Raw genomic sequence first — 57671 nt, 5'->3', positions numbered from 1 at the left:
ATTGAAGTATTAGAACAAAATGGATACTTAGATGTTTCTCGTTATTTTGGCAGCGAAGACGATTACTCATGTAATTATAGAGTTACTACTTACGGTCTGGACAACTTTACAAGAACATATATTCCAGATTACTCTGAAACTTTAGATAAAGCAGTTAGCCTCATTGTTAATGAACGATCAAGTAGTAATTTTGCTATTCAAGAAAAAACAGGTAAACCTATTGTAATAATCAACCATATTTTGGATGTGTTAGAGTCTAATGATCATGTAAAACTGTCCAAAACGCTTGATGGTGCAGTACATATTTACAATGTATCAGCAAGCTTGCGCCGAGCATTGGCGTAATTTGCTTATATTAAGCTGTTCAAGAGGGCGCTGCCGAACGTCCGCTCCTGACAAATTCCAGCCTATTCATCGCCAAGTTATTAAGTTTGTATACCCAGAAACAAAAAGAGCAAAGTAAATACTTTGCTCTTAGTATTAGTAATACGCTTGTTTATTTTATCGATTCATTAATTTCTTTAAGAACCGCAACAGGATCTGCGGCTTGTGTAATTGGGCGGCCAACAACTAAATAATCGCTGCCATCATCAATGGCTTGCTTTGGTGTCATGATACGTTTTTGGTCGCCTGCATCACTGCCTGCTGGGCGAATGCCTGGTGTCACTAGTTTAAAGTCTGCGCCAAGTTCAGCTTTTAATTTTTTCGCTTCTTGCGCTGAGCACACGACCCCGTCAAGGCCTGATTCTTTGGCAAGTTTTGCTAAATAAATAACCTGCTCTTCTGGGGTTTTATCAACACCTAAACGAGTAAGCTCTGCGGCATCCATACTGGTTAAAACGGTAACGGCAATTAATAATGGCGCTTTATCACCAAATTGCTCAAGCGCTTGTTTGGCTTTCGTCATCATTTCCACACCGCCACTGGCGTGAACATTAACCATCCAAACGCCCATTTTAGCAGCAGCGGTGACCGCTTTGGCTACTGTGTTTGGAATATCATGAAACTTAAGATCTAAGAATACGTCAAAGCCTAAATCAATTAGCTCTTTAACAAACGCAGGGCCAAAGTAGGTAAACATTTCTTTACCCACTTTTAATCGACAGCTATCAGGAGAAAGTTGTTTAACAAAATTTAATGCTGTTTGCTGATCATCATAATCGAGGGCGATAAGGACTTTTTTTGAATGTTCGAGAGACATAACTTTCCTAAAACTGATTGTAGAAATAAGTGAATATTTTATAGAAAACTAAAAACCGTCTAAACCACGGCTCGGTACTATGGTTTCCCAATGTTTACACGAAGGGCAAACCCAATAAATGGTATGACTGGTAAAGCCGCAGTGTTGGCACTGAAAATCTGGCTTAGTTGCAATATAAGAGGTTACCAACTTATCGATCTGGTCTAACACTTCTTTAATATCATTATTCTGTTTTGCTAATAACTGTAATAAAAAACTAAAGCCACGAATTGTCGGCTGACGTTTTAAACTATCGGTTAAAAACTTAATTGCTTGCTCGGTATGCCCTTGCTCAAGTAATGCTTTACAGTGTTTTATTTTTATTAGTACACCGCCTTTATTAAGCAATTGCAGCAATAATTCATGAAATTGGTGAGTTAAGTTTAATTGCTCGTAACTATGGGCTAAGTCATCAATAAACAAGGGCGCAAAAAAGGTGAAATTACAGATCAGCTCACGCCAGTAATAAATCGCTTTGACATAATCTTCTTTTGCAAATGCTGACTTTCCTAATTCGTATAATGGCCGAATCGCTTTTTGATTGAGACTGATCGCTTTGCGCATAATTTGCGGATCATTTTCGATTAATGCGGCTTCACAATAAAAGTTAGCGATGGCTTTAAAATGTTGCGGTTTAGAAAATAAATCGCTGTGTGCTTCAAACATATTGATACCCTTTTCCCATTCGCGTGTTTGCGAATACAAATTAAGTATTGGCTCTAATGCATCACAGTGGTTTGCTTTAATTAACCAAACAAGGTGTTCTTCTGCGCCATCAAGTAGCCCTGCCATAATATAATCTTCGGCAAGTTCAAGGCGACTAGTAGCAGCTTGTTGTTCATTAAGGCTTGGGTGTTTGAGCAGTAATTCGTGAATTTTTATTGCGCGGTCTAATTCACCTCGGCGGCGAAACATAGTTGCGAGTGTAGAATAGTGTTCAACCGAATCTGCAGCGACTTCAAGCAAATTGATTAAGTGTTCCAGACCTTGGTCTTCTTCTCTGTCGAGTAAAAACTTTAAGCCTTTACTGTATTCAGATGTGATCTGACGATTAAGTTGATGAGCTTGGTTTTTAGCACTGTTTTTACCCATGATCCAGCCATAACCAGCCGCAACAGGTAAAAGTAAAAACAAAAGCTCAATCATAATTAGGTGTCTTTATTAGCAACAAGCTTATTATTATCTTTTTCAGGCGCTAATTTTTTTTTCAAACGATAGTTTTGCCACTTTAATTGCGAAAACATTTTAAAGCTAATAAAACAACCAATTGCGACACCTAAAGCAAAGCAGATACTTATTATCATTGCGAGGGGTAACGTATTGCTGGCAATAATATAATTTATTTGCACTAACTGTGGATTTTGCGAACCAAGCACAAATGCAAAAATTAAGCATATTGCTACCAGGATAATTTTTAATACCCTAAACAAGTAACTACTCCAACTAAGTAACTAGGCAATTCTCGCGTTTACGCGATCTCGTAACTCTTTGCCAGGTTTAAAATGTGGTACGTGCTTACCTTCTAACTCAACCGTGTCGCCAGTCTTTGGATTACGACCTGTGCGAGGTGAGCGAAAGTGTAATGAGAAACTACCAAAGCCACGGATCTCAATACGATCTGAGCTTGATAATGAGCCGGCCATTTGTTCAAGAATTTCTTTAACAGCATTTTCAACATCTTTCACAGGTACATGTGCGTGTTGCTCGGCTAATTGTTCTATCAATTCTGACTTAGTCATAACGTTTCCTTAAAAAGAGATAAAGGAAGGGCAACACTGCCCTTCCAATTAAGACTGATTAATTAGTCTTTTTGTGCATTTGCGAATGCAGCTGCCATTGCGTTTTCGAACACTGGCTCTTCTTTCTTAAGCTTTTCTAGTACTTCTTTCTCTTCTGCTTCGAAAAGAGCTTTAACAGAAAGGCTTAAAGTGCGGTTCTTACGATCAACACCAACATATTTCACTTCAATCTCGTCGCCTACAGAAACAACAGTAGTTGCATCTTCAACGCGCTCTTGAGCGATATCAGCTACACGGATGTAACCTTCAACGCCTTCGATAAGTTCAACAGTTGCGCCTTTCGCATCAACTTCAGTCACTTTACCTTTAACAATAGCACCTTTTTTGTTTGCATCAAGGTAGTTATTGAATGGGTCAGCTTCGATTTGCTTAACACCTAGAGAGATACGTTCACGCTCTGGGTCAACTTGCAATACGATTGCAGTGATTTCGTCGCCTTTCTTGAATTCACGTACAGCGTCTTCGCCAGGTGTATTCCAAGAAATGTCTGAAAGGTGTACAAGACCGTCAATACCACCGTCAAGACCGATAAAGATACCGAAGTCAGTGATTGATTTGATCTTACCAGTAACTTGGTCGCCTTTGTTTTGAAGACGAGCAAATTCTTGCCAAGGATTAGCAATACATTGCTTAAGACCAAGTGAAATACGACGACGTTCTTCGTCGATTTCAAGAACCATAACTTCAACAGTGTCGCCTAAGCTAACAACTTTAGAAGGATGGATGTTCTTGTTAGTCCAATCCATTTCAGAAACGTGTACTAGACCTTCAACGCCTTCTTCGATTTCTACGAAGCAACCGTAATCTGTAAGGTTAGTTACACGACCAGAAAGTTTAGAACCTTCTGGGTAACGACCAGCGATAGCTGCCCATGGATCTTCGCCAAGCTGTTTAAGGCCTAGAGATACACGAGTTTTATCTTTGTCGAATTTAAGAACTTTAACTGCGATTTCGTCGCCAACATTAACGATTTCTGAAGGGTGCTTAACACGCTTCCACGCCATATCAGTAATGTGTAGTAGACCATCAACACCACCAAGGTCAACGAATGCACCGTAGTCAGTAAGGTTCTTAACGATACCTTTAACTTCTTGACCTTCAACAAGGTTAGCAAGAAGCTCTTCACGTTCTTGTGAGTTTTCTGATTCGATCACTGCACGACGTGAAACAACAACGTTGTTACGTTTTTGGTCAAGCTTGATTACTTTAAATTCAAGCTCTTTGCCTTCAAGGTGAGTTGTGTCACGTACTGGACGAACATCAACAAGTGAACCAGGTAGGAAAGCACGGATTGAATCAACTTCAACAGTGAAACCGCCTTTAACTTTACCGTTGATAACACCAGTAACAGTCTCTTGCTCTTCACATGCTTTCTCAAGACGGATCCACGCTTCGTGACGCTTCGCTTTCTCACGAGAAAGGATAGTTTCACCGAAACCGTCTTCAATTGCATCTAGTGCAACATCTACTTCGTCGCCAACAGCAACTTCTAGTTCACCAGCAGCATTTTTGAACTGCTCTGCAGGGATAGCACTTTCTGATTTAAGACCAGCATCTACAAGTACAATGTTGTTCTCGATTGAGATTACTGTACCTTTAACGATAGAGCCTTGCTCTGCTTCAAAACCCTTTAAGCTTTCTTCAAATAACTGCGCAAAATTTTCTGACATACGAATATACGTCTCATATATTATTACCAATAAGCAACCATGCTGCATGGGGTTGTTAAAATAGCACTGGCATCCTGCTGGTGCATAAAATAGTTTATCGTCGCTTAGGAAGCTTACCTTCGACAATCGCTGTATCTAATAAAGTCATAACTTTATCAAACACTTGCTGTGCATTAAGCTCGCTAGTATCGAGTTCAATGGCATCATCAGCTGGTACAAGTGGCGCAACGGCACGATTCATATCGCGGTCATCACGTGCTTGAATATCTTCTAATAGACCACTTAGTGTAACACCAAGACCGCGTTCATTCAACTCAACAAATCGTCTGCGAGCACGCTCTTCTGCGCTGGCGGTCAAATAAATTTTTAGTGGTGCATCGGGAAACACCACAGTGCCCATATCACGGCCATCGGCAATTAAGCCATTTTCAGTACGAAATGCACGTTGGCGGCGTAATAGTGCTTCTCTTACACGAGGTAAAGCCGCTACTTTTGACGCTGCACCACCAACTTCTTCATTGCGAATTGTTGTTGATACATCTTCGCCTTCAAGAATAACTTTCCCGGTGTTTGCTTGACTATCTACTAAAAATTGCACATCTAAGTTAGCAGCTAAAGGCACCAGTGCCTCTTCGTTGTCGAGTGCAATTTGATGGTGAAGTGCTGCCAGTGCTAATACGCGGTAAATTGCCCCACTGTCCAGTACATCCCATCCCAATTTCTCGGCTAACAAGCGACAAACAGTTCCTTTACCTGAACCACTTGGGCCATCAACGGTGATCACCGGCATTAATAACGCCCGCATTTAAACCTCCTGCAATGCACACCAAAATTAAACCGCCGTATTATACGCCAGATATTAAAATAGATCCGCTTTTTGTATGTAACTTTTTATATTTCAGCTTCAGTCATTGATTGACTAACCGATGCTAGTACATTGAAAAATGTTGGAAATGTCTTGTATGTACACTTAGGATCATTGATAGTTATTGCCTTGCCACCCACTGCAACCATGGCAAAACACATGGCGATTCGGTGGTCATCATAGGTATCAATTGCCACATCATTAAAGTGTTTGGGCGGGGTTATTTCGATGAAATCTTCACCTTCAACAACCTCAGCACCGACTTTACGCAGCTCGGTGGCCATGGCATGTAAGCGATCGGTTTCTTTTACGCGCCAGTTATAGATATTACGAATAGCGGTTGGACCATCGGCAAATAACGCCACTGTTGCAAGGGTCATTGCCGCATCAGGAATCGCGTTGGCATCAATATCAACACCTTTTAATTCGCCTTTACGTACCACTAAGCGCTCGTCATACCAATCAATCTTAGCACCGACCTGCTCCATTACTTTGGCAAAACCAATATCGCCTTGCACTGATTTTGCACCCACGCCTTTGATCTCAATTTCACCGCCAGCAATTGCCGCAGCTGCAACAAAGTAAGAGGCCGATGATGCATCCCCTTCAACCATAATGCGCTCAACAGCTTGGTATTGCTGCGCACCTTTTACAGTAAAGGTTTTATAGTTATCGTGCGTAACCGTGACACCAAAACGTGCCATAACATCAAGGGTGATATCAATATACGGTTTTGAAACCAAAGTACCTTTAATGGTAATGCACGTATCACCATTAAATAATGGCGCTGCCATTAACAATGCCGTTAAAAATTGGCTCGAAATACTGCCATCAATTGCAACATTGCCGCCGTTAATTTGCCCGCCAACAATTTTCAGTGGTGGATAGTCTTTATTTTTTAAATAACTAACATCACCGCCGAGCGCTTGCAGTGCATCAACTAGGTGACCAATTGGGCGCTCTTCCATACGCGGCTCACCAATTAGCTGATAGTCGCCTTTAACTGCGGCAAGCACAGCAGTAAGTGGCCGATATGCAGTGCCTGCATTGCCTAAAAATAACGGCTCAACTGGCGTTAAAAACTGCCCGCCGACACCTTTTACTGTTGCTACGGTTTTGTCGTCATTTAAACTTACTTGTACGCCTAACTGTTTAAGCGCACCTAACATATGACGAATATCATCGCTATCAAGTAGGTTTTCAACCACCGTTGTACCTTTAGCAAGGGCTGCTAACAGTAGAATGCGATTGGATAAACTTTTTGAGCCAGGCAGCGTCACACTGCCATTTACTTTACTAATAGGCTCTAAACGTAACTGTTCCATTAGCTGTGCTCCTTGGCAAATTGTGCCATGAAGTCAACTAACGCTTGCACGCCAGCAAGTGGCATGGCGTTGTAAATACTTGCACGCATACCGCCAACAATACGGTGACCTTCAAGTGCTAGTAAGCCAGCTGCTTTTGCTTGTGCTAAAAACGCTGCATTTAAACTTTCATCATTGAGCCAAAATGGTACATTCATGCGTGAACGGCAGTGCTTTGCGACTTTATTGTTGTAAAATGGCGACTCATCAATAAAACCGTACAGCAGCTCTGCTTTGGCAATATTTTGCTGCTCCATGGCTTTTACGCCCCCATTTTGCTCAAGCCATGCAAATACTTCTGCCGCTAGGTACCAAGCAAACGTAGGTGGCGTGTTATACATGCTGCCTTGTTTTACTTCGAGTGCGTAATCAAATATACCTGGTTTTGCGACCCCTTCACGCTCAAGCAGCGTTTTACGAATGATCACAATGGCAAGCCCTGATGGGCCAATATTTTTTTGCGCACCGGCATAAATTAAATCAAACTTATTTACATCAAACTCACGCGATAAAATAGTTGATGACATATCAGCAACGATCGGCGCTGTTGGATGGCTTGGTACATCAAACACTTCAATGCCATCAATGGTTTCATTTGGGCAATAATGAATGTATGACGGATCGGCTGGAAATTGCCACTCACTTACCGGTTTGATAGAGAATTGTTCATTTGTATCATTACGGACATCAAGCTCAGTGACTGTGGTGAATTTGACCGCTTCGTCAACCGCACCTTTAGACCAAACACCGTTTTCACAATACACGGCGGCTTTATTATCTAAATGCAGATTTAACGGTACGGCAGCAAATTGGCCGCGGCCGCCGCCGTGCATAAACAGCACTGCAAATTCATCGCTAATATTCATTAATCGACGTAAGCTTGCTTCACATTTCGCTGTAAGCGCTAAAAACTCTTTACTACGGTGACTAATTTCCATCACCGAGACACCTAAATCTTGCCAATCAAGAAATTCTTTTTGTGCCTTCTCCATTACAGCTGGAGGCAACATAGCAGGCCCTGCACAAAAATTATATTTACTCATTACCTTTCCTCATTCCAGTAATTACTTTGATTTTTAATTATGAATAAAAAAAAGCGGCCGAAGCCGCTTTAGTTAATATTATTCTTCTGGTGGGTTATCACCAGTTTCATCATTAACCGTCTCGACTACTTCAACGCTTTCACCTTCGATAATCGCGTTAAGTTCATCGATTTCGATCTCTTCGATACGTTGTAAACCAACTACTTGCTCTTCGTCAATAGTTCTTATCAAAATAACACCTTGGGTATTGCGCCCAACGGTAGAAACTTCTTTAACTCGCGTGCGAACAAGCGTACCACGATTAGAGATAATCATGATCTCGTCGTTTTCATCAACTTGTACTGCACCAACAACAGCGCCGTTACGCTCAGATACTTTGATAGATACTACACCTTGAGTCGCACGACTCTTCGCTGGGTAATCCTCAAGCAGTGTACGTTTACCGTAACCGTTTTCAGTGACTGTTAAAATTGCACCATTAGTCTTAGGTACAATTAACGATACAACACGTTGACCTTCAGGCATCTTAATACCACGGACACCCGTTGCAGTACGACCCATCTGACGTACACCTTTAAACTTGATTTCCGGGTTACCGTTTTCATCAAGCACTGGGTTGCCATTTTCATCTAAAACTGGCGATTCTTCGGCTTCTTTAAAGCGAACAACTTTACCAGCATCAGTAAATAGCATAATTTCGTTGCTACCATCGGTGATATCAACACCAATCAAGCTATCACCGTCGTTTAAGTTAACAGCGATGATACCACTGGCACGTTGGCGGCTATACGCAGTAAGCGGTGTTTTCTTCACGGTACCGAACGCAGTTGCCATAAAGATGTATTTATTTTCTTCGTATTCACGTACCGGCAAGATTGCAGTAATACGTTCGTCAGCTTCAAGTGGTAACAAGTTAACGATTGGTTTACCACGGGCAGCACGGCTAGCAAGTGGTAATTGATACACTTTAAGCCAATATAAGCGACCAGCCGTTGAGAAACACAAGATTGTATCGTGCGTATTGGCAACCAGTAAACGCTCGATGAAATCTTCATCTTTCATCTTGGTTGCTGATTTACCTTTACCACCACGACGCTGTGCTTCGTAATCAGACAATGGCTGATACTTCACATAGCCTTCATGAGAAAGCGTTACTACCACGTCTTCTTCGGTGATCAAGTCTTCAAGGCTAATATCATGGGCAGCGGCGTTGATTTCAGTACGACGTTCATCACCGTATTGCTCTTTAATTTCAACTAACTCATCGCGGATAACTTCCATTAAACGCTCAGGATTAGCAAGAATATATAAAAGCTCGGCAATTAAATCTAATAACGTTTGGTATTCGCTTAGAATCTTTTCATGTTCAAGACCGGTTAGCTTGTGTAAACGTAAATCAAGGATTGCTTGGGCTTGTTGCTCAGAAATATAATACTGACCATCACGAATGCCTAAGTCGTCGGCTAACCAATCAGGACGGGCAACATTTGCTTCACCGGCTTTTTCAAGCATGGCTTTCACATTGCCTAATTCCCACGGACGACTAGCAAGCGCGACTTTAGCTTCAGCTGGTGTTGGTGAGTTACGAATAAGCTCGATAATTGGGTCAATGTTGGCAAGCGCAATCGCTAAACCTTCGAGCATGTGCGCGCGGTCACGGGCTTTGCGTAAATCAAACACCGTACGACGGGTCACTACTTCACGGCGGTGGATGATAAACTCTTCAAGCATTTCTTTTAAGTTGAAACACTTAGGCTGGTTATTGATCAACGCAACCATGTTCATACCAAACACAGTTTGTAACTGAGTTTGCGCATAAAGGTTGTTTAAGATCACTTCGCCTACGTCACCACGTTTGATCTCGATAACGATACGCATACCGTCTTTATCTGATTCATCACGTAATGCACTAATACCTTCAATCTTCTTATCTTTAACAAGCTCAGCAATTTTTTCGATTAAGCGGGCTTTATTTACTTGATAAGGGATTTCGTGAACGATGATCGTCTCACGATGGGTTTTTTCATCAACTTCAATTTCCGCACGGGCACGCATGTATACTTTGCCACGGCCTGTTAAATAGGCTTGTTCGATGCCTTTTTTACCGTTGATTATTGCCGCAGTTGGAAAATCTGGGCCCGGAATATAATCCATTAATTCATGAATAGTTAGATCGGGGTTTTGAATAAGCGCTAAACAACCATTCACCACTTCAGTTAAGTTATGAGGAGGAATGTTGGTTGCCATACCGACCGCAATACCCGAAGAACCATTCACTAATAAGTTAGGTACTTTAGTTGGTAATACGTCAGGAATTTGTTCTGTACCATCATAGTTAGGCACAAAATCAACCGTCTCTTTGTCAAGATCAGCTAATAGCTCATGAGACATTTTTGCCATACGGACTTCGGTATAACGCATTGCTGCTGCGGAGTCACCGTCAACTGAACCAAAGTTACCTTGGCCGTCAACTAACATATAACGTAAAGAGAAAGGCTGAGCCATACGTACAATGGTGTCGTACACTGCACTATCGCCATGGGGATGGTATTTACCAATTACGTCACCAACCACACGGGCTGATTTTTTGTAAGGCTTATTCCAATCATTATTAAGCTCGTTCATAGCAAACAAAACGCGGCGGTGAACAGGTTTTAAACCATCACGTACGTCTGGCAGTGCTCGTCCTACGATTACGCTCATTGCATAGTCTAAGTAGGAGTTTTTTAACTCGTCTTCAATATTGACTGGCAGAATTTCGTTGGCGAAATCAGTCATTTGATATCACATTCCTTCAGTATTTCCCCACAAAGTGCCGCATATGGGCGCTTGCGAGGATATTAGTTATTATTACCGAGTCATGCTACCACAATTAATTTAAATTTACAGGCGCTAAATCTTTGCGATTTATCAATTTCACCCTATATAATGGCCTGAGATTGACGAGGAAGTTTTTTATGACCGAACATCAGAATGTAGATAGTGCAGAAATTGCAAAGTTTGAAGCCATCGCTGAGCGATGGTGGGACCGCGATGGGGAATTTAAACCCCTTCATGAAATTAACCCTTTACGATTAGATTTTATTGCCGACAAGGCCAATGGCTTATTCGACAAAGAAACCCTCGATGTAGGCTGCGGTGGTGGCATCCTCAGTGAAAGTATGGCGCGAATGGGCGCACACGTTACTGGCATCGATATGGGTCAAGAGCCATTAACCGTTGCGAAACTACATAGTTTAGAAACCGGTGTGAAAGTAGAGTATATTAAAGTACCTGCCGAACAATATGCGCAAGAGCACCCTGCTCGCTTTGATATTATTACCTGTATGGAAATGTTAGAGCATGTGCCGGACCCTGCGTCTATCATTCATGCCGTAGCAGAATTAGCAAAACCTGGCGCCGATGTATTTTTTTCTACACTCAATAAAACCCCTAAGGCCTACCTGTATGCCATTATTGGTGCAGAAAAATTATTAAAGATGGTGCCGGAAGGTACACACGACCACAAAAAGTTTATTAAACCGGCACAACTCATTGCATGGGCTGAGCAAGCTGGATTAAAAGTACGTGCTAGCGCTGGGCTCAGTTATAACCCGTTATCAAAGCAGTACAGCTTAAATACCGACGTAAGCGTTAATTATATTCTCCACTTTGAGAAACTTGCGTAATGGCTGGTTTTAATACAGCAACACCAATAATTGATTACGACGCCTTTATTTTTGACCTTGATGGCACCTTACTTGATACCGCTGACGACCTTGGTGCTGCACTTAATAATGTGTTAACAGCACATAACCAGCCGACTGTTAGCGCCGATGTTTATCGCCCTGCAGCATCTAATGGCGCTGTAGCGCTGCTAGAAGCTGGATTTGGCCAACACTGGCACTCGCATCCAAAACAAGCTACTTTGCGTCAACAGTTGTTAACTGCCTACGCTGATAATATTGCGATTCATAGCCAATGCTTTACTGGCATTGCACAATTATTGATTGCGCTTGAGCAGCAACAGATCAAATGGGGGATCATGACCAACAAGCCTGAATTTTTGACCACCCCCTTAGTGGCAGCTATCTCTGAGTTAAGTGATGCGCAAGCAATTGTCTGTGGTGACACCCTGAATGTAGCAAAACCATCTCCATTACCTTTACTGCATACAGCACAACTGTTAGATGTCGACCCGAGTCGCTGTTTATATATTGGTGATGCGCAGCGCGACATTATTGCAGCCAAAGCGGCGAACATGCACAGCGCTACAGCGTTGTGGGGATATATCCCCAGTGAAGAGGAAGCATTAAGCTGGCAAGCTGATTTTAATTGGCAATCACCAATTGATGCATTTAACCATATATAGTGGCTTGTTAAATATTAACCACTACATATTGTGATCGTGTTATTTTTTGCACATTGTTTGCTGATAAAAAAAGCAGCCTAAATTTATTTTTAAAATGGTTAAATTTAATCGATCATGAGTTGATTTTTATAAATTTCATTTTAATCAAATGGTCAAAGGTTAATGGCTACTAACACAAACGTGTTATCCCGACGTTATCCACAATTTGGGGCATTTATGCCCCTTGCAAATGATCGCATACCACACTATCTTGTGATCCAGAGTTTGATGAACACCAGATGTTGTGGCTAAATGTTATTCAATTAAATTCTCGCTAGCACCGTCTTATGACAATAAAATATTTATTCTAAGAAAAATGTGTCACTAAAAAATTTTATATCCCAAGGAATACAGGCAAAACTATGAACCAACAGCTATCTGTAAGCAAACGTGACGGTCGTAAAGAGTCACTTGATTTAGATAAGATCCATCGCGTTATTGCTTGGGCCGCCGAAGGTCTAAATAATGTGTCTGTCTCACAAGTTGAGCTAAAATCACACATCCAGTTTTATGATGGTATTCGTACTGAAGACATCCATGAAACCATCATTAAAGCGGCCGCTGATCAGATCTCTAAAGAGTCGCCTGATTATCAATATTTATCAGCTCGCTTAGCTGTATTCCATTTGCGTAAAAAAGCCTATGGTCAATTTGAGCCACCGCGTTTATACGATCACATCGTCAAGTTAGTTGAAGATAAGCGTTACGATGCCCACTTACTCGCTGACTACACAGAGCAAGAAATTGATCAATTAGACGAGTACCTTGATCATGGACGTGATTTAAACTTCAGCTACGCAGCAGTTAAGCAGCTTGAAGGCAAATATTTAGTGCAAAACCGAGTTACCGGTGAAATATATGAAAGCGCACAGTTTTTATATATTTTAGTTGCGGCTAGCTTGTTCTCTGATTATCCAAAAGAAACCCGTTTAGACTACATTAAACGTTTTTACGATGCGGTGTCATTATTTAAAATTTCTTTACCTACGCCAATTATGGCGGGGGTACGTACACCTACGCGTCAATTCAGCTCATGTGTATTGATTGAATGTGGTGACAGCTTAGATTCAATCAACGCCACCTCATCTGCGATTGTAAAATACGTATCACAACGTGCGGGTATTGGTATTAATGCTGGGCGCATTCGCGCACTAGGTAGCCCTATTCGCAATGGCGAAGCGTACCACACAGGCTGTATTCCTTTTTATAAGCACTTTCAAACAGCAGTTAAAAGCTGTTCGCAAGGTGGTGTACGCGGCGGTGCAGCGACCCTGTTTTACCCTTTATGGCATTTAGAAGTAGAAAACTTATTAGTGCTTAAAAACAACCGTGGTGTAGATGATAACCGTGTGCGTCACTTAGATTACGGTGTGCAATTTAATAAGCTAATGTACGCGCGCTTGATTAAAGATGATTACATTACATTGTTTAGCCCATCAGATGTACCAGGTCTTTACGATGCCTTTTTTGAAGACCAAGATGAATTTGATCGTCTATACGTGCAATACGAGCAAGATGAATCAATTCGTAAAAAACGTATTAAAGCGATTGAATTGTTCTCAATGTTTGCACAAGAGCGTGCTAGCACCGGGCGTATTTATTTACAAAATGTCGATCACTGTAATACCCACAGCCCGTTTATCGCTAAAGTTGCGCCAATTCGCCAATCTAACTTATGTTTAGAAATTGCATTACCAACTAAACCGTTGAGCAATGTTAATGACGAAGAAGGCGAAATCGCCCTGTGTACGCTATCGGCCTTTAACTTAGGTGCCATTGAGTCACTAGACGAGCTTGAAGAATTAGCTGAACTTGCAGTGCGTGCCTTAGATAACTTACTTGATTTCCAAGACTACCCAGTGCCAGCAGCCCACAATGCAACGATGGGCCGTCGTACACTCGGAATAGGCGTAATCAACTACGCATATTACCTTGCTAAAAATGGCAAACGTTATTCTGATGGCAGTGCCAATGCATTAACGCATAAGACCTTTGAAGCAATTCAGTATTACTTAATGAAAGCGTCAAATGAGCTGGCTAAAGAGCGTGGCGCCTGCCCTAAATTTAACGAAACCACCTACTCACAAGGGATCATGCCAACTGATACCTATAAGCGTGATTTAGACAAAATTTGTGATGAACCATTGCATTTAGATTGGGATACGTTACGTGCCAATATTAAAAAGCATGGTATGCGTAACTCAACGTTATCTGCGTTGATGCCGTCTGAAACATCGTCGCAAATTTCTAATGCAACCAATGGTATTGAGCCACCGCGCGGCCATATCAGTGTTAAAGCCAGTAAAGATGGTATTTTAAAACAAGTTGTTCCTGAGTATGAGCGTTTAAAAGATAACTATGAACTATTGTGGGATATCCCATCAAATAAAGGTTACATAGAGCTAGTTGGTATAATGCAAAAGTTTGTTGACCAAACAATTTCAGCTAATACGAACTACGACCCAAATAAATTTGAAGGTGGTAAAGTACCAATGAAGGTATTACTACAAGATTTACTGGGTGCATATAAACTTGGCGTTAAAACCCTTTACTATCACAATACCCGCGATGGCGCATCTGATGCACAAGATGACACACCAGGCGTGGAAGATGATGATTGTGCAGGCGGCGCTTGTAAAATCTAGTCGATAATAAATATAAATTGGAAGCGGGCTATACGCCCGCTTTGCCCTGTTCGTTTTTTGAGTGATCTTATGTCTTATACTACTTTTAGCCGAAACCATAATAACCAACTACAAGAACCGATGTTTTTCGGCCAAACCGTTAACGTATCGCGTTATGATCAACAGAAGTACCCTATTTTCGAAAAGTTAATTGAAAAACAGCTGTCGTTTTTTTGGCGTCCTGAAGAAGTCGATGTGAGTAAAGATCGGTTAGACTTTCAGGCCTTACCCGATCACGAAAAACATATTTTTTTAAGTAACTTAAAGTATCAAACCTTGCTTGATAGTGTGCAAGGTCGCTCGCCTAATGTTGCGTTACTGCCAATTGTGTCGATCCCAGAACTTGAGACCTGGATTGAAACTTGGGCATTTAGTGAAACAATCCATAGCCGTTCATACACACATATTATTCGTAACGTTACTCAAGCCCCTGAGCTTATTTTTGATGATATCGTTAGTAACGAAAAAATTAGTGAACGCGCTGATGCCGTAACTAAATATTACGATGAATTAATTAATAAAGTTGCCGTGTATAACTTGTACGGTGAAGGCAAACACAGCCTTAATGGTGAAACTGTTCATATCAGCTTATTTGAACTTAAAAAGCTGTTATACCTTGCCATGATGTCAGTAAACATTCTTGAAGCCATTCGTTTTTATGTCAGCTTTGCCTGTTCATTTGCATTTGCAGAGCGTGAATTGATGGAAGGCAACGCGAAAATCATCAAGCTGATCGCCCGAGATGAAGCTCTACATCTCTCAGGCACTCAGCACATTCTAAACATTATGCAAGATGGTAAAGACGATCCTGAAATGGCCATCGTTGCGGCGCAGTGTCGTGAAGAAGCAATCAAGATGTTTGTGGATGCGGCAGAACAAGAAAAAGAATGGGCTGAATACTTGTTTAAAGATGGCTCAATGATTGGCTTAAACAAAGATATTTTATGTCAATACGTTGAGTACATTACTAACGCACGTATGAGTGCCGTTGGCTTACCGACCCAATTCAAAACCAGCAGTAACCCTATTCCATGGATCAACTCATGGTTAGTGTCTGACAATGTACAAGTTGCCCCACAAGAAGCTGAGATCAGCTCATACCTTGTAGGTCAAATTGATTCGCAAGTTGATGCTGCTGACTTTGGTGACTTTGATCTCTAATGAGCAGCAACAAAACTGCAAAGATTCACTTTGCAGATAATAGCCAGTGTGTTGAATTTAGCACTGGCTGCCATTCCCTTTTAGACTGCCTTGAACAACAGCAATATGATATCCCTTTTCAATGCCGAGAAGGTTATTGTGGCGCTTGTCGTGCAACACTCAGCCAAGGACAAGTGATCTACAATGAAGAGCCGCTTGCGTTTGTGCGTGACGGAGAAGTGCTGCTGTGCTGTTGCAAACCCGATGGCGATATTACCCTCAGTTTTAAATAATCACGGTAGTTTAGTGCCAATCAAACTGTTTGGTTTCATAACAGTGTATTTTATCACTGATCATTAAACTGCCCTCATCGATAGTGACATCCCAATGTAAACTTCGCGTTAAGTCCATTTGAATAGCGTCCACGAATTGCTGATCAATTTCTATAATGTGGCTATTTGTAAATAACTTTAAGCGTGATTCAGACTCAATTAACCACTGACTATTACCGGTCGTTAATATTAATAGTTCGTCTACTTGCTTAGCTATTTTGAACAGCTGCTCAAGGTTGGGCTGATCTACACTTAACCAGATTTTATAATGCTCGTCCAATGCTTGGATACCAACATCTGGCTGTAGTCTATCTGAAAATTTATTTAGCACTGCGTGGCTGTCGTAAGATAAAATACAATATCCTAATAGCTTTAAAACAAAATGCTCTAGCGTTTCATTTTTTGTTAAAGCCGTAGTAAATACCTCTTGATGATTACGCTGCTGACGCAAATCTGCAATGCTAAAACGTGCTTTAAAGATACGTGCTTTATCAGACATAACATTCACCAAACTAGTGATTATTTCTACTAGAGTATAGCGCGCTCTAATGAAAATGTGTTTATTTTAAAGTTATGGTATAACATTATTGATCGGCTTAAATGATGGTGTTATATTATATCACAACATAATAACCACGATGTAGTAATCATGATCCGACATTCTTTAATATCCACAGCAATTATCACTGCTTTAAGTTCTTTTTCTGCTCATGCCGCGGTTGTAACAGGCCAAGTTTTGGATGATAAAAATCAACCGATCAGCCAAGCCGACGTGCATATACACGGTAAAGCACAATCAATAAAAACTGATAACAATGGCCAGTTTAGTATTGATATCGACGCTAATAGTCAGTTACATATTAGTAAAGACAATTATGTTGATGCCCGTATTGCAGTGAATGCAGCAAGCCCTGCATTGCAAATTACCCTTATTCCAACCTCTGTTGAAACTGTGGTGGTATATGCCTCTGCTCTGCATAAAAATAGTTTAGAAATGATTTCACCAGTGAGCGTGCTCAGCGGTGATGAACTACGAAATAAAGCAAAGCCAACATTAGGCGAAACCTTAAAAGGCCTGCCAGGCGTCAATGCCAGCTATTTTGGCCCTGTTTCTTCAAGTCCAATTATTCGTGGTTTAGACGGCCCCCGCGTTAAAATCACTCAAAATGGCTTAGACAGCAGCGATGCATCTAGAATTGGCCCTGATCACGCAACCTCTAATGACAGCCTAGCCGCTGAACAGATTGAAGTCCTACGAGGCCCTGCGACTTTACTTTATGGCTCTGGTGCAATCGGCGGTGTTGTCAATGTGGTTGATAATCGTATTCCTACCGATAACATTGAGCAACTAACTGGCGCAGTTGAATACAGCCACGATACAGTATCAAATGCCAACACCTATGCTGCCAAGCTTGAAACGGGTCATAACAACTTTAACTTCCATTTTGATGGTACTAAACGCACTGGTGATGACTACCAAACTCCGCGTTTTAACTTACCAGAAGAAGAGCACGAAGATCATGAGGGCCATGACGAAGAAGAGCATGAAACAGCAACCTCAGTTAAAAATACTTTTATTGATAGCCAAACCGTTAACTTTGGAACTAGCTATGTGGGGGAACATTTAACGTTAGGTGTCGCTTATGGTCGTATCGAAACAGATTACGGTATTCCGGCACATAGCCATGAACATGGTCATGATCACGAGCATGAACATGCCCATGAAGAAGGTGAAGAAGAAGCCGTTTATGCGCGCGTAGAGCAAGATCGTTGGCAAGGCCTAATGAGCTATGCATTGCATAACAACTGGATTGAAACCATTAACTTACGTCTTGGTTATACTGACTATCGCCATGCTGAAATTGAAGACGGCGCGATTGGTACTATCTTCAGCAACGAAACCACTGAAGCACGTTTTAATATTGAGCATAAACTGGGGAACTGGCACGGTATGGCGGGCTACCACTTTAGCGAGTCCAATTATGATGCTGATGGTGAAGAAGCCTTTACACCAGCAAGTAAAACCACTAGTAATGCATTGTTTATTTTAGAAGAGCAACAGTTTGGCGACGTGACTGTGGAACTTGGTGCTCGTTTAGAAGATTATAACATTGATAGCAATGTTAATGCTGCAGCGCATGACCATGACCATGACCATGACCATGAAGAGCATGCTGATGAGCACGAAAATGAGCTAACGGCTTACAGTAAAAGTTTTACTAACCTAAGCGCTTCAGCTGGCGCAATTTGGCAATATACGCCAGGCCAAAGTGTGTCTCTTAGCGTGTCACATTCAGAGCGTGCTCCGTTATCTGCAGAGCTACTTTCAAATGGTGTACATATTGCTACCAGTACCTATGAGCTAGGTTTGGGCTACGTAATTGAAGACGGTGAAATTCACTTCGAACCTGACAATATCAAGCAAGAAACGTCCACCAATATTGATTTTGGCTTTAGACGCTTTAGTGGCGATTTTGGTTATACCGTTAACTTTTTCTATAACGACATTGAAAACTTTTACTATCAACAAAACACGGGCTTAGTGTTTGATGCAGAGCATGGCCTTGAAGCAGCAGAGCCTGACCACGATCATGGTATGGCGGTTTATCAATTCGTCAGTAAAGATGCAAAGTTATACGGTATTGAGTTTGACGCACATTATCAAATTAACTCCAATGCAATGGTTAAACTATTTGGTGATTCAACCACGGCAAAACTTGCGGATGATGAAGGTAATTTACCGCGCATTCCAGCGAATAAATTAGGCTCAGAATTACAATATAATATTAGTGATTGGCAGTTTAGTTTAACGGGCACCCATTACTTTGAACAAAATGACATTACAGCCTATGAAACCGCAACTGACGGTTACACGTTATTTGATGCACAAGCAAATTATCAATTAACGGTAGGCCCTGTCGATACGCAGTTTTATATCAACATTGATAACATCACTGATGAACTAGGCTTTGTACATAGCTCATTTATTAAAGATCAAACGCCATTACCAGGGCGAAACTTTAGACTAGGTGTACGTGGTTACTTTTAATTAACCATAATACAAACATAAAAAAAGCCACCCTAATCGTCTTAGGGTGGCTTTTTATTTACTTAAAAAAGTAAATAACTATTAAAGAATAGCGTGTAACTCAACATCGAATACAAGCGTTGAGAAAGGTGCAATCGCAGCACCGGCACCACGTTCACCATAAGCAAGATCATGAGGAACATAAATACGCCATTTAGTGCCTACTGGCATCATTTGTAACGCTTCAGTCCAACCTTTGATAACGCCACCAACAGGGAACTCTGCTGGCTGACCACGCTCATAAGAGCTATCAAAAACAGTACCGTTGATAAGTGTACCGTGATAATCAACGCGAACTGTAGACTCTGCAGTAGGCTTGTCGCCTTCACCTGTTGCAAGTACTTCGTATTGCAGACCAGACTCAGTAACGGTGATTTCAGTACGCTTTGCATTTTCTTCTAGGAATGCAATGCCTTCAGCCGCGAGTACTTTAGCTTCTTCTTCACGACGAGCTTGAATTTCAGTATTGATTTTTTCGAAAGCAGCTTGGATCTCAGGGATCTCAACTTGGAAATCGCCACCTACATACGCATCTTTCATGCCTGCAAATACTGAATTTAAGTTTAGACCTTCGAACGGATTCGCTTTAAGTTGCTCACCCATTTGTAAGCCAATACCGTAACTTGCTTTTTCAGCATCTGTAGTAAAATTATCTGACATAATGTGTTTCACGTTTTGTTTATACCAACCTTAATAACGTTGGTATCAGTTAAAAGACGCGTCTATGCTATCATAAAAAAAAGCCCTTTTGGGCTTCTTTAGGATTAGTTTTTAGGGAGTTTTCGCTTTATAAAGCGCATTGCGAAAGTAAATACTGGTAAGCTGATTAAAATACCAGCGAGTATTGGACGACTCAATAATGCTTGCGGACCAACAAGTATCACCGGCACCACTAATAAGCCAAAAATCCCTATATAGATTGCGGCAATTTCAGGCCAATGCCTGTCATATTTGCTGATCAAATGGGCAGATAAAACATTAAAGCCTAAACAATACGCCATTGCAGTAACCAATATCTGCTCCGGTTGCGAATCAATGGCCATCTTAACCAAAAGGTTGATTGCACTGTGATAGCAATAGCCAAATACAGTCCATAACAACACATGCTTGAGTACCCGCTGAGTTGTACTTAATTGATTTTGTTGTGACATATAAAACTCCAGATAGCAAAAAGCCGCCCAGAAGGCGGCTTTTTAAATATGGTGGAGAGATAGGGATTTGAACCCTAGATGGGCTATAAACCCATGCCGGTTTTCAAGACCGGTGCATTCGACCACTCTGCCATCTCTCCGTACGGCGCGGATAATAGGGGTTACTTGCCTTGTTGTAAAGCCCTAACAGTAAAAAATCAAAATTAATTGCTGCTATGATCCTATAACGCCTAAAAATAACTCAATAATACTGTTTTGGCCGTTTTGCAATCCACGAGCATAATAAACACACTAGCAAGCTAAAAGTCACAAAACTTAAACTTTGGAAGATTAAATCATAGCGATTGAGATCATCACTTGGCACCAGTACCAATATAAATGCAGGTAAGATACTAATAACTAATACATAACAGCACACTTTAAATGCCCTGCCAAAGTCAAATCGCCTTGTACGTTGCATCCACCACGCTAAGATAATCACAATACCTATTGATGACATTGCAATTAGATGAGGAGTCTGTGTACTAAATGCTGTGTAAAGAGTTATAACTGCACCAACAAAGCCCCATAAAGACCACGTTAACCACTTTTCTTTTTCACGTAAAAATAAATTTCCCATTATCCTCGTCTTCTAGATTGTTATTTTTATAAAGCATTCCATACATTAATAAACTGCTGAAGAATAACAAATCGTTGCATTCAGGGTTATTGCATCCAAGCGCTTCACGCAGCTAAGTTACTTGCCGACTCTAACAAGAGTAACCTTAATGCTCTCTGACTAGTACAAAAAGAAAAAGTTCCAATTTATTACGTCTTCGCAACTATAAATTGCTGAAAAAACGTTCAGGCTGATGACGTACCGATTTTTTACACTCTAGTTCAGGTGTACCTAAGTATAAATAGCCGACAATCTCATCGTCTGTGTTTAAATTTAAAGACGCTTTAACACCCTCACTTTGCGCAAAATAGCCGGTACGCCAAACACCACCAAGCCCTTGTGCGAATGCCGCTTGTTGCATCGCAAGCACAGCACAGCCGGCGCTTTGTACTTGCTCTATACGTGGTACTTTAGGATGTGCTTGATATTTAGCAATCGCAATAATAATCATTGGGGCACGCAGTGGTAACTCTTTGGCGCGATTAATGACTTTTTCATCTTGTTGTTCTGCAACTGCACTTTGATAATAAATTTCGCCAAGTCGTTCGCGCGCATCCCCTGCTACAACAATAAATTGCCATGGCGCAAGCGCGCCATGGTCCGGCACACGCAGTGCTGCTTGTTTAATAATCTCTAATTGGCTGTTGTTGGGAGCGGGTGCAATTAGTCGGGGATCAGACTGACGGGTTAATAAAAGCTCAATAGCATCCATAGCGTACTTCTCACTGAAAAAGAAAACAGCATACCATTGATACGGATTACTGAGAAAGTTAGAAAGTTAGAAAGTTAGAAAGTTAGAAAGTTAGAAAGTTAGAAAGTTAGAAAGTTAGAAAGTTAGAAAGTTTGCAGCGGCTGCTGCAAACTTACCAGTAAGTATCTGACTTATTCGATTGTTCTTCGTAGCCAATAATCTAAGCTTACAAAGCGCCCACCACCGGTGAAAAATAAACTTAATAGCATCGCAAAATAAATAGCTGAAAACTCAATGCCATTATTCAAAATTGACGGTTTACCCTTTTCATACAAGTAATCGGGGAAACCATGCTCTTCTACAAGTCCTCGGATTTTCTCAATTCGTTCCTTCACTGCAAGGGAATTATCGAGGCTTGCTTTGGCACCAGGTATCGCTAGCCAATCGAGTACTTGTGCGGCACTGGTATCAGGCTCTGTCGGCGCAATAGCAAACCAGCCATTGTGCCAATGTACTGAGGTTGCGGCAACGACCATGGTAAACATCAACGGAATGCTAACTAAGCGAGTTAATAAACCAACCAAGAGCAGCCAACCGCCCAGAAATTCACTCCAGCCAGCTAAAAAAGCCAATAAATCAGGGAAAGGTAGACCTAAGCCCCAATCTGCGTTGCCAAACCAAGCAACAATATCAGGAGAAGCTAAAAAGAATTCAAAAAAGCCATTAACATCACCACTGATATTTAGTTTGTTATAACCCGCAATGATCATAACTGGTGCGAGTATGAGTCTAAATAGTAAAGCAGGGATACCATCAAATAGGGCTATTTTTTGTAGCAACGTTTTATATATATTGATCAATGTATTCATCGTAGCGATCTATTCTCTTAAAGTGTATTAAACAAAGACCGCTACGATAGAAAGTTTATTTCAGTTAAATTTTACGTGCCACCTGTAACGCTTCATAAATAGCCCGTTTTGCATCAATCGCTGTCGCTAATTTGGCCCCACCAATCACATGTACTTTTGGGTTATCGGTTAATTGTGACATTAACTCATTATTAGACACTTGCCCAATACACGCAATAACCGTATCAACAGCTAAAACCTGCTCTTCCCCTGCCACAGTGATTTTTAGGCCTTGCGCATCAAAATGATGATACTGACAATCAGCGATTTGTTTTACACCATGTTGCTTTGCAACTTGGCGGTGTATCCAACCGGTGGTTTTACCCAGTTCACTGCCAAAACGCCCAGCACTGCGTTTGAGCATAAACAATTGACGACTATCTTTATGCGGGCTTGGCTCGCACTCAATCCCCCATTGGGTTTTAAATTCACTGATAGTTTGGTTTTTATGCTCGCTTAAAAAAGCGACCATATCAAAACCAATGCCACCGGCGCCTAAAATCGCAATCGATTGGCCTAATTCAACTTCACCGCGGATCACTTCATCGTATGAAAAAACTCGTTTATCATCAGCGCAAGTAAAATTTGCTTCGCGCGGGCGTACACCCGTTGCAAACACCACATCATCGTATTGCTCAAGCATTTTATCGGTAAAAGGAGTATTGAGTGTGACCGTGACTTTTAGACGTTCAAGTTCGTTAATAAAATAACGCAGAGTATGATTAAAATCTTCTTTACCAGGAATGCGCATCGCGAGATTAAATTGCCCGCCCATATCAGCACTTTTATCAATCAGCGTCACTGTGTGGCCTTTTTGCGCTAAATAACAACTTGCTGATAAACCCGCAGGCCCGGCACCAACAACCAACACACTTTTAGCCGTTTGTGTGTATTCAAGCGGGTAATCTAATTCAAAGCCTGCTTGTGGATTAACTAAGCACGTCGCTCGCTTACCTTTAAACACATGATCTAAGCAACCTTGGTTACAACCGATACAAATATTAATTTGCTCACTGTGTTGTGCTTGATATTTATTGAAAAACTCAGGATCAGCAAGCAGTGGGCGTGCCATCGAGATTAAATCGGCATTACCTGCGGTTAAAATTTCATTGGCAATAGCAGGAGTATTAATACGATTTACAGCAATGACAGGCACCGACACTACTTCTTTTAAACGTTTTGACGCTTCTTTAAATGCACCAGGTGGTACCATACTGGCAATCGTTGGCACGCGTGCTTCATGCCAGCCAATACCAGTATTAAATATATCAACGCCTGCCAGCTCCAACGCTTTAGCTTGAACCGTTACTTCTTCTGGTGTGGAACCATTTGGGATCAGATCCATCACTGATAAACGAAAGATAATTAAAAATTCTTTATTTACTTTGGCACGTACCGCTTTAACTATGTCTAATGCCAAACGCAGGCGATTTTCTAGACTCCCGCCGTATTCATCGGTGCGTTTATTAGTATGCGGCGCCATAAATTCATTGATCAGATAGCCTTCAGAACCCATCACTTCAACACCATCATAACCCGCTTTTTGTGCTAAATAAGCAGAATGAGCAAAGTCTTTGATGGTTTTTTTAATCGCCCCTAAAGACATCGCTTTTGGTTTATACGGATTGATAGGTGCTTTAATTGCACTGGGTGCTTGATTAAATGGATGATAGGCATAGCGACCAGCATGTAATAATTGTAAGCAAATCTTACCACCATGCTGATGCACAGCATCAGTATAGGCACGGTGCTTAAATACATCATAATAACTGTTAAAAGAGGATGAAATGGGGGTTAACTTTCCACGCAGATTAGGGCTATAACCACCCGTGATGAGCATTGCGGTGCCACCTTTTGCGCGTGCTTCATAAAATGCACGCAGCCGTTTTCTGTTATGCCACCCCTCTTCAAGCCCTGTATGCATTGAGCCCATTACTAAGCGATTGCGTAATTGTGTGTGTTTTAATTGTAATTGTTGTTCTAACATCCTCTGCCCCGTCAACTGGTCTAACCTCTATACATTAGCGAATTTTGCTTGATTGGCAAGTAATAAGCAACAAAAGCACTCAATTATGTCATATTTCTATCGTTAACCTCTTTAAGGACGGCACTGATAAATACTTAGTTACGATTTAACAGTTAAATAAATTTTTATTCTAGGCTAAGATGGTGACATATATAAGTTGTACCAGACTAAGGATTTATTTTGATTGCAAAGCTGTTTAAAGGACTGTGGGCAGGAATTAACTTTTCTCGTCGTTTAGTCCTCAATTTTTTATTTGTGCTACTCGTTATTCTTTTCATTGTCTCTATCGTAAGTGATGACGATGAAATTAATGTTGCTGATACATCGGTGCTCACACTTAACCTCAATGGGCCAATCGTAGAAGAAAAAATTTACGTTGATCCAATTGAAGCCGCCATCAATGACACAACAATGGGCAACGACGAACCTGCTGAAATATTACTTGATGATATTATCGAAGTAATTGATCAAGCCACTGAAGATAAACGCATTAGTGTGATCTTGTTAGATTTACAAAAAATGCCTAGCGCGCATTTAAATAAATTAAAACAAATCTCTCAAGCTCTAGAGCGTTTTAAAGCTAGCGGTAAAAAAGTAATTGCCTCTGGTTATTATTATTCTCAAGCACAATATTACATCGCTGCTCATGCTGATGAAATTTCAATGCATCCATATGGTGGCGTTGAAATTCAAGGTTTTGGTATGTATCCACTGTATTTTAAAGATGCGCTTGAAAAGCTCGGCATCACCCAGCATATTTTCCGTGTTGGTACCTTCAAATCGGCTGTGGAACCTTTCATTCGTAATGATATGTCAGATGCAGCAAAAGAAGCCAACAGTGTATGGTTGGGTGCATTGTGGCAAGAATATAAGCAAGATGTTGCTGCAGTTCGTCCATTTGATGAAGCTAATTTTGATGAAACCATGGATGTATTCCTTGCCAAAATGCAAGCGGTTAATGGTGACTCAGGTAAATATGCACTTGAACATCAATGGGTTGATTCATTAAAAACGAATCAACAAGTTCGTCGAGAATTGATTGAATTAGTAGGCGCTGAAGAAACTGGCAAAACCTTTAACCAAGTATCATTTAAAGAATACCTTTCATTGATTAAACCGCCAGTTGAATTTGATAACCCAATGACAGAAAAAGTCGCGGTTGTTGTTGCTCGCGGTACTATTTCTGACGGCGAACGCAAAGCCGGTGAAATTGGTGGTGACTCTACGGCGGCATTACTACGTAAAGCTCGCTTAGATGAAAAAGTTAAAGCCGTGGTACTACGTATTGATTCAGGCGGTGGCAGTATGTTTGCTTCTGAAATTATTCGCGCTGAAGTACTGGCACTCAAAGCTGCTGGTAAACCGGTAATTGCTTCAATGAGCTCTGTGGCTGCCTCTGGTGGTTACTGGATTGCCTCCGCAGCCAATGAAATTTGGGCCGCGCCAAGTACCATTACCGGTTCAATTGGTGTATTTGGTAACTTTATGACCTTTGAAAACACCATGGCTAAATTAGGTGTTTATTCAGACGGCGTAGCAACCACTGAAATGGCTGGCCTGTCAGTCGCCCGTCCTCTGAATGAAAAAATGGCGCAAGTTATTCAACTAAGTGTTGAAGATGCCTATCAGCGCTTTTTAGAGGTCGTTGGCGAAGCACGGAACATGACACCTGAGCAAGTTGATAAGATTGCCCAAGGCCGTGTTTGGATTGCAAGCCAAGCGCAAGAACTTGGCTTAATCGATAAGCTTGGTAATAAGCAAGATGCAATTAAAGCCGCCGCTGAACTGGCTAAACTTGATTTTTATGAAGTAAAAACCATCAAGCATAGCCTTACTGGGCAAGAGCAGCTAATGCAAGATATCTTTGGTAACGCATCGGTTAAAGCACTGATTGGTTCGCAAAGTACGCTACAAAACGCACTCTCAAACCAAGCATCAATCAATGGGTTAGTTAAGCAATTAACGACTGAGGTTGAAAACTTGCAGGATTACAACGATCCGCAAGGTATTTATGCCCGCTGCTTAGTGTGTAATATTTCACAATAACGAGTGTATAGGCTGTAATCGCAGCAACTAACCGTTATACTAAGCCCAGTTTTTTTACTGGGCTTTTTTATGAAACGTAAACGTATTTATATCGCATACACTGGCGGTACAATTGGCATGAAAAAATCAAGCCGAGGCTATATTCCTGCAGAGGGCTTTTTAACACAAACCGTAGTAAACAATGCTGAATTTAACCGTGATGAAATGCCTTTATTTGATATTCATGAGTATTGTCCGCTCATTGATTCTTCCGATATGTCCCCTGTCCATTGGCAATTAATTGCTGAGGATATAAAAAGTAAATACCAAGACTATGATGGCTTTGTGGTATTGCACGGCACAGACACCATGGCCTATACCGCCTCTGCGCTGTCATTTATGTTTGAAAATTTAACAAAACCCGTGATTGTCACAGGTTCACAAATTCCACTGTCGCAACTGCGCTCTGATGGCCAAGTCAATTTACTTAATGCCATGTACTTAGCGGCTAATTATCCGATTGCCGAGGTTAGTTTATTTTTTAATAATCAATTATTTCGCGGCAACCGTGCGACAAAAGCCCATGCCGATGGCTTTGATGCCTTTGCCTCTCCAAACCTAGATCCACTGGCTCTCTCAGGCATTAACATTCAATTATTAAAAGGCCAACTGAGCCCGTATGTTGAAAATGAACTACAAGTCACTAACATAACACCACAACCTATTGGGGTTTTATACTTGTATCCTGGGATCAGTCATGCTGTGGTTAAAAGTCTGGTAAACGATAATATCAAAGCCCTAGTGTTATTAAGCTTTGGGGTAGGCAATGCGCCACAAGATCCTGACTTTTTAGAGATCCTCTCAAGCGCGAGTAAACGCGGCATGGTCATTATCAATCTCACACAATGCTTAAAAGGTCATGTCAATATGGGCGGTTATGCAACGGGTAATGCATTACTCAACATTGGTGTGATCAGCGGTTACGATATGACGTTAGAAGCATGCCTAACTAAATTACATTACTTATTTAGCCAACAGCTTGAAATTGAAACTATTCGCCATTTAATGCAAGACAACTTACGTGGTGAGTTAAGTAGATAAGCTGAGCGCTTTATAATAAAAACTATTTTTTTAAACTAAAAAGGCACGCTAATTAGCGTGCCTTTCATTTTAACTTATTGGCCTAATTAACGTACTTTCGCGTCAATCTCTACTAAATCCGTTAAATGGCATACTTCACCGCTGTGGGTTTTAATACCATGCTCACCGAAGTAATCTCGTTGTGCTTGTACTAAATGACCATTGCTTGGTGTAGTAAGGGTCGCAAAGTAGGTTTGCGTTGAGCTCAAGACTGGAAATGCTAAACCAGTCATCATCGCTTGACCTGTAATTTTACGCAGTGCGAGTGACTCTTTTTCAAGTGTATCGATAAACTCAACACCATCAGCAATATTATCTAAGTAATCGGCACGGATAATACAGCCTGCACGCCATGTTTGCAGTGTTTTAGATAAGTCGACTTTCCATTGATGCGCACGCGATGCACCTTTAATAAGCGCAAGGCCTTGACGATAAGCAAGTAAACTTGCAAACAAGAACGCATCTTTAAGTTCTTCTAAATCTAGTTCAATTTGTGTCGTTGATTTAGCGGCATAGGTCATTTCTTTTGCGGCGTGTGTGTCAGCGGTATTAGTTAAATGACGTGCTTGCACAGCAGCAACCAATGATGGCACTGCAATACCCAGCTCTAATGCATTTTGCGCCGTCCACAAACCAGTGCCTTTCGCGCCTACTTTATTATCAATTAAATCAACTAGCGCTTCATCAGCATCAGTTTCTAACGATAGGATATGACTTGAAATAGACAATAAATAACTATTTAGTGAGCCTTGTGACCATTGATTAAAAATATCGGCAACTTCATGGGGAGTACGATTTGTGCCTAAACGTAGTAATTGATACATTTCAGCAATTAATTGCATTAATGCGTATTCAATGCCGTTGTGCACCATTTTAACAAAATGACCACTGGCTGATTGACCTACACGGGCAAAACACGATTCGCCTTTGTAGCTCGCAGCAACTTTTTCAAACCATGGCTCGACACGCTCCCAGCCACCTTCTGAACCACTTGCCATCATCGCAGGGCCATGACGAGCGCCTTCGGCACCGCCAGAAATGCCCATAGTGGCAAATTCAAATTTATTTTGATATTTAAGTTTACGCGTGATGCCGTCTTTATAATTACTATTACCGCAATCAACAATAATGTCGTCGCAATCAACACCCGCTTCAACTAATTCGTTACACACTTTATCAACTAACTCACCCGCTGGTACTAATAACAAGATTGAGCGAGGCGGCGTTAACCGTTTTACCATATCAGCTAAATCAGACACAATGTGCAGACGATCTGCCATGCCTTGTAATTTAGCACAGCTCAATAGCTCTTCGCCCGCGTCTGGGTTTTTATCATAAGCTACTAGCGTCATACCCTGCTCTATCAAGTTCAGAGCAAGATTTTTACCCATAACGCCTAACCCGACTAATGCAACTTGCATTTAGTGTCCTCCTCGGTAACAACTATTGGTTAGTAAATGAAAATAATACCGCGCGCATTATATACCCAAGCCACTTAAAAATGCGAGCTTAGACAATATATACACGGCAATGCGTAAAACAAATACGCATGATGCGCAGATTATACCAAACAACCGTTCCTTCGGGGGGATAAATTTTCCTGGTGTGGATTTCTGAGTCGAGCATTGACGAGACCTGACACCGGTGTCATAATGTGGTCATATTTATTTTGTATAAAATAATGGCAGCCTCATAAGTTACATTATATTCAACAATGTATCGGCTGCCTGTAAAAACTGTATTATGCGTGTTAGTTACAACGGCATATATTAATAACGAAAAACCGTCAACCTGCTTACAATTGAGTAAGCCTACAGGAGAATTTGATGCTTAGACGCACAAAAATAGTCGCGACCCTTGGACCTGCAACCGATCGAGATAATAACTTAGAAAAAATAATCCGTGCTGGTGCAAACGTAGTGCGTTTGAACTTTTCACATGGTATTGCCCAAGATCACAAAGACCGTGCCCAAGCTGTGCGTGATATTGCCAAAAAATTAGGTAAGCACATTGCTATTTTAGCCGATTTGCAAGGCCCAAAAATTCGTGTATCGACATTTAAAGATGGCAAAGTAACGCTACCTGTTGGTGCAAAATTTATTCTTGATGCAAAAATGGAAAAAGGCCTAGGCGATATCAACGCCGTAGGTATTGATTACAAAGAATTGCCCCAAGATGTTGCCCCAGGTGACTTACTGCTTTTAAACGATGGTTTAATTCAATTAACAGTAGTAAACGTTGAAGGTCATTTAGTGCATACCACAGTAACTGTTGGTGGCGTGTTATCTAATAATAAAGGTATCAACCGTTTAGGTGGTGGTTTAACGGCTCCAGCCTTTACTGAAAAAGATAAAGAAGATTTATTAACTGCGGCAGAAATTGATGTTGATTATATCGCGGTTTCATTCCCACGCAGTGGCGACGATATGCGTTATGTACGTTCACTAGCTGAAGCTGCGGGCTCTAAAGCACAGCTTTTAGCTAAAATTGAGCGCGCTGAAGCCGTTGAAACGGTAGAAGCGGTTGATGATATTATCCTCGCTTCAGATGCGGTGATGGTTGCCCGTGGTGACTTAGGTGTTGAAATTGGTGATGCTGCCTTAATGGGTAAACAAAAGCTTATTATCCGCCGCGCTCGTTCACTTAACCGTACCGTGATCACCGCAACGCAAATGATGGAATCAATGATCGATAACCCTATGCCAACCCGTGCAGAAGTTATGGATGTTGCCAACGCAGTACTTGATGGCACAGATGCAGTAATGCTTTCAGCTGAAACAGCAGCAGGCGATTACCCAGAAGAAACCGTAGCAACCATGGCGCGCGTTTGTTTAGGGGCTGAATCACAAAAAGAAACCCACGTTTCTAAGCACCGCTTAGACAGCCGTTTTTCATCAAACGCTGAGTCAATTGCATTATCAGCTATGTATGCAGCAAACCACTTAGATTCTGTGAAAGCCATTGTGACTTTAACTGAATCAGGCAGCACAGCAAAATTAATGTCACGTATCAGCTCTGGTTTACCAATTTATTCATTATCGCGTCATGCCAGTACACTTGGTCAAACAGCATTATATCGCGGTGTTTACCCGGTATTTTTTGACTCAACCCAATGTGAAAAAGATAACATGGTAAAAGATGCGCTTAACACACTGGTGAATGCGGGTTCATTACAAGCTGGCGATACTGTGATCATCACTCATGGCGATGCTATGGAAACGATTGGTGCAACCAACACCATGAAAATTGTCACTGTTGCTTAAATTAAAACAGTCAGAAAAAACGCGAGCCAAGGCTCGCGTTTTTTATTTAACACACATGGTTTAATTTACTTCGTTATATAACAGCTAATGAGCCCGTTTCGAAGTTAACTTGCTAACGCCGCTTTTACTTTATCGCGGTAACTACGGCTTACTTTTAGTTCTTGGCCGTTGTCTAACACTAATAAATATTCGCCACTGACTTGCGTCACTAACTTGCTTATTTGTTTAGTATTTACTATCGCACTGCGATGTACGCGCACAAATAATTGTGGATCAAGCTCTTGTTCTAGTTCTTTCATGGTTTTGCGAAGAATATGCGTTTGCCCATCTTGGCAATGTAAACACATATAATCACCAGCAGCATCAACCCATTGAATTGTCGCTACAGGCACACGGATTATTTCACCCTGCTCTTTCACCGCTAAAGATTCTGGGTAACGACGATCCGTTAAGGTATCGCCGGTGGCCAGTTTTTTCAAAATCTCTTCACAATTATTACCAGTAATTCCAGCGACAAAACTTGCCAATTTCTTTTTATGGGCGTTGTCTTGTTGCGTCTTCAAGTAGGTATGCACTTTCTCTACCGCCTGTTTTAGTCTGTTGTCATCGACTGGTTTAAGAATGTAGTCTAAAGCATGAATTTCAAATGCTTTGACTGCGAACTGATCAAATGCGGTTACGAATACAATAGCAGGTAATGCTCTGACACTTTCACTGAGTGCTCTGGCAACCTCAAATCCATTCATTCCTGGCATTTGAATATCTAAAAAAACTAAATCTATCTTCCCTGCTTGACATGCATCGATTGCCTCTTGACCAGAGTTACATAGTTTGATGACTTCGATATCATCAAACTCCTCCAATCTTACAGCTAGGCCTCTACGGGCTAATGGTTCATCATCGACAATCAGGGTCTTAATCTTGCTCATTTTTTCACAGCCTTCTCAAACGGAACGCGCAGATTCACTTTCAATCCACTTGGCGTATTATGTGATAACACAAACGAATAGTTATTTTCATACAAGGTTTTTAGCCGGTCTTTAGTATTTGCTACCCCAACCCCCTGTGAATTAACTAATTGGCCATTAAGTAATTCAGTACCAGGGCCATTATCGCCTACTTCCAGTAATAGTTCATTAGCAAAAACTTGTGCTTTAATATCAATCACTCCACCTTCACTAAGATGAGCTATCGCATATTTAATCGCATTTTCGATGATCGGTTGCAAAATCAAGCTTGGCACTAATGCATTTTTTGCTTCATCACTGACTTGTACATTCACTTGTAATCGTTCATCAAAGCGCACTCGCTCTATTTCAAGATAAAGCATAAGTGCATGTAACTCTTGCTCAAGTGGCACTTTTTTTATCGGATCGGTATTGAGTGTATAGCGTAAAAAGTCACTCAGCTTTGACACCATTAAATTAGCATCTTTATTCTCTTTTACCAAAATCAACGTAGATATAGCATTCAAAGTATTAAATAAAAAATGAGGATTTAACTGATAACGCAACATTTTCAGTTGTGCTTCATGCGCCATGGTGGTTGCTTTAAGGGCCTTTTGCCGCTCACTTTGCAACAGTTGATAGTATTTAATACCGAAGTACAAACCGCTCCAACAAAGAATAATATAAACCGAATCTAAGCCCTGTTGCAGATAGTAAAACCACTCTGTAGGACGATAACCATGGCGATAAATTTCCCATAAATTAAACTTTTGGATCACCGCCCACAAAGTACCGGTAACATACGAAGCACTGAACACCACCAGCATTAAAATCCAAGGTGCTGCATTCCAAGCCTTGCGATACATATAGCGCAATGGCACCGTCATTAAACACCCGGCGTAAGCATTAAGCACAATGACAAATACGTAGATATCACGCATTTCAAATACTTTAGAGCCAATGTAGTTAACAAGTGCATAACCTATCCAACCGGCGATCTGTAACACCCAGAAAAACCGTTGGCGGTTATCAACTAAGGATTGCCAATTCAAAATAGTTACTTACCTCATTTATTTGTAATTATTATATAGCGTTAGGTAGGCAGGGATCACTACCGACTATCTCGCTTTTCACGAGCCTTACCGCAAACAACTGTTGGTGAAAACTTTATTTTAGTCACAAAAAAAGGAGCCATCGGCTCCTTTTCAATACTTATTTGTAAAAGCTTAAGCTGCCGCTAGGCCTTCTTTTGCTTTTGCAACAAGCGCTGCGAATGCAATTTGGTCATAAACAGCGATATCTGCAAGGATCTTACGATCGATTTCTACAGATGTCTTTTTAAGACCATTGATAAAACGGCTGTAAGACAGACCATTTTGACGTGAAGCAGCATTGATACGTGCAATCCATAATTGACGGAAAGTACGTTTCTTCGCACGACGGTCACGGTAAGCGTATTGACCCGCTTTAGTAACAGCCTGGAAAGCTACGCGGTAAACACGTGAACGTGCTCCGTAGTAACCTTTTGCTTGTTTTAAAACTTTTTTGTGACGTGCACGTGCGACAACGCCGCGTTTAACTCTTGCCATTTCTAAAAACCCCTATTAAGCGAATGGTAACATACGTGAAACTAGACCATGGTCGTTCTTATGAACCATCATCTTAGGACGTAGGTGTAACTTACGCTTAGAAGTTTTCTTAGTCAGAATGTGACGAAGATGCGCTTGTTTACGCTTGAAACCGCCAGAAGCAGTTTTCTTGAAACGCTTAGCCGCGCCTCTGTGACTTTTTAGCTTATAAGCCATTGCAATAACTCCAAATGTATTGCTTTAAAATTAGTAAGCAGGCGTGAGATATATTGCTATAGCTCCACTTTTAGGCCTAACTTACTGCCATAGTCCGGTGAAAACCCAACATAAATGCTGCAGTTTTACTTTAATACCGGTTAGCACAGGTGAATACTTTCATATTACTTGCTGACCTGAGCTAAATTCGGTGCGTATCTTAGCCTGTTTATTGCTTTTTAGCAACAGGCGCCATCATCATAACCATTTGACGGCCTTCAACACGATTTGGGAAAGACTCAACAACTGCAAGTTCTTCTAAATCGCCTTTGATACGGTTTAATAATTCGATACCAATTTCTTGGTGGGCCATTTCACGACCACGGAAGCGGATGGTAATCTTAGCTTTATCGCCACCTTCTAAGAACTTACGTAAGTTGCGAAGCTTAACCTGATAATCACCTTCATCCGTGCCAGGACGGAATTTGATTTCTTTTATCTGGATTTGCTTTTGCTTCTTCTTCTGCTCTTTTAGTTCTTTGCTTTTTTCAAAGATGAACTTACCGTAGTCCATGATTCTACAAACAGGCGGCTCAGCATTTGGGCTAATCTCTACTAGATCAACACCAGCGGCATCAGCCATAGTTTGCGCGTCTTTTAATGACTGAATTCCAGCTTGTTCGCCTTCAATGTCAATTAAGCGAACTTCTTGAGCTGTAATTTCTTCGTTAATACGATTTTTTTGGGCTGTTTGTTGCCCTTTCTTGCCGCCTCTAATAGTACGTTCCTCCAAGAATATCAAATAATAAGCGTGTAGTTAGCAATTAAATGTATGCCCTACACGCAGAGTTTTTATAGTCGATTTTTAATTTCATCGCTAATTTTAGCAACAAATTCATCAACATTAAATTTGCCCAAGTCTTCACCTGTGCGAGTACGTACTGCTACTTCTTGTTGTTCGACTTCTTTGTCACCAACAACCAGTAAATATGGGATACGTTTTAATGTATGTTCACGGATTTTAAAGCCAATCTTCTCATTTCTCAAGTCAGCAGCGGCTCTAATTCCAAGTTTATTTAATTTTTGTACAATTTCTTGCACATAATCTGCTTGTTTATCGGTGATATTCATAATCACCACTTGCTTAGGCGCAAGCCACGTTGGGAATAAACCGGCATACTCTTCGGTTAAGATACCAATAAAACGTTCAATCGAACCTAAAATTGCACGATGGATCATAACTGGTGTGCGGCGTTCGTTGTTTTCAGCAACATAAGTTGCCCCTAAACGCCCAGGTAATGCAAAATCTAGTTGCACTGTACCACACTGCCACGCTCTGTCTAAGCAATCGTACAAAGTAAATTCAATTTTTGGACCGTAGAAGGCACCTTCACCCGGTAAATAATCAAATTCGATGTTATTTGCTTTCAGTGCATCCGCAAGCGCAAGCTCTGCTTTATCCCACATTTCGTCTTCGCCAATACGTTGTTCAGGGCGAGTCGATAACTTAACAACGATTTTCTCAAAACCGAATGTTTCATAGGTATCATAGACCATTTGGATACAGGCTGATACTTCATCCATGATTTGCTCTTCAGTACAGAAGATATGCGCATCATCTTGCGTAAAGCCACGTACCCGCATTAAGCCATGGAGTGCACCAGATGGCTCATTACGATGACAACAACCAAACTCAGCCATACGCAGTGGTAAATCACGGTACGATTTTAAACCTTGATTAAAGATCTGGACGTGACCTGGGCAGTTCATTGGTTTGATTGCGTATTCACGCTTTTCAGACTCAGTGGTAAACATTGCGTCTGAATATTTTTCCCAGTGACCTGATTTTTCCCATAACGAGCGGTCCATCATCATTGGACCTTTAACTTCTTCGTACTGGTACTCACGGAGTTTTTCACGCACAAACTCTTCAAGTTCACGGTAAATGCTCCACCCATCATTGTGCCAAAACACCATGCCTGGCGCTTCTTCTTGCCAATGCCATAAATCAAGTGCTTTACCAATACGACGGTGATCGCGCTTTTCAGCTTCTTCTAAACGCTGTAAATAGGCTTTAAGTTGCTTTTTATCGCCCCATGCAGTGCCATAAATACGTTGCAACATTTTATTGTCTGAATCACCACGCCAATAGGCACCGGCCACTTTCATTATTTTGAAGTGTTGGCAAAAACGCATGTTCGGTACGTGTGGGCCACGACACATGTCGATGTATTCTTCGTGATGGTATAAGCCTGGACGATCATCTTTGCTGATGTTTTCATCAAGGATTTCAATTTTGTATGTTTCGCCACGTGCTGCAAAAGCATCGCGGGCTTGTTGCCAGCTTACGGTTTCCTTAACCACGTCGTAGTTTGTTTTAGCAAGCTGGAGCATACGCTTTTCAATGGCTTCTAAGTCATCTTGACTTAATGAATGTTCCATATCGATATCATAGTAAAAACCGTTATCGATAGTAGGACCAATTGCCATTTTTGCTTCAGGGAACAATTGCTTAACTGCATGACCAATCAAGTGAGCACATGAGTGACGAATAATTTCAAGGCCGTCATCATCTTTTGCGGTGATGATTTCAAGGCGAGAATCGTCTGTAATTAAGTCACAGGCATCAACACGGGTGCCATTAACACGACCGGCTATGGTTGCTTTGGCAAGGCCTGGGCCAATATCGTTGGCTACATCAAGAGTGCTTACTGGGTTTTCAAAACTACGCTGACTGCCGTCAGGGAGAGTAATAACTGGCATTATAAATCCTTACTACAGTGGTGACGCCTACAATGCATCACATGTATTTATTAAATTAAAATGAATAACTCGACAACGCTTTTACGAATAAGCATTGTTAATTTTAACCGTATTTGGTTAATGCGTTTGTTGAGTCTTAGCAAACACAAGCGGTTATTGTCGCGTTTGAAGCTACTAAATACAAGTATTTAGCCAGACAAATTGACAAATAACCGCCGCATTTCATACTTAATGCAATTTCAGCTGTTGGATCATCGAATGACCGCACTTAAAAGTATCCGTTTTGCCACCTTAAATTTACTTAATTATGCGGCGCCGCCTTATTCCTTTTATCAATTGCACGAACGCTACAATGCAACCCAATGGCGGCAAAAACAGCAGTTTATTATAGACTTCCTACGGCAAAGCCATGCTACCGTTGTCGCTTTCCAAGAAGTATTTAGCCCCAAGCAACTGGCTATTTTGTGCAAAGAGCAAGGCTATGACTATTTTGCAACCGTGGCCAGTCCGCGCAGTGACAACCTCTACCCACAGGTGCTATTTAATCCCGTGGTGGCGATTGCTGCAAAAATCCCTTTTCAAGCGTGCCACGAACTGACCCCTTGCCCTGAGTTACTCGAGTATTTAAATAATCAAAATGAATTTAAATTTAACCGCACACCAATTAAATGCCACTTTGATGTGCCAGGCTTTGGTGATTTAACCTGCTATGTGGTGCACTTTAAATCACAACGAGTGCATTCCATGGCGCACATGTTAAACATCCACAATCAAGACGATCCGTTACTTAATTTATTACAGCAAACGGTTGGCATGATGCAATCGCAAATCTCACGCTCACTGGAGGCTTCAATTGTCTATTATGATGCGCTAAAAACGCAGCGCGAGAAAAACTGTGCAACCTTAGTGATGGGCGATTTTAACGACAATATACAAAGCCCTGCATTATCATTTATGACCCAAGGTTTTCACCCTACTCGATGCGAACCTTGTTTAGAGCTTGAGCAACCGATTGTAGGATTAACTGATTCGTTTGAATTAAGTAGCGAATTTGCAAATGGTAAAATAAAACCAGCGACACATTACTACCAAGGTCGTGGCAATGTACTTGATTACATTTTAACCTCAGGGCACTTTAATACTGGCTGTGCATTATCACGGGTAAAATCGTTACACTATTTAAGTTTTGATAAGCACTTAAATCCAAACCAAATTGATGAAGATATCTGCGTAAGCGACCACAGTGGCATTGGAATTGAAATCGGTTTTTAAAATGCACTGTTTTTAAGGCGTTTAATTGATATAATGCTGCCCAAATTAGTTATTTAGAGAATGACAATGAGAACATGCGGTGTAGAAATTACCGGTAGTGATGTACTACTGTGTATTTTAACAAAAGATAAAGACGTATTTGATATACGCGATATTCGCCAAACTCGCTTTACCTTAGGTAATGGCAATGACACAGAAGTAATGCGTAAATTCCAATTTGATTTTGCAAAACTAATGCAAGATTATCAAATTGATTCGGTCGCTATTCGTCAACGTGCACCAAAAGGTAAATTTGCTGGCAGTGCAAATGGCTTTAAAATGGAAACCGCGATTCAATTAATTAAAGAACTCGATGTGCACTTATTCACAGTGACTGAGGTTAAAGAGCAATTAAAGCGTAATCCGATCCCTATCGATTTTGCAGAAACTGGGCTGAAAAAGTACCAAGAGAATGCATTTGTTAACGCCTATGTCTATTTAATGAAAAAAACTTACCGCAGTGAAGAGCTTTAATTTTTAATTAACCCGCTATCTACTACTAAGCGTGACGCTAGTGCGTATTGCAACCATGTTTGCATATACTGCTAGCGTTTTTTATTGCCTAAAATTCCTGCTTTTTATTGCTACATTGGTCGTATAGCACTTTCCTTTGTCGACAATCTGTGTTTTTCTAACTACGTAAACTCTCACAACATTGACACGGAGACCGTACATGCAAATAAGTAACAATAATACAACTGCAACCGATACGAATAAAACAGTCAAAGATGCACCAAATTTAACGCATAGCTACTATCAAGGAGTACAAAGCCCAGCATTGATCCATAAAACCATAGGGGATTACTTCGACTCCATTGTCGACAATAACCCAGACCATCCTGCAATTGTGCTACATCATCAAAACATTCGCTTAAGCTATAAAGAGTATCAACAGCAGATCAACCAATTGGCAATGGGATTACTGGCTTTAGGGGTAAAACCAGGCGATCGAGTTGGTATCTGGTCACCTAACAACCTTGAATGGTGCTTAACCCAATTTGCGACCGCTAAGATCGGGGCCATTATGGTGTGTATTAACCCGGCATACCGTCCCAATGAATTACACTATGCGCTTAACTCAGTACAGTGCTCCACCCTTATTACCGCCTCTAATTTTAAAGCCAGTAATTACCTTGTCATGCTAAACGAGTTACTGCCAGAGCTTGCAACAGCAACCCCTGGGCAGCTCAGTGCACAGAATTTGCCTGATTTGAAAAATATTATTCGTATCGGCGATCAACCCGCACCGGGAATGTTTAGTTTTAAACAGGTTATGGCAATGCCTAACGATGCAACACTGCAAACGCTCAATGCTATTGCAGCAACATTGCAACCAGAGCAAGATATCAATATCCAGTTTACTTCCGGCACCACAGGTAATCCAAAAGGGGCGACATTAACGCATAAAAACATTTTAAATAATGGCTTTTTAATGGCTAATGCAATGCGCTTAACTGCCGCAGATAAACTTTGTATCCCAGTGCCTTTGTATCACTGTTTTGGTATGGTGCTAGGAAACCTTGTGTGTATCAGTAAAGGTGCCACGGCGGTGTTTCCTGGTGAATCATTTGATCCGACCACTACTTTGCAGGTTGTTGAGCAAGAGCGCTGTACTGCACTGCATGGCGTGCCTACTATGTTTATTGCAGAACTGGAGCTAAAAGATTTTTCCCGTTTTGATTTATCAAGTTTACGCACCGGAATAATGGCAGGCTCGACATGCCCTGAGCAAGTGATGCGAAAAGTACACTCACTAATGCATATGCAAGAGATCGTGATTGGGTATGGTCAAACAGAATGCAGTCCTATTAATAATGTCACGGAAATTGATTCGCCCATCGAAAAACAAGTCACCACAGTTGGCCGCGCCCTCGCCCACACCGAAGTAAAAATTATTGATGAAGTGGGCAATATTCAAAAAATTGGCCTGCCAGGTGAAGTGTGTAGCCGAGGTGCGGGGATCATGCGCTGCTATTGGAATGACGAAGAAAAAACCGCCGCAACAATTGATAAAGATGGCTGGCTGCATTCGGGTGATCTGGGGGTGATGGATGAACAAGGATTTGTTGCCATTGTAGGAAGGATCAAAGATATGATTATTCGCGGTGGTGAGAATATCTATCCGCGAGAAATTGAAGAAGTACTCTACACTTATCCGGGCGTGCAAGACGCCGCTATTTTTGGTATTAATGATGAAAAATACGGTGAAGAAGTCTGTGCCTGGGTGCAACCCAAAGAAGATGCTGTATTAACCGAGCAAGAAATTCGTGCTTTCTTGAAAGATAAACTCGCCTATTTTAAAGTACCGAAACACATACGGTTTGTTGAGCAGTACCCGATGACAGTAACGGGCAAACTACAAAAATTTAAAATGCGTGAACAAATGCAAGCAGAAATAAAAGAAGCCGCGTTTTCTTAACTGTCCTAATTTGTAAAAAATTTTACGACTATCGAGAGGTTGAGCAGCCTGTGCTCAGCCTCATTTTATTTTAAGCACCTACATTTTACTCACCGGCGGGTTGCATGTGACTCGTTAAAAACAAAAATTGATAAGGGATCACTTTTTGCCAATAGTGCCAATCATGGGCCCCTGGGCGCTCAACATAATCATGGCGGATCCGCATTGCCAATAACGCTTTGTGAAGAGCACGATTTTGTTCAATAAAAAAATCATCGACCCCAATATCAAGCATAATAGCCAGGTCATCAGCAGTTTTTTTCCAACGCGTATTGCCCGCAGCCAGTTGATGTAAGTTGTTTATAATGGCAATGTCATACCATTTTTGCTTATGCGTTGCGTAATCACCTAATACCTGCGCAAGATCAAACTCAGCTGCAAATGGACGCACATCAACCCCTGCTGACATCGCACTCACAGCAACAAATGTATCTTGATGATTAATTGCAATATGTAATGCCCCAAAGCCACCCATCGACAGCCCCGTGATAGCTCTGCCTTGCTTTGCACGCCTGGTGGCATAATTACTATCAATAAAGTTAACCACATCTTTGGCAATATAAGTTTCGTACTGCGACTGTTTATTAATGTCTGAATCAAGATACCATGAGCCATAATTACCATCGGGATTGACAACAATCACGTTATATTGATCAGCAAGCTCTGCGATATTGGTCAACGTTGTCCAATCGGAATGGTCACCACTAAAACCGTGTAATACATAAATAACATTATATTTTTCTTTAGCGTTATAATGAGCTGGCAACACAATCGTAATGGGCTTCTCAATGCCAGTATTGTGACCTTTAAACGAACTGCTGATCACCTCATAGCTGGATGCTGAAAAACTACTAATACAAATACATAACAAAAAAACAATGTGTTTCATCTAAGCTCCAAGCGAGTTACTAACGCAGTTATTAAATAATACAAATAGCTCAGTTATAATTTCATTGTTTTTCATTAATGTAAACAACTGAATAAAAACCACTTATAACTTTTATAGTGTTATCAACTGAGTGCTATAAAGGCAATTTTTGCTGGCTAAAGCACTGCCAAATAGCGCTCACTATGTTATAGCGTAGGTCGATTTTTTGCCTATTAAGCGATTAAAATGTATCAATTATTTGAGCGGATGACCAAGCCGTTGCCAACCGATAAACCAAGCCCCTCTCAGCACGCTGTTCGCCTTTTGTCGCCATTACACCAAAGGCATAGAAGTGTCATTGTTTAGTTATGGGTTGGTTAGTTGATTGGTTAAGCGTCTATACCCCCTGACACATTATTTGTAGAGCAAAAATCTGAGCTGATAAAAATGGCGTGGTACTACTGGTTATTTTACCGCTGGTGGTATTTTTTTCATTCTGCCGTACTACACCAAGCACTATTGGGTAATACCCAATGGCTATTCGTTGACTTTTATCAAAATGAGTTTGCGGGTCGAATTGCCACCAAAGTAATGCAAACCTCACTGACCGTGTCTGAGTCGGTGATGAAATTACTCGATGTGTTAATGACAGGAAAAACCGCCATTGCTATTGCTCATCGCTTATCGCTTATCGCTTATCGCTTATCAACGATTGCGTAAATGAACAGACTCATAGTACTTGACGATGGAGGGATTGTAGAGCAAGGCAGTCACGAACAGCTCATAGCACAAGGCGGCATTTATGCGGCGCTATGGTCGCATCAAACCGGTGGCTTTATTGGTGTGGAGTAAATAAATTTCAACTACAAGGTACTCAGGCTCCACCTAGTGCCTTGTATTTTCTCACCTCTTACTTATATTTTGTTACAAGCCCCCAGCCTACCGACAATCTCTCGTTACCATTGTATTTCCCTCACCAACTAAACACTATTTTTATTGACTGATATTGTTTTAGTAACCGGAAATTTTAAGTCCCTACATTCATAATACAGCCATCTTTAGTCACTATAATAAAAACTAATCAAACGATTAGATAAATTAAATTAACATAAATTTCACGTAAAATTCACTTTAATTATTGCGCTTGCATTACTATTCGTGTTTAATTAATCGCGTGGTTAATTAATTTATAACCACGACTTAGGAATCGCGTAAGAGTATCAAAAGGAGAGGATTATGTTTTTAGGCTGTACAAAGGAATTGGCGGGTATATTGCAGTCAATAGAGCAACTAAAACTAGCCTTAAAAGAGCGCACATTTGATCTGTCTTTATTTCAAGAGGTCATGTCGTTTGCGGAGGCAGAAGGCCTGTATCTCGCGTTGATCAGTAAATCAGGCTATGAAATTAAATCTGAATTAGCCGTGTCATTTAACGAAGTAACTAAACAACAGCTGCTCGCTCACTTTATAACTCAAAAAACCACCAATATTTCAGTACTTAAACACTTTTGTAAGTGCCAAAACCCACTGGCTGATGTTAGCTTATATAATTTAGACAACCCTGACTCTGGCTTTTTGTCATTAATCAGCTTTAATAACAAACGCTCAAACCGAACGGCTCCTGCATCCTATTTAATTGAGTTAATATTACCCTACATCCACAAAGCCCATGTCGCTCGCTTTTGTGCTGAATCCTCAGATCTATGCCCACTTAGCACCCTCACCTGTCGAGAAAAAGAAGTGTTTGATTGGATAGCCTCTGGAAAAACAAATGTCGAAATCGGTTTAATACTCGGGATCAGTCCATTTACGGTAAAAAACCATGTTGCGAAAATTTTGGAAAAGCTAAATGCGCCAAACCGCTCCGCAGCAATGGCGCTTCGCAAAAACAGCTATGCATTATAGTCATTTTGCCTTTAAGCCACCTAGAGCAGGTGGCTTATTTTATAGATTAATGACGATACTGTACGCAGATCTGCACCGCTTCTGGGACGAGGAACACACCTGAAATTGCTTTTAAATCAGTATGCTGCCCTGCTGGTAAAGAAAATTCAAATTGATGCGCCAATTGCGTAAAAAGTGTATGAATAATATATTTACCTAAATGCTCGCCTAAACAACGACGTTGCCCTAATCCAAATGGAAACGACTTACCTAATTGCTTTTTGCTAAGCTCACCATTGTCATCTAAAAATCGTTCAGGCATAAAAGCATCGGGGTCTTGCCATAGCGTTTCATCACGCGTCAAACTGTAATTGTTAATCACTAAGGGCGTACCAGCTGCAATAAAATAACCATCTAACATGGTGTCTTTGCTGGTCGCATAGTTAGCCGCTGGCATTGAAGTAATTGAGCAATGTCTTAGCACTTCAGCAATAAAAGCTTGCGTATAAGGCAGCTGATTTTTATGACAATTTAATGGGACTTGCTGGCGCCCTACGACACGATCGAGCTCTGCATGCACTCGCGCCTGATAACGTGGAAAAGCCGCAAGGTACAATAGCGCCCAGCGCATCGCAAAAGCTCCTACACCTCCTCCTGCACCTGCTACTTGCGTCAAAGAGCCCACGACAACCTCTTTTTCGCCAATCGCTAGTTTCGCCTTTACTTCCTCATCAATATCGTTATTGGCGGCTAATAAATAATCGCATAAGTCTCGATATTCACCCGCAACATAACTCTCACTACGCTGCGCGACATTATGTGAAACATATTGATCTAAACCATTTAAATTACTAGTGAATTTATCAATTGCATCACCATATTGGGCAATATACGCGGGCTGTTCAGATACTGGCATTAACTCGCAACGCGTACTATTTATAAAGCCGTTTGGTAACCAACTTAAACTTTTTTCATCAAAAATACTTTTTTCAAATTCTCCAAACCGTTGATCAAACATTACTTTATGTAAAAAACTTGCTAATTTCAGCGATACTTCTCGATTAGGGTCAATCACCGTACCAGCTTGCTCCCGCCACACAGCAACTATATCGTCAATCTCAGTGGTCATCCATTGCTCGATTTGCTGCCAACGCTCTGCAAAATAGTCACGCATAGCAGCAGCAAACACGCGACGATGTAATTGCCATTGCTCACCCGCTTCTAATTCAAGAAAATGCTTTTGTGGTGCAATTTGCAAAATATTGAAATCGGCACGTGCATTAAAGACATCATTTTGATCCACTAGCGCTTCTTTAATATAACGATAACCATTTAATATCAGCAAGCGTCCTTTAGCTGTGTCTATGGCATAGATATCGCCATATTTTTTCGACAGTGACTCTATAATAAGATGAAAATCTTCTCCCCACATAAACCTTTGGCCGTCATCACTGGTTAGGCTAAAACTAGGAATTTCATGGCTTAACTCATTTATGTCAAAAGGGGTTTGTTGCTCAAGCACAACATTATCGGCGTGTTTCATAATTAAATTCCACTCACTAAAGTTGATAGTTCTGGTTGTTGGTTAAGTTGCTCTGCTTGGATAAACCAGCGGCAGGGGAACTTTTCGGTTATTTCGAAAATAATTTTGCCCTGCGAGTACACAAAATAAGTGCGATACAGTAATAATTCATCAGGCTCAATAACGAAGTGTTTAGCGGTTGTTGCTGCACGTTCAAAACCCCAGTGCTTTAAGGTTTTATAAGTTTCAATTTGAAACTTTTCCCACGCTTTGCCAATTGGCATACGAGTTTCTAGCAACGCTTGAGAAAAATCAGCTGCCATGTTGTGGTGATAAACTAAAGAGTCTGCGTACAGATAAGGCAATCCAGTCAAGGCACCATTTAAGGTAATAATGCGTCGCTGAGCACCTTTACCAATACATTGTGGTAAGTCGCTTTCAGCTAATTTTTCTAACTTTAATGGTTCACCAACAATACTTTCTATAAGTTGTGTTACCGTACCATCCGTCCCTAAAATTATTTTTTGCAGATAACTCAATTTACTAAGATTATAGCTATCCGGATCTAAATCTCGGGCGCGGTTATAGAGATGTTTTTTAGATAAGTTGATCATGAGCTTGCTCCTAACGACTCAGCCCGCGCAAGCCATCAGCCCGCAGTCGTGCCAATAGTTTTTGTGTCAACAATGCCAATTCGAAATGAATAATGCGCGGCCACGAACTGATATTAGGAAAACTCAATAAAAACTCTCTGGCAGTGTGTGTCATTTCATTAGGGCCAGCCAAGCGATACTGAATAGCAAACTGCGGGTTATGCAACAGCTTAACTCTAAGTAACGGATCTTTGAATAAACTCGGAATGGTCGGCATACAGCCCACTAATTTAGCCATTGAATCCATGTAATGGCAGTAATTTACCAATGAGGCCACATGGGGGGTAATTTTATATTCAGTTTGCCAATGTTTCGCATCGTGTTTGATAATATCCAGCATTTCTGATTTACCAGGTAACTGCTGCAAGCCACTTGCTAATTGCGATAAGTAGCGACATTGCATTTCAGCAATTACTGGAATACCTCCTTGCTGAGGCCTAACAAAACCAATAAAAGCAAGACTATGGCCTTGTTCAGGAATGATCATTTGCTTATACAAATCACGCATATTCGTGATTGTATTTGTTAAAAACGGAAAGTTCAGTTGATAGCCAGTACAAAAAACCACCGCATCGATACTCTCTTTTGTTCCGTCTTTAAACACCACCGCATCTTTTTCAAAGCGTTCAATTCCCCCAATATTGGGGATTACCTTACCTTCTGCTATCGGTTTAAACAGACGCTCATTCTTAGTAACCGCTTGATGATGAGAGGGGCCCGACTTTTTCAACCACTCACCTCGGATCCGTACATGATCATTGCGGCTGTTCACATACTTGTTGAAAATATGTTTGGTAATCCCACCGTGATAATGATGTGGTAATTTATTTACTATCCGTGAGGTTAACCAAGAAGTGTCAATAGTAAAATAAGGATCTTCTTGAAACGCCATATAGCGTGGCGCAACAGCATGATAACGCCGCAAAGACAAGACACAACGACTCGCCACTTGCGAGATCTCAGCTGTAATATCTGCAGAGCTTTCGCCTAACCCAACACAGAGTACCCGCTTGTTGGTAAACGCCGCTTTATCACGATAATCATGAGAGTGCAGTATTTCACCTTGAAACTCAGTTAAACCAGGCAGCTCAGGCATTTTGGGCTGTTGAAAATGACCTGAACAAACCGCTACCATATCAACAACTTGCTGCTGTTCACCCTCGTCATTGCGGTAACTGACTTGCCATTGCTCTGCCACTTTTTCCAACTTCATAACGGTATGGCCGTAGCGAATATACTGTGCCAAAGCAAAGCGTTTTATATACTCACCCAAATATTCAATATATTCTTTTTTTGACCAAAATTTGAGCTTTTGATGGCTGGGTAAAAAGTCAGAATAAGCCATAAAGTAATTGGAAATAGTCAAATGTAAATCATCATAAATTTTCTTATCAGCAAACACCCCACCAAAACTCTCTGCTTTTTCAAAACAAATAACCTGATGACCGTCATCCGTTAATTGTTTTATCGCTGCAATACCCGATAAACCGGCTCCAATGACCGCTATTGTTTTTTTCATTATTCACTCCTTAATAAGTGGCTTTCAGTCTGTTAGGCTGTTATTGAATGAGGTTGTAAATGTGCTGGGGGAGAAGTGCTTAAACAGCGTCGCGATAATTTACCATTACGGTTCTTTGGCAACACCGGCCATAACGTTAGTTGCTCCGGCAACATATACTTGGGCAAACGTTTTGCACAGTGCATTTTTAGACTTAGCAGCGACAAGTGAGTGCCTTTTTTACAGGCGATATGAGCATGCAGCCGCTGTCCTTGATCTAACAACACGACGCACTCTGTGATCTGTTGATGACTGTAAATGGCTCTTTCAACTTCGGCTAAATGTACTCGGTAACCTTTTACTTTCACCATATGGTCTTCACGACCCACATACATTAGCTCTCCTTGCTCATTTAAGTAGCCAATATCACCGGTGTTGTAGCGATCCGTGCCATTTGGCTCCATGCCCCAATACCCACTAAACACTGTTGGCCCTACGACAGTAATGAAACCATGTTGATTAACGGCAACTTGCTCACCGTGCTGATCACATATGGTTATATTAGCGCCACTAGCAGAATGACCAATCGGCAATAACTCTGGTAACTGCGATGGCAGTTTATAAAAACTACACACGTTTGTTTCAGTTGGACCATAAAAGTTATATAAGCGCGCCGCGGCAAAAGCCTCTCGCAGCTGAGCTAATGCTTTCATCTCATAAGCTTCACCGGCAAAAATAAGCGTATGTAACTGCGGACACTGAATCGCTAAATCGGGCGCCGCTTTAAGCATAAGCTGTAAAGCGCTAGGCACTGAATACCAAATCGTAATTGCGTGTTTACTAATAAACTCAATCAGCTTGTTGGGCACATAGCTGGTCATTTCATCAAGCAAATGAACACTGCCCCCCACCCCCAATGCGCCATAAATATCCAGCACCGATAAATCAAAGTGCCAAGGCGCATGGTTAGCAAAGCGGTCTTTCGTAGTGGCAGATAACTCGTCAATACTCCAGTTAATAAATGCCAATGCATTGTGATGCGTTATTTTTACTCCTTTCGGCGTACCAGTGGAACCTGAGGTGTAAAGTATATATGCCAGCTCATCTGGGTGAACGGTTTGCGTTTCTAATTGTGCTGAGCACTGTTGAATGTCTTGCCATGTCAATACCTTATGAAGCCCTGAACCGGCGTTCTGTGATTCATTAACGGGAAGTTCATCAACAAGAATAAATGCACAATCCACAGGCTGTTGCTGGCAATAATGCGAAAATTTATCTGCACTGGTAACAATTGCTTTAAGTTGGCAATCTTCTCTAATGACTTCAACTCTTAGGCGCGGATTCATCGGATCAATGGGTACATACACTGCGCCTATTCGTGTTACTGCTAACATTGCAGCCAGCGCTCGACAAGACTTATCAACCCATAAGCCAACGCGATCCCCACGTTGCACATGCAAATCACTTAAACAGCGGCTAACTTTACCTATTGCTATATGTAATTGTGCGTAGCTGTAATCATACTTACCATCACTTACCGCCAAACGATCAGGGGTTGCAACACTGAGTCCGCGCTGAAATACGTCACTTAAAATATTCATAACAGTCCCAACCGATTACAGATCAATTCTCTTTGAATGTCAGAAGTGCCCGAAAACAACACAGCCCCAAGAGCGTCGCGTATGCTGCTATCTACAGCGCTTTCTTGTAAGTAACCCATTGCGCCATGAATACGAATAGCATCAATACCCGATTGTACAAAGGCTTCACTAATGGCTAGTTTGCTTGATGCCACGGCTTTAGTGTTATCAACATCTTGGGACTTTTGCCAAGCTGCAAAATAAAGTAACAAACGAGCACTTTGTAAGCGCACTTCCATATCGGCAATACGATGTGCAACCGCTTGAAACTTGCTAATGGTTTTGCCACCTTGTTTGCGTGTATTAGCAAATTCAATACAGCGGGTAAGGTCGCGTTGCATAACTCCAACAAATAATGCAAATAAACAACAGCGCTCCCAATCCATAGAAGCTGCAAAAATCCGTGCCCCTTGCCCTTCAGCACCTAGTACATAATCTTTATGTACTTTCACATCATCAAAAAAAACCTGATTCAATTGTGCCGAGTTAAGGCCCAGTTTTTTATAACTTTTGCCAACCTCTATGCCAGCTAAATCAGCAGGTATAACAAAAGCCGTTTGACCTAAATAGCCAAACTTTTCGTTGCTGGTCGCATATGTCACAAAGTAATCGGCCACAGCACCATTAGTCACATAAGACTTAGCACCGCGAATAATGTAGTAGTCCCCTTCGCGGGTTGCTTTGGTAGCAAGTTTAGCGATATCAGAGCCGGCCTCCGCTTCGGAAATCGCATTCGCAGCAATTTTTTGGCCTTGCGTTAATGCCGGTAGCAGTTCGGTTTTTAATCGCTCACTACCGTGTTCATAAATTGGCATTACACACGCAAAGGTATGAGCAGCCCCTGCAAAGAGAATTCCCGTGTCTGCGCATCCTTGCCCAAGCCCTTCAACAATTTTAACCGTTGTCAAAATATCAAAACCCGAGCCAACTGGTGAGTAACGACTATCGACTGGCAAGCCAAATAAACCAAAATCTCCAAGCGCTTGCCAAAGTTGCTGTGGAAACTCACCGCTCGCAACGGCTGGGCAATCTAAATCTTTCGCAAAACTCAAGGCATGCTCATAGAGCTCAAGTTGTGCATCTGTCCATTCAAAATTCATGCTCATCTCCTTAGTAAAGAACACAGCTAAAACATGTTCTTATCCGGCCATTTGTTTGCGATCGTATTCAGCAATTGCATTTCTGAAAATAGTGGGGGCCTTCCAGCCTTCGCAATCAAAGCAGCAACCTCCAAGCAGGCGGATCACTTCATCGCGTAGATCAGGGTTTTGCATCTGGTAACCAAAGAAAATCGGATAAATCCAAAAATAGCGAATAAGATCAGCGGCTATTTGTTGGCCACCATTACTCCAGTCGCGATATGCGTAAAACGGCGTTTGCCAATCTTGGCTATTAATCGCTTGCTCTATTGCCGTTGCTGCTTGCATTCCTTCTTTCATCGCGAACGACACACCATAGGAGAAAATAGGATCTAAAAAGCGATGCGCATCACCAATGCATAACCACCCATCGCCAACAAAAGGCTCAATACGATAAGAAAAGTCAGCCATAGATTGAGGTTCAGCAATGCGTTCCGCATTTTTGAAGCGCCGCTTCAACTCTGGACTAATATGTTCCATCCCCCAAGCAATAGCCTCATCAGGATTTTTACATTCTTGATAATAAAGGTCTTTGGGGATCACAATGCCTAAACTATCAGTGTCTGCAGAGATCGGGATGATCCAAGACCAGTGATATTGCTTAGAATAAAGGATCGTAGTATTGGTTGAAAAAGGCGGTAAATCACGTTCAACACCTTGATAGTGAGCAAAAGAAGCTATTTGCTGCGAGAAAAATTCAATTTGTCTTTTACCCGCAATGCCTTTACGCGATAAAAAGGTACTTTGTCCGCTTGCATCAACCAGCACTTTAGAACGTACTTGGTGCTCAATATCATTGGCCTTATAAATAGCGCCAACCACTTTCCCTTGATCTTGAATGACGTCTTTCACCAAGCCAATTTGATACTCAACTCCATGCTCAACAGCACGGCGCTTGATCATCGAGTCAAAATCACTGCGACGCACTTGCCAAGTAGGCGCCAAAATAGGAATAAAAAACTCATTATTGGATAACGAGCCAATGACATTTACACCTGGTTTATCAGGAAAACCTGCGGCGTTCATTTCATCAGCTAAGCCTAAGTCACGAATAATTTGACCCGCATTACCAGTTAAAGACTCTCCAATGTGAAAGCGCGGAAATTCTTCTTTTTCGATACACAGTACCGACATGCCTTTTTTTCGACATTCGATACCACATAAACTTCCCGCAGGACCACTGCCAATGATCACCACATCATAATGTTTAAAGCCTTCCATTACATTACTCCTCTTGTTAAGAAGTCTTCAACCACCCAAACAAATTCTTCGGGTCTTTCTGATGCTGAAAAATGGCCACAGCGAGATAATCGCACCACCTCTGCATTAGGCAGTTTTTCAGCCGCTTTTTCACTCCACTGCGGGGGAATGATCTGATCGTGCTCACCGGCAATAAATAAAGTCGGTACGTTGACACCATCAAAAGTTGTTGCCATGGCTTGACGCGCGTATTGATCTAAAAATGAATGATAAGCTGGGCGTGATAACACATCGTTTAGCAAATCTTCTAATGCTGGAGTCATTTTCGGAGGATGATAATAAGCAGCTGCTAAAAATTGCTCTGGTGCAGAAGACATCTTTTGTAGATCTGCCCACCAGCTATCAACATCTTCAACCAAGCCAAAGCCGCTACACACTAAAGCGATAACTTTTTCTGGGAAACGCCGCGCAATTTCAGTGGCGATCATACTGCCAGCTGAGTTAGCAACTAACACCCATTCTTGCTCTTCAAGGGTGGCTAAATATTGCAGCGTAAACTCAACATGATCGATATAAGATGGTGACTCATTAGCACTTTGACTTAACCCAAAACCGGCCAAATCGAGCGCCACAGCATTATGACGGCCTTGTACAGAACGCAGCGTAGATGACCAAGATGTTGACGGATTACCCAGTGCCGGTAATAAAATCCATAAAGGTTCTTTGTCTTTTCCTTTAACCCTTAAGGTATGCTGTTTAAAACCACTGCCGGCATCGACTAACTCACGTTGAATGCCATAGCTTTGTTGTAAACTCACTAAGCGTTCTAATTCTGATACTGTTTGCTGTGTTTGTTGATGTTTCATTGTCGAGAGGTTGTTGATCAATACCGACAATGTAGCAACATTTTCAAAGTGTACTGGGTTAATATCGTGCTCTGGTACTTTCGCACCGTAGCGCTGATCAACGTGGGCAAGTAACCGCACCATCGACAAAGAGTTAAGAATACCTAATTCTAACAGCGGCGTGTGCTGATCTAAATCTGGCGCAGCGCCGTCTAATAGGTCGTGGTTAATATAATCGATAAGTTCATTAATCATCGTCATTTCCTTTAAATAATAGTCACTTACAAACAGCTGAAAAGTAACAGCATGCTTAGTATCGATGACTTTTAATATTGACTGTTCATCTCCTTCCACCCTACGCCCATTAACATTTTTTAAACATAGTTCCTGTGGACTATGGCTTTGGTCCATTAGGACTATAGGAAAAGTAATACAAAAAATTTACATTAAATAAAACCTACGACACTCGGAGTGAGGATGATGAATAGTAGCCTTAACCAACTTGTACAGCCTGTAGAGAGGAAGAACACGCCTGAATTAGAGCCTATTTATCAGAGTATCGAAGATAACTTAGGCTTTATTCCTAATGGGATGTTAACAATGGCAAAAAACCCCATGTTAGCCAGTGCCTTTGGACAACTGTTTGCCTGTTTAAACCAGTTAAAACACATAGAGACAGAGTTAAAATGGGCGATTGCCACCATTAGTAGTAATGCTGCTGGCTGCCAATATTGTCAGGGGCATTTTTCACATATCGCCAGCCGCGTAAATGTAAACCGAGCAAAAGTACTTGCCGCATTTGAATTTGCAACCAGTGATTGGTACAGCGAAGCTGAAAAAGCCGCGTTACGTTTTGCATTTGCAACGAGTACTTCACCAGCACACCTTGAGCAACAACACTACGACGAGTTAGGCGTTTACTTTACAGAACCTGCGGTTATTGAAATTGCAGCGATTATCGCCATTTGTGGTTTTTTAAATCGATGGAATACCGCCATGGATAGTCAATTAGAAACCGATCCCGCAGCCATTTTAGAAGAAATTAATCACTTAACTCAGTTTGCCTAAGTAAAGGAGACAACCATGCCAAAAATCACATTTATTCAGCCTGATGGTGAGCATATTGAAGTGCATGCCACAGAGGGAGCTTCGCTGATGCAAGCAGCGATTGAAAATTTAGTTACAGGAATTGAAGGTGAATGTGGTGGCTCAGGGAGCTGTGCGACTTGCCACTGTTATCTTTCCGATGAATGGCAAGACAAAGTATCAAAACCCGACAACAATGAAGGTCAAATGCTTGAAATGGTCATAGAGCCAAACGAGTTTAGCCGCTTGAGTTGTCAAATCAAACTCAATAGTTCACATCATGGCCTTGTTGTTAAGCTCCCAGAATCACAATATTAGGAGCCTGCAATGGCACGATGTATCATTATTGGCGGTGGTCACGCAGCAGCCGAGGCCGCTTTTAATTTAAGAAAAAATGGCTGGCAAGGTGAAATCATACTCTTTTCAGCTGAGCAGAGCTTACCTTATCACCGCCCACCTTTGTCAAAGCAATACCTGAGCGGCAAAATCGTTGCGCAACAATTACAGATAAAGCCACAAGCAGCCTATGACAAAGCACATATTGACCTGCAATTAGGCTGTAAGGTAAAAACAATCTCTCCCACACTTAAGTCTATAGAATGTCTCAATGGCGATGTTTGGCAATACGATAAATTACTACTGTGCACTGGCAGCCAAGTTAGAAAACTCACTATACCTGGGAGTGATTTAAGGCAGGTTTTTTATATTAAAACCATAGGTGATATTGAACGTATTGCTGAGCAGTTGCAAAACCAGCGCAGCAAAAAAGTGGTCATGATTGGCGGTGGCTATATTGGCTTAGAAACGGCCGCAGTGCTGCGTACTTTAGCCCATCAGGTGACCATTATTGAACAAAACCCACGTATTTTAGAGCGCGTTGCTGCCCCACCGCTTGCTAATTTTATTAGCCAACTTCATCAACAGCGTGGCGTTAATATTGTTACTAACACACAGATAACCGCTTTATCTGGCAGTAACAAGGTGGAACACGTCCATTGTAGCAATGGCCAGCAATTTGCCGCTGATTTAGTCATTGTTGGCATTGGTGCGACCGCCAATGTGCAATTAGCGTATGATGCGGGATTATTGGTAGAGCAAGGCGGTATTGTGGTTGATCAACACTGTCAAACCACCGATCCTAACATTTTCGCAGCTGGCGACTGTACTCTGGCAATTGAACCATTTAGTGGTCATGCAACACGTATTGAATCGGTACCTAATGCTATTTCGCAAGCTAAAATAGCGGCTGCGGTGATCTGCGCTGTTCCCCCTCCAAAACCACCCGTTCCTTGGTTTTGGTCTGATCAATACGATTGTAAAATTCAGCTTGCTGGGCTCAACTTTGGTTATGATGAGCTCATAGTTGAGCATAACGAAGCTCAGCAATTAACTGTTTGGTATTACAAAGAGCAACAATTAATTGCCGCTGATTGTGTTAATAATGTCAAAAATTTTATGCAAGCAAAAAAAATACTAGCACAACCTGCAATCATCAAAGCGACCTCCCAGCCACAGTAAATAACGCCCCTCAAAGTACTTAAAAAGCACCGTCTGAGGTGCTTTTTTATTAGTTTACACGGTTACTGTATCACTTGTTGCTAATTGGCTATGACTATGGGGTTTAGCAAAACCAAAGTCTTCAAGGATGACATATAAACAGGGTAATACAATTAAAACCAAGCAAGTCGACATGGCAATACCAAATACAATGCTGGTGGCTAATGGGATCAAGATTTGCGCTTGTAAACTGGTTTCAAAAAGTAACGGTGTCATTCCTGCAATCGTGGTTGCCGAGGTTAAAATAACCGCTCTAAAGCGATCTTGGCTGGCTTGTATTGCTGCATCTTGAACTGACATTCCTGATTTAACGCGCTTTTTAACAAACTGCACTAACAATATTGAGTCATTAACCACAATCCCCGCTAAAGAAATAAACCCCATCAACGAAGGCATAGAAAAATTAATGCCCATTATAAAATGACCCATCACCACACCAATTAATGCAAATGGAATGGATACCATGACGATCAACGGTTCAATATAACTGTGAAATTGCAGTGCTAATAATAAGAAAATACCAATCATGCCCAACATCATTGCACGGCGCATAGAGTTTTGCGTGATCGCGGCATTTTTTACTTCACCCTCAATGGTATAATGCAAATTAGGGTAACGCTCGGCAAATTCTAATAACCAGCTTTTTTGCAAGTCTCCCACCACAGCTGCGGCTGTTGTGAGCTGGCTATCGACATCAGCATAAACAGAAACACTACTATAATTATCAACTCGGTTAATTACCGCATAGCCACGGCTCTCTTCAATATCAACCAGTGCCGCTAATGGAATGGCAATCTTAGACTGTGGATGTATAATGGCAAAGTCATCAAAATCACTATATTCATCAATGCTTAACGTATCTAGCTTTATTGTCACCTCATAATCTTCAAGGCCAACATGGGTCTGCATTAATTTCATACCTTGAAAAGCGGGCCTTAATTGTTCAGCAATCACCGCAGCATTAATACCTAAAGCCGCAGTACCTGGCTTAAGCCTGAGCTGATATTCAGGTTTTCCTGGACGCATATTATCAGCAATATTTTGCACCCCTTGATAACCTTGTAACCAGGTTTTTAATTCAAATGCTGCCATACCAAGTTCAGCTTTATCATCACCGAGTAAGCGCACATCAATAGCTCGACCTTGTGGCCCTAGTTTTGGCTCTTTGATAGTAAAAGCCAATACATCGGGTAACGGGCCTAATTCTTTTCGCCACTGTTCTGAAAATGTTTGAATAGCAGTATGGCGTAGCTCTGCACTGAGTAAGTCAATGGAGATATAGGCTAAATTAGCCCCTTGGTCTTGATAATCGGGATTTTCGCCATACACAACCGTAACAGCTTGCACTAAATCTTGCTCTTCAACATCCGCAAACGATGCTGCAGTGCGCGCTAGTGCCTGTTCAATCTGCTGCATTAGTTGTTGAGTTTTTTCAAACGGTGTCCCATTTGGCAACAGGAGTCGGCCTTGCACTACATCACCATCAATATCGGGAAATGCGGTAAACTCTAATACCCCCGACGCCAGCATCGCAATACAAAAAAGCAGTAACCCGAGCACACTACCTAGCACTAGATATCGGTATTTTATAAGTTGCTGGTTGACTATTAAGATACCATTTTGAGAGCGCTTAAACTGAGTTTCAAACTGGGTTTTAATTTGCCCCAAGAAGCTCGTTACTTTAGCTGATTTCGTGTGCTTACTAAGCGCGTGATGTAAATGATTGGGTAAAATAAAAAATGCTTCAATTAATGACACGGTAATAACCGAGATCAGCACAATAGGGATCACTTTCAAAATTTGCCCTAAATTGCCTTCAATAAAAATCAGCCCAACAAAAATACACAAGGTCGTTATAAACGACGACACCACCCCTGGCAGTACTTCTTTCGTACCGGCAATCACCGCTGCTGCGGGCGCTAAGCCTTGATCAACTTTGCAGCCAATCGACTCAGCAATAACAATTGCATCATCCATTAAAATACCGAGCGCCAATAACAACGCCACCATTGAGAGCATATTAATCGACACCCCAAAATGCAGCATTAAAAAGAAACTCGCCAGAAAAGAAACCGGCAAGCCCATCACGACCCAAAATGCATATTTCAATGAAAAAAATAGCCACATAACCGCAAACACTAAGAATAATCCCTGCCAAGCATTGCTGATCAATAGGGCAATGCGATCTTTAACAATACTGGTGTTGTTATTGGTCAGCGTGACGGTTACCGTATTAGGTAATGTTTGTTGGAATTCAGCGAGTATTTGCTCGACTGCCGCTAATACTCGCAAGCTATCATCTTGAGAGTTCTTTTTAATCGTTAACACACTTGCCGGCTGATCGTTATAAAAAATTTGCTTTTCGATACGTTCAAATGTGTCTTGTACTTGTGCAAGATCACCAAGTCGCACATCATTACCCTGCTCTCCTGATACCACCACAATATCGGCCAACGCATTGACTGTTTTACGCTCTTCCATTAAGCGAATTTGTGTATCTGCTTGAGCAGTTTCCAATGTTCCTAACGGTAGTTCAATATTTTGCTGTGTTAATGCTTGCCCTAAATCAGCTAGACTCAATCCATATTGACGGAGTGTTTGCTGCGATGCAGTAACTCTAAGCTGATGTGCAGAAAAGTCGTTAATTTCAACAATGGGTATTTCTGGTGATCTTAATAATTGTCTTTTAAAACGCTCTGCTAATGCTTTTAATTCGACCCGACTTAGGGGGGCTGCAATTGCAACACTAACGACATCTTGTGTACGGTCTTTTTCTGTAATATGCCACTGCTCAATTTGACTTGGAAAATCATCAATCGCATCCACAGCACTTTTAACATCATCAGTAAAACGTGCAAAGTGACCTTGCTCAGCCATTTTCACCGTCATATGGCCCATGTTTTGCCGTGCAACACAGCGCTTTTCAGCTAAAAAACTAATACCATCAAGGGCTTTTTCAAGGGTTAAACAGATTTTCTGCTCAACATTTTCTGCCGATGCACCTGGATAAGGCACCATAATATCAACTTCGTAGCTATT

At 41.4% G+C, this 57671-nt stretch carries 49 protein-coding genes, 1 tRNA gene and 2 pseudogenes (2 of these 52 running past the window's edge); 19 read left to right on the top strand and 33 right to left on the bottom strand.

Annotated elements, in window-relative coordinates:
• Positions 1 to 345 carry the final stretch of a toll/interleukin-1 receptor domain-containing protein gene (locus ACMVDV_RS04175; protein ID WP_416157292.1) on the top strand. The gene continues 606 nt to the left of window position 1, outside the view, so the window shows 345 of its 951 coding nt (coding positions 607–951); its start codon lies beyond the left edge, outside the window; its stop codon occupies positions 343 to 345.
• Between the two features lie 151 nt (positions 346 to 496).
• Here ACMVDV_RS04175 and pyrF read toward each other — a convergent pair whose 3' ends face one another.
• The 9 genes from pyrF to gyrA all read right to left on the bottom strand — a co-directional run bounded on the left by pyrF (position 497) and on the right by gyrA (position 10759).
• Complete coding sequence (gene pyrF / locus ACMVDV_RS04170; RefSeq protein ID WP_416157291.1) at positions 497 to 1201, bottom strand: orotidine-5'-phosphate decarboxylase; 705 nt, start codon at positions 1199 to 1201, stop codon at positions 497 to 499.
• Between the two features lie 48 nt (positions 1202 to 1249).
• Positions 1250 to 2386 carry a lipopolysaccharide assembly protein LapB gene (gene lapB / locus ACMVDV_RS04165; protein ID WP_416157290.1) on the bottom strand — a complete coding sequence of 379 codons (1137 nt, stop codon included), beginning with the start codon at positions 2384 to 2386 and terminating at the stop codon, positions 1250 to 1252.
• Between the two features lie 2 nt (positions 2387 to 2388).
• Positions 2389 to 2670: a lipopolysaccharide assembly protein LapA domain-containing protein gene (locus ACMVDV_RS04160; protein WP_416157289.1), complete on the bottom strand. Its 282-nt coding sequence runs from the start codon at positions 2668 to 2670 to the stop codon at positions 2389 to 2391.
• Between the two features lie 21 nt (positions 2671 to 2691).
• Positions 2692 to 2979, bottom strand: a complete 288-nt coding sequence (gene ihfB / locus ACMVDV_RS04155) for an integration host factor subunit beta (RefSeq protein ID WP_416157288.1) — start codon at positions 2977 to 2979, stop codon at positions 2692 to 2694.
• A gap of 62 nt (positions 2980 to 3041) precedes the next feature.
• A complete protein-coding gene (rpsA, locus tag ACMVDV_RS04150; protein ID WP_029216020.1) occupies positions 3042 to 4709 on the bottom strand; it encodes a 30S ribosomal protein S1 in 1668 nt (555 codons plus the stop codon).
• A gap of 94 nt (positions 4710 to 4803) precedes the next feature.
• Entirely contained in the window at positions 4804 to 5514 is a 711-nt protein-coding gene (cmk, locus tag ACMVDV_RS04145; RefSeq protein WP_416157287.1) for a (d)CMP kinase, read from the bottom strand.
• Positions 5515 to 5600: 86 nt separating this feature from the next.
• Positions 5601 to 6899: a 3-phosphoshikimate 1-carboxyvinyltransferase gene (aroA, locus tag ACMVDV_RS04140; protein WP_416157286.1), complete on the bottom strand. Its 1299-nt coding sequence runs from the start codon at positions 6897 to 6899 to the stop codon at positions 5601 to 5603.
• Positions 6899 to 7981 carry a 3-phosphoserine/phosphohydroxythreonine transaminase gene (gene serC / locus ACMVDV_RS04135; RefSeq protein ID WP_416157285.1) on the bottom strand — a complete coding sequence of 361 codons (1083 nt, stop codon included), beginning with the start codon at positions 7979 to 7981 and terminating at the stop codon, positions 6899 to 6901. The genes aroA and serC overlap by 1 nt, the downstream gene beginning before the upstream one ends.
• Positions 7982 to 8059: 78 nt before the next feature.
• Entirely contained in the window at positions 8060 to 10759 is a 2700-nt protein-coding gene (gyrA, locus tag ACMVDV_RS04130) for a DNA topoisomerase (ATP-hydrolyzing) subunit A (RefSeq protein ID WP_416157284.1), read from the bottom strand.
• A 179-nt stretch (positions 10760 to 10938) separates the two neighbouring features.
• On the opposite strand from gyrA, the gene ubiG reads away from it, so the two are divergent.
• The 5 genes from ubiG (at position 10939) to yfaE (ending at position 16488) form a co-directional block, all read left to right on the top strand.
• The gene (ubiG, locus tag ACMVDV_RS04125; protein WP_416157283.1) at positions 10939 to 11649 is read left to right on the top strand and encodes a bifunctional 2-polyprenyl-6-hydroxyphenol methylase/3-demethylubiquinol 3-O-methyltransferase UbiG; all 711 of its coding nucleotides are present in this window, start codon (positions 10939 to 10941) and stop codon (positions 11647 to 11649) included.
• Positions 11649 to 12332, top strand: coding sequence for an HAD family hydrolase (locus ACMVDV_RS04120; RefSeq protein ID WP_416157282.1), 684 nt, complete (start codon positions 11649 to 11651; stop codon positions 12330 to 12332). Before ubiG ends, ACMVDV_RS04120 begins: the two co-directional genes overlap by 1 nt.
• Positions 12333 to 12733: 401 nt before the next feature.
• Positions 12734 to 15016: a class 1a ribonucleoside-diphosphate reductase subunit alpha gene (gene nrdA / locus ACMVDV_RS04115; protein WP_416157281.1), complete on the top strand. Its 2283-nt coding sequence runs from the start codon at positions 12734 to 12736 to the stop codon at positions 15014 to 15016.
• A gap of 69 nt (positions 15017 to 15085) precedes the next feature.
• Positions 15086 to 16216: a class Ia ribonucleoside-diphosphate reductase subunit beta gene (nrdB, locus tag ACMVDV_RS04110; RefSeq protein ID WP_304180803.1), complete on the top strand. Its 1131-nt coding sequence runs from the start codon at positions 15086 to 15088 to the stop codon at positions 16214 to 16216.
• Complete coding sequence (yfaE, locus tag ACMVDV_RS04105) at positions 16216 to 16488, top strand: class I ribonucleotide reductase maintenance protein YfaE (protein ID WP_304180801.1); 273 nt, start codon at positions 16216 to 16218, stop codon at positions 16486 to 16488. The genes nrdB and yfaE overlap by 1 nt, the downstream gene beginning before the upstream one ends.
• A 10-nt stretch (positions 16489 to 16498) precedes the next feature.
• On the opposite strand, the gene ACMVDV_RS04100 is transcribed toward yfaE, so the two are convergent.
• Entirely contained in the window at positions 16499 to 17026 is a 528-nt protein-coding gene (locus tag ACMVDV_RS04100) for a YaeQ family protein (protein WP_304180799.1), read from the bottom strand.
• 150 nt (positions 17027 to 17176) lie between these two features.
• On the opposite strand from ACMVDV_RS04100, the gene ACMVDV_RS04095 reads away from it, so the two are divergent.
• A complete protein-coding gene (locus ACMVDV_RS04095) occupies positions 17177 to 19576 on the top strand; it encodes a TonB-dependent receptor (protein ID WP_416157280.1) in 2400 nt (799 codons plus the stop codon).
• An 81-nt stretch (positions 19577 to 19657) separates the two neighbouring features.
• Here the strand turns inward: ACMVDV_RS04095 and ACMVDV_RS04090 are convergent, their stop codons facing one another.
• The 7 genes from ACMVDV_RS04090 to ACMVDV_RS04060 all read right to left on the bottom strand — a co-directional run bounded on the left by ACMVDV_RS04090 (position 19658) and on the right by ACMVDV_RS04060 (position 25010).
• Positions 19658 to 20275, bottom strand: a complete 618-nt coding sequence (locus ACMVDV_RS04090; RefSeq protein WP_304180795.1) for an FKBP-type peptidyl-prolyl cis-trans isomerase — start codon at positions 20273 to 20275, stop codon at positions 19658 to 19660.
• 104 nt (positions 20276 to 20379) lie between these two features.
• On the bottom strand, positions 20380 to 20766 hold the full coding sequence (locus ACMVDV_RS04085) for a hypothetical protein (RefSeq protein ID WP_416157279.1): 387 nt from the start codon (positions 20764 to 20766) through the stop codon (positions 20380 to 20382).
• A gap of 49 nt (positions 20767 to 20815) precedes the next feature.
• Positions 20816 to 20906, bottom strand: a tRNA-Ser gene (locus ACMVDV_RS04080).
• A 101-nt stretch (positions 20907 to 21007) separates the two neighbouring features.
• A complete protein-coding gene (locus ACMVDV_RS04075; protein WP_416157278.1) occupies positions 21008 to 21385 on the bottom strand; it encodes a hypothetical protein in 378 nt (125 codons plus the stop codon).
• A 202-nt stretch (positions 21386 to 21587) separates the two neighbouring features.
• A complete protein-coding gene (locus tag ACMVDV_RS04070; protein ID WP_416157277.1) occupies positions 21588 to 22136 on the bottom strand; it encodes an NAD(P)H nitroreductase in 549 nt (182 codons plus the stop codon).
• A gap of 170 nt (positions 22137 to 22306) precedes the next feature.
• A complete protein-coding gene (locus ACMVDV_RS04065) occupies positions 22307 to 22984 on the bottom strand; it encodes a DoxX family protein (RefSeq protein WP_416157276.1) in 678 nt (225 codons plus the stop codon).
• 64 nt (positions 22985 to 23048) lie between these two features.
• Positions 23049 to 25010 (bottom strand): FAD-dependent oxidoreductase, encoded by a 1962-nt coding sequence (locus ACMVDV_RS04060; RefSeq protein ID WP_416157275.1) that lies wholly within the window; start codon positions 25008 to 25010, stop codon positions 23049 to 23051.
• A gap of 219 nt (positions 25011 to 25229) precedes the next feature.
• On the opposite strand from ACMVDV_RS04060, the gene sppA reads away from it, so the two are divergent.
• A complete protein-coding gene (gene sppA, locus ACMVDV_RS04055; RefSeq protein ID WP_416157274.1) occupies positions 25230 to 27095 on the top strand; it encodes a signal peptide peptidase SppA in 1866 nt (621 codons plus the stop codon).
• A 69-nt stretch (positions 27096 to 27164) separates the two neighbouring features.
• Entirely contained in the window at positions 27165 to 28175 is a 1011-nt protein-coding gene (ansA, locus tag ACMVDV_RS04050; RefSeq protein ID WP_304180786.1) for an asparaginase, read from the top strand.
• 86 nt (positions 28176 to 28261) lie between these two features.
• Here the strand turns inward: ansA and gndA are convergent, their stop codons facing one another.
• Entirely contained in the window at positions 28262 to 29635 is a 1374-nt protein-coding gene (gndA, locus tag ACMVDV_RS04045) for an NADP-dependent phosphogluconate dehydrogenase (RefSeq protein ID WP_416157273.1), read from the bottom strand.
• A gap of 405 nt (positions 29636 to 30040) precedes the next feature.
• Here gndA and pyk point away from each other — a divergent pair, with 405 nt between their 5' ends.
• Complete coding sequence (gene pyk, locus ACMVDV_RS04040; protein ID WP_304180783.1) at positions 30041 to 31477, top strand: pyruvate kinase; 1437 nt, start codon at positions 30041 to 30043, stop codon at positions 31475 to 31477.
• Between the two features lie 104 nt (positions 31478 to 31581).
• Here the strand turns inward: pyk and ACMVDV_RS04035 are convergent, their stop codons facing one another.
• The 6 genes from ACMVDV_RS04035 to thrS all read right to left on the bottom strand — a co-directional run bounded on the left by ACMVDV_RS04035 (position 31582) and on the right by thrS (position 36971).
• The gene (locus tag ACMVDV_RS04035; RefSeq protein WP_064666311.1) at positions 31582 to 32406 is read right to left on the bottom strand and encodes a LytR/AlgR family response regulator transcription factor; all 825 of its coding nucleotides are present in this window, start codon (positions 32404 to 32406) and stop codon (positions 31582 to 31584) included.
• Positions 32403 to 33476 carry a sensor histidine kinase gene (locus ACMVDV_RS04030; RefSeq protein WP_304180782.1) on the bottom strand — a complete coding sequence of 358 codons (1074 nt, stop codon included), beginning with the start codon at positions 33474 to 33476 and terminating at the stop codon, positions 32403 to 32405. Before ACMVDV_RS04030 ends, ACMVDV_RS04035 begins: the two co-directional genes overlap by 4 nt.
• Positions 33477 to 33650: 174 nt before the next feature.
• Positions 33651 to 34013, bottom strand: coding sequence for a 50S ribosomal protein L20 (rplT, locus tag ACMVDV_RS04025; RefSeq protein ID WP_416157272.1), 363 nt, complete (start codon positions 34011 to 34013; stop codon positions 33651 to 33653).
• A 15-nt stretch (positions 34014 to 34028) separates the two neighbouring features.
• Positions 34029 to 34229: a 50S ribosomal protein L35 gene (gene rpmI / locus ACMVDV_RS04020; RefSeq protein ID WP_004587840.1), complete on the bottom strand. Its 201-nt coding sequence runs from the start codon at positions 34227 to 34229 to the stop codon at positions 34029 to 34031.
• Positions 34230 to 34437: 208 nt separating this feature from the next.
• Positions 34438 to 35001 carry a translation initiation factor IF-3 gene (infC, locus tag ACMVDV_RS04015; protein WP_145233176.1) on the bottom strand — a complete coding sequence of 188 codons (564 nt, stop codon included), beginning with the start codon at positions 34999 to 35001 and terminating at the stop codon, positions 34438 to 34440.
• A 59-nt stretch (positions 35002 to 35060) separates the two neighbouring features.
• Positions 35061 to 36971, bottom strand: a complete 1911-nt coding sequence (gene thrS, locus ACMVDV_RS04010) for a threonine--tRNA ligase (RefSeq protein ID WP_416157271.1) — start codon at positions 36969 to 36971, stop codon at positions 35061 to 35063.
• Positions 36972 to 37229: 258 nt separating this feature from the next.
• Between thrS and ACMVDV_RS04005 the strand changes: the two genes are divergently transcribed.
• From ACMVDV_RS04005 to ACMVDV_RS03995, 3 genes are all read left to right on the top strand, one after another.
• Positions 37230 to 38243 carry an endonuclease/exonuclease/phosphatase family protein gene (locus ACMVDV_RS04005; RefSeq protein ID WP_416157270.1) on the top strand — a complete coding sequence of 338 codons (1014 nt, stop codon included), beginning with the start codon at positions 37230 to 37232 and terminating at the stop codon, positions 38241 to 38243.
• Between the two features lie 66 nt (positions 38244 to 38309).
• On the top strand, positions 38310 to 38756 hold the full coding sequence (locus tag ACMVDV_RS04000; protein WP_064666315.1) for a DUF3010 family protein: 447 nt from the start codon (positions 38310 to 38312) through the stop codon (positions 38754 to 38756).
• A 199-nt stretch (positions 38757 to 38955) separates the two neighbouring features.
• Positions 38956 to 40701: an AMP-binding protein gene (locus ACMVDV_RS03995; RefSeq protein ID WP_416157269.1), complete on the top strand. Its 1746-nt coding sequence runs from the start codon at positions 38956 to 38958 to the stop codon at positions 40699 to 40701.
• 85 nt (positions 40702 to 40786) lie between these two features.
• Here ACMVDV_RS03995 and ACMVDV_RS03990 read toward each other — a convergent pair whose 3' ends face one another.
• The gene (locus ACMVDV_RS03990; protein WP_416157268.1) at positions 40787 to 41629 is read right to left on the bottom strand and encodes an alpha/beta hydrolase; all 843 of its coding nucleotides are present in this window, start codon (positions 41627 to 41629) and stop codon (positions 40787 to 40789) included.
• Positions 41630 to 41854: 225 nt separating this feature from the next.
• Here ACMVDV_RS03990 and ACMVDV_RS03985 point away from each other — a divergent pair.
• The 3 genes and pseudogenes from ACMVDV_RS03985 to ACMVDV_RS03975 form a co-directional block, all read left to right on the top strand.
• Positions 41855 to 42256 (top strand): annotated as a pseudogene (locus ACMVDV_RS03985) (ABC transporter ATP-binding protein); the annotation flags it as partial.
• Positions 42242 to 42460: pseudogene (locus tag ACMVDV_RS03980) on the top strand (ABC transporter ATP-binding protein); the annotation flags it as partial. The pseudogenes ACMVDV_RS03985 and ACMVDV_RS03980, both read left to right, overlap by 15 nt.
• Positions 42461 to 42844: 384 nt before the next feature.
• Complete coding sequence (locus ACMVDV_RS03975) at positions 42845 to 43513, top strand: helix-turn-helix domain-containing protein (protein WP_304184429.1); 669 nt, start codon at positions 42845 to 42847, stop codon at positions 43511 to 43513.
• A gap of 46 nt (positions 43514 to 43559) precedes the next feature.
• Here ACMVDV_RS03975 and ACMVDV_RS03970 read toward each other — a convergent pair whose 3' ends face one another.
• The 7 genes from ACMVDV_RS03970 to ACMVDV_RS03940 are packed head-to-tail and all read right to left on the bottom strand — an operon-like array spanning position 43560 to position 52244.
• Positions 43560 to 45035, bottom strand: coding sequence for a cytochrome P450 (locus tag ACMVDV_RS03970; RefSeq protein WP_416157267.1), 1476 nt, complete (start codon positions 45033 to 45035; stop codon positions 43560 to 43562).
• A gap of 2 nt (positions 45036 to 45037) precedes the next feature.
• A complete protein-coding gene (locus tag ACMVDV_RS03965; protein ID WP_304184426.1) occupies positions 45038 to 45628 on the bottom strand; it encodes a chorismate--pyruvate lyase family protein in 591 nt (196 codons plus the stop codon).
• A 10-nt stretch (positions 45629 to 45638) separates the two neighbouring features.
• Positions 45639 to 47186, bottom strand: a complete 1548-nt coding sequence (locus ACMVDV_RS03960; protein WP_304184424.1) for an NAD(P)-binding domain-containing protein — start codon at positions 47184 to 47186, stop codon at positions 45639 to 45641.
• Between the two features lie 32 nt (positions 47187 to 47218).
• A complete protein-coding gene (locus ACMVDV_RS03955; RefSeq protein ID WP_416157266.1) occupies positions 47219 to 48766 on the bottom strand; it encodes an amino acid adenylation domain-containing protein in 1548 nt (515 codons plus the stop codon).
• The gene (locus ACMVDV_RS03950) at positions 48763 to 49905 is read right to left on the bottom strand and encodes an acyl-CoA dehydrogenase family protein (protein WP_416157265.1); all 1143 of its coding nucleotides are present in this window, start codon (positions 49903 to 49905) and stop codon (positions 48763 to 48765) included. Before ACMVDV_RS03950 ends, ACMVDV_RS03955 begins: the two co-directional genes overlap by 4 nt.
• Positions 49906 to 49944: 39 nt before the next feature.
• Positions 49945 to 51165 carry an NAD(P)/FAD-dependent oxidoreductase gene (locus ACMVDV_RS03945; RefSeq protein WP_416157264.1) on the bottom strand — a complete coding sequence of 407 codons (1221 nt, stop codon included), beginning with the start codon at positions 51163 to 51165 and terminating at the stop codon, positions 49945 to 49947.
• A complete protein-coding gene (locus ACMVDV_RS03940) occupies positions 51165 to 52244 on the bottom strand; it encodes an alpha/beta fold hydrolase (RefSeq protein WP_416157263.1) in 1080 nt (359 codons plus the stop codon). The genes ACMVDV_RS03945 and ACMVDV_RS03940 overlap by 1 nt, the downstream gene beginning before the upstream one ends.
• Before the next feature lie 222 nt (positions 52245 to 52466).
• On the opposite strand from ACMVDV_RS03940, the gene ACMVDV_RS03935 reads away from it, so the two are divergent.
• The 3 genes from ACMVDV_RS03935 to ACMVDV_RS03925 are packed head-to-tail and all read left to right on the top strand — an operon-like array spanning position 52467 to position 54593.
• Positions 52467 to 53057, top strand: a complete 591-nt coding sequence (locus ACMVDV_RS03935; protein ID WP_304184419.1) for a carboxymuconolactone decarboxylase family protein — start codon at positions 52467 to 52469, stop codon at positions 53055 to 53057.
• A gap of 15 nt (positions 53058 to 53072) precedes the next feature.
• Entirely contained in the window at positions 53073 to 53393 is a 321-nt protein-coding gene (locus ACMVDV_RS03930) for a 2Fe-2S iron-sulfur cluster-binding protein (RefSeq protein ID WP_416157262.1), read from the top strand.
• A 9-nt stretch (positions 53394 to 53402) separates the two neighbouring features.
• Positions 53403 to 54593: an NAD(P)/FAD-dependent oxidoreductase gene (locus tag ACMVDV_RS03925; protein WP_416157261.1), complete on the top strand. Its 1191-nt coding sequence runs from the start codon at positions 53403 to 53405 to the stop codon at positions 54591 to 54593.
• 54 nt (positions 54594 to 54647) lie between these two features.
• On the opposite strand, the gene ACMVDV_RS03920 is transcribed toward ACMVDV_RS03925, so the two are convergent.
• Positions 54648 to 57671, bottom strand: the 3' portion of a protein-coding gene (locus ACMVDV_RS03920) for an efflux RND transporter permease subunit (protein ID WP_416157260.1). The gene runs 117 nt beyond the window's last position; 3024 of the gene's 3141 nt are visible here — the last part of the coding sequence; its start codon lies beyond the right edge, outside the window; the stop codon is at positions 54648 to 54650.

Source organism: Pseudoalteromonas sp. ASV78 (assembly GCF_047806705.1).
Taxonomy (GTDB): domain Bacteria; phylum Pseudomonadota; class Gammaproteobacteria; order Enterobacterales; family Alteromonadaceae; genus Pseudoalteromonas; species Pseudoalteromonas prydzensis_A.
The sequence above is the reverse complement of the archived record's forward strand: the minus strand, read 5'-3'. Positions and strand labels throughout refer to the sequence as shown.

Excerpts from the sequence above, each read along its gene's own strand:
- pyrF (WP_416157291.1), bottom strand. The coding sequence starts at position 1,201 with ATGTCTCTCGAACATTCAAAAAAAGTCCTTATCGCCCTCGATTATGAT.
- lapB (WP_416157290.1), bottom strand. The coding sequence starts at position 2,386 with ATGATTGAGCTTTTGTTTTTACTTTTACCTGTTGCGGCTGGTTATGGC.
- ihfB (WP_416157288.1), bottom strand. The coding sequence starts at position 2,979 with ATGACTAAGTCAGAATTGATAGAACAATTAGCCGAGCAACACGCACAT.
- rpsA (WP_029216020.1), bottom strand. The coding sequence starts at position 4,709 with ATGTCAGAAAATTTTGCGCAGTTATTTGAAGAAAGCTTAAAGGGTTTT.
- cmk (WP_416157287.1), bottom strand. The coding sequence starts at position 5,514 with ATGCGGGCGTTATTAATGCCGGTGATCACCGTTGATGGCCCAAGTGGT.
- aroA (WP_416157286.1), bottom strand. The coding sequence starts at position 6,899 with ATGGAACAGTTACGTTTAGAGCCTATTAGTAAAGTAAATGGCAGTGTG.
- serC (WP_416157285.1), bottom strand. The coding sequence starts at position 7,981 with ATGAGTAAATATAATTTTTGTGCAGGGCCTGCTATGTTGCCTCCAGCT.
- gyrA (WP_416157284.1), bottom strand. The coding sequence starts at position 10,759 with ATGACTGATTTCGCCAACGAAATTCTGCCAGTCAATATTGAAGACGAG.
- ubiG (WP_416157283.1), top strand. The coding sequence starts at position 10,939 with ATGACCGAACATCAGAATGTAGATAGTGCAGAAATTGCAAAGTTTGAA.
- ACMVDV_RS04120 (WP_416157282.1), top strand. The coding sequence starts at position 11,649 with ATGGCTGGTTTTAATACAGCAACACCAATAATTGATTACGACGCCTTT.
- nrdA (WP_416157281.1), top strand. The coding sequence starts at position 12,734 with ATGAACCAACAGCTATCTGTAAGCAAACGTGACGGTCGTAAAGAGTCA.
- nrdB (WP_304180803.1), top strand. The coding sequence starts at position 15,086 with ATGTCTTATACTACTTTTAGCCGAAACCATAATAACCAACTACAAGAA.
- yfaE (WP_304180801.1), top strand. The coding sequence starts at position 16,216 with ATGAGCAGCAACAAAACTGCAAAGATTCACTTTGCAGATAATAGCCAG.
- ACMVDV_RS04100 (WP_304180799.1), bottom strand. The coding sequence starts at position 17,026 with ATGTCTGATAAAGCACGTATCTTTAAAGCACGTTTTAGCATTGCAGAT.
- ACMVDV_RS04095 (WP_416157280.1), top strand. The coding sequence starts at position 17,177 with ATGATCCGACATTCTTTAATATCCACAGCAATTATCACTGCTTTAAGT.
- ACMVDV_RS04090 (WP_304180795.1), bottom strand. The coding sequence starts at position 20,275 with ATGTCAGATAATTTTACTACAGATGCTGAAAAAGCAAGTTACGGTATT.
- ACMVDV_RS04085 (WP_416157279.1), bottom strand. The coding sequence starts at position 20,766 with ATGTCACAACAAAATCAATTAAGTACAACTCAGCGGGTACTCAAGCAT.
- ACMVDV_RS04075 (WP_416157278.1), bottom strand. The coding sequence starts at position 21,385 with ATGGGAAATTTATTTTTACGTGAAAAAGAAAAGTGGTTAACGTGGTCT.
- ACMVDV_RS04070 (WP_416157277.1), bottom strand. The coding sequence starts at position 22,136 with ATGGATGCTATTGAGCTTTTATTAACCCGTCAGTCTGATCCCCGACTA.
- ACMVDV_RS04065 (WP_416157276.1), bottom strand. The coding sequence starts at position 22,984 with ATGAATACATTGATCAATATATATAAAACGTTGCTACAAAAAATAGCC.
- ACMVDV_RS04060 (WP_416157275.1), bottom strand. The coding sequence starts at position 25,010 with ATGTTAGAACAACAATTACAATTAAAACACACACAATTACGCAATCGC.
- ansA (WP_304180786.1), top strand. The coding sequence starts at position 27,165 with ATGAAACGTAAACGTATTTATATCGCATACACTGGCGGTACAATTGGC.
- gndA (WP_416157273.1), bottom strand. The coding sequence starts at position 29,635 with ATGCAAGTTGCATTAGTCGGGTTAGGCGTTATGGGTAAAAATCTTGCT.
- pyk (WP_304180783.1), top strand. The coding sequence starts at position 30,041 with ATGCTTAGACGCACAAAAATAGTCGCGACCCTTGGACCTGCAACCGAT.
- ACMVDV_RS04035 (WP_064666311.1), bottom strand. The coding sequence starts at position 32,406 with ATGAGCAAGATTAAGACCCTGATTGTCGATGATGAACCATTAGCCCGT.
- rplT (WP_416157272.1), bottom strand. The coding sequence starts at position 34,013 with ATGGCAAGAGTTAAACGCGGCGTTGTCGCACGTGCACGTCACAAAAAA.
- rpmI (WP_004587840.1), bottom strand. The coding sequence starts at position 34,229 with ATGGCTTATAAGCTAAAAAGTCACAGAGGCGCGGCTAAGCGTTTCAAG.
- thrS (WP_416157271.1), bottom strand. The coding sequence starts at position 36,971 with ATGCCAGTTATTACTCTCCCTGACGGCAGTCAGCGTAGTTTTGAAAAC.
- ACMVDV_RS04005 (WP_416157270.1), top strand. The coding sequence starts at position 37,230 with ATGACCGCACTTAAAAGTATCCGTTTTGCCACCTTAAATTTACTTAAT.
- ACMVDV_RS04000 (WP_064666315.1), top strand. The coding sequence starts at position 38,310 with ATGAGAACATGCGGTGTAGAAATTACCGGTAGTGATGTACTACTGTGT.
- ACMVDV_RS03995 (WP_416157269.1), top strand. The coding sequence starts at position 38,956 with ATGCAAATAAGTAACAATAATACAACTGCAACCGATACGAATAAAACA.
- ACMVDV_RS03990 (WP_416157268.1), bottom strand. The coding sequence starts at position 41,629 with ATGAAACACATTGTTTTTTTGTTATGTATTTGTATTAGTAGTTTTTCA.
- ACMVDV_RS03975 (WP_304184429.1), top strand. The coding sequence starts at position 42,845 with ATGTTTTTAGGCTGTACAAAGGAATTGGCGGGTATATTGCAGTCAATA.
- ACMVDV_RS03970 (WP_416157267.1), bottom strand. The coding sequence starts at position 45,035 with ATGAAACACGCCGATAATGTTGTGCTTGAGCAACAAACCCCTTTTGAC.
- ACMVDV_RS03965 (WP_304184426.1), bottom strand. The coding sequence starts at position 45,628 with ATGATCAACTTATCTAAAAAACATCTCTATAACCGCGCCCGAGATTTA.
- ACMVDV_RS03960 (WP_304184424.1), bottom strand. The coding sequence starts at position 47,186 with ATGAAAAAAACAATAGCGGTCATTGGAGCCGGTTTATCGGGTATTGCA.
- ACMVDV_RS03955 (WP_416157266.1), bottom strand. The coding sequence starts at position 48,766 with ATGAATATTTTAAGTGACGTATTTCAGCGCGGACTCAGTGTTGCAACC.
- ACMVDV_RS03950 (WP_416157265.1), bottom strand. The coding sequence starts at position 49,905 with ATGAATTTTGAATGGACAGATGCACAACTTGAGCTCTATGAGCATGCC.
- ACMVDV_RS03945 (WP_416157264.1), bottom strand. The coding sequence starts at position 51,165 with ATGGAAGGCTTTAAACATTATGATGTGGTGATCATTGGCAGTGGTCCT.
- ACMVDV_RS03940 (WP_416157263.1), bottom strand. The coding sequence starts at position 52,244 with ATGATTAATGAACTTATCGATTATATTAACCACGACCTATTAGACGGC.
- ACMVDV_RS03935 (WP_304184419.1), top strand. The coding sequence starts at position 52,467 with ATGATGAATAGTAGCCTTAACCAACTTGTACAGCCTGTAGAGAGGAAG.
- ACMVDV_RS03930 (WP_416157262.1), top strand. The coding sequence starts at position 53,073 with ATGCCAAAAATCACATTTATTCAGCCTGATGGTGAGCATATTGAAGTG.
- ACMVDV_RS03925 (WP_416157261.1), top strand. The coding sequence starts at position 53,403 with ATGGCACGATGTATCATTATTGGCGGTGGTCACGCAGCAGCCGAGGCC.